The organism is Arthrobacter sp. C152 (assembly GCF_054890965.1).
On sequence record NZ_JBTZSU010000037.1, the window covers coordinates 1 to 43581 of the forward strand.

Below are 43581 nucleotides of genomic sequence, written 5' to 3' on the forward strand. Positions count from 1 at the left end.
TCGCCCGCTGCCCCTACTGCCAGCACGCGCCACCAACCTAACAAAGTACTACTAGGCGAAACGCCGGGCGAAGCCCCTCAGGCGACGTCCCGTGCGGCGCTTGGCACGGCCTCCCGCCGGGGCTCCAGCCGCGCCGCCACATGGAACGGCAGGACCAGCGGCCGGCCGGGAGCAGCCTGGAGGTAGGGAACCATCAGCTGGAAGTCGACGGCAACGGCATGGCTGCCACTTCGAAGCCCGCGCCGGCACCGCAGCACCAGCCGGTCCTGGATGAACCACCAGCCCGGTTCCTGCGCGAGCGCGTCCGCAGCAACGCTCCGCCTGCCGAGCGCGACCGAAAGCTCCCCCGGCGGAATGGGTCCGCCGTCAACCTCCGCCGCCAGCCCCCCGATGCAGGAGAGCGGCATGGACCGGATCCACGGCAGGCCCACGCGGAGTTCGAACCCATCCGGGGTGAGAGTCAGCGCATCCTCGCGCAAGGCAGTTTCCATCATCGCCTCCATCCTTTATCCTAAAACTGACATAAGTTTGTCACTTAAACACATAAAAGGGAAGGCGATACATGGCCCCCGAAATTCCTTCCGGCTGGACGCTGTGCGCCAGCTCGTTCAACTGGGCGCCCGAGATCATTGCCGCCCGCCGGCCTGCCACCGAGATCGTCACGGGCATTGCGGCGACCGCCGCGACCGTGGAACTCGAGCCGGGCCTGGTATGGCGTTCCTTCCCTGACCCCGCGGACACCGAAGTGGACGCGCTGCGGGAAGCCATGGCGGCGCAGGGCGGGCGCATCAGCATCGTCGGTGCCAGCCTCGACGATTTCACGACGCCGACCCACCGGCGCTCCCTGCGGGAACGGCTGGACTTCCTGGTCCCGCAGTTCAGGGCAGCACGCCGGGCGGGGGCAGAGGGAGTCCGGCTTCCCCTCGGCCAGGCCGGTCCCGGGCTCCTCCGCCTGGTGCAGCCGTTGCTTCACGAGCTCGACCTGGTGCTGTACGAAGAGATCCAGGGCCAGCAGGCCCCGGAGTGCGCGGCAGTGGCCCCGGCTTTGGAGGCGATAAGCGCCCTCGGGGACGAGCGGATCCGCGTCCTGGTGGATATCAGCATGCTCATGCCGGCCCTCCCCCTGACCTACCTGGAGGAGCTCAGGAAGGGCGGCATCTCGCCGGACCTGCTGAAGCGACTGGAGGAAGACTGGCGCGATCCCGCCACCGCGGATGCCGTAGTTGCCCTGCTGCGCGCGGGGAAAGTGCCGCCGCATCTCCACACCTTGTTCATGGACCTGCTGATCCGCTTTGGCCGCAGCCAGGCCTCGGATCTGGCCGGAATCTTTCCGCTGGTGGGGGCATTCCACCTGAAGTTCTGGGATTTGGACGACGACGGCGCCCGGGTTTCACAGCCTCTTCGCGACCTCGGCAGCCTCCTGGCTACGAAGGATTTCACGGGCACGCTGACCAGCGAGTGGGGCGGCCACGAGTGGCTGCGGGACGATCCGACGGACATGACGCTGCGGCACCTGGCACTGGCGGAGAAGGCCTTGGCCCAGGCGGCTTGAGGACGGAAACGCAACGGTGGTTGAACTTGTCGAAACCCCGGTTTCGACAAGTTCAACCACCGGATTTCGGTAGGAGTTGCCGCTTTACTTCGTGCTGAAGGCAGCGTCAAAGGCCGCCGCGGAGGGTTCGTAGCCGGAGAGCCGGCGGACAAACTCCAGCGCCTCGGGGGCACCGGCCAGCCGGTCCATGCCGGCATCCTCCCATTCCACGGACAGCGGGCCGCGGTAGTTGATGGAGGTGAGCATCCGGAAGGCGTCCTCCCACGGCACGTCGCCATGCCCGGTGGAGATGAAGTCCCAGCCGCGGCGCGGGTCCGCCCACGCCAGGTGCGAGGACAGCCGGCCGTTGCGCCCGTTGGTGAGCCGCTTCTTCGTGTCCTTGCAGTGCACGTGGTAGATCCGGTCCTGGAAATCCCACAGGAACCCCACGGGGTCGATGTCCTGCCACACCATGTGGCTGGGGTCCCAGTTCAGCCCGAAAGCCTCGCGGTGCCCGATCGCCTCCAGCGCGCGCTGCGTGGTCCAGTAGTCGTAGGCGATCTCAGACGGATGGACCTCGTGGGCGAACCGGACCCCCACCTCGTCGAAGACGTCCAGGATGGGGTTCCAGCGGTCGGCGAAGTCCTGGTACCCGGCGTCGACCATTTTCTCCGTGGCCGGCGGGAACATCGGCACGTACTTCCAGATGGAGGACCCGGTGAAGCCGGTGACGGTCTTGACGCCGAGCTTCGCGGCGAGCCGGGCCGTGTCCTTCATTTCCTCGGCCGCGCGCCGGCGCACCCCCTCGGGGTCGCCGTCGCCCCACACGGAGTCCGGCAGGATGCCGCGGTGCCGTTCATCGATGGGGTCGTCGCACACGGCCTGGCCCTTGAGGTGGTTGGAGATGGTCCACGCCTTCAGGCCGTTGCGTTCCAGGACCGCCAACTTGCCCTGCACATAGGCGTCGTCGTTCCAGCGCGAGGGGTCCAGGTGGTCGCCCCAGCAGGCGATCTCCAGGCCGTCGTAGCCCCACTCGCCGGCGAGCCGGGCCACCTCCTCGAAGGGCAGGTCGGCCCACTGGCCGGTGAACAATGTGATCGGTCGTGCCATGTGCATCTTCTCCTATGCAGCCCGTGCAGGGACGCCGGCGGCGACCCGCACCCAGGCGGATTCGTTGTCGGAACTGTGCTCCACGGCCTCCAGCACCCGCTGCACCTGCAGCCCGTCGGCGAACGTCGCGTGCGGGTCGGTCCCCGCGGCGATCGCCTCGACGAGGTCCTTCACCTGGTGCGAAAAGCCGTGCTCGTAGCCGAGCATGTGGCCGGCGGGCCACCATCCCGCAACATAGGGGTGGCCGGGCTCGGTGACCAGGATCTTCCGGAATCCCTGCAGCTCAGCCGGGGCGGTGCGGTCGTAGAACTGGACGCTGTTGAGGTCTTCGAGGTCGAAGGCGAGGGCGCCCTTGTCCCCGGACACCTCGATCTGCAGCGCGTTCTTCCGGCCGGTGGCAAACCGGGACGCCTCGAAGGAAGCCAGGGCACCGGATTCGAACCGCCCCGTGAAGATGGCGATGTCGTCCACCGTCACCCGGCCACGGCCGGAAGCGGCAGTGCCGGACAGGCCGCTGCCCGAGCTTTGCAGGGGGCGTTCCTTCACAATGGTGTCGATGACGCCGGAGACCTTTTCCAGTTTCAGCCCGGTGACGAACTGGGCCAGGTCGATGGCGTGGGCGCCAACGTCACCGAGCGCGCCGGAACCGGCATGTTCCTTCTGCAGGCGCCAGGCCAGGGGCATGCCAGGGTCCACGAGCCAGTCCTGGCGGTAGGAGGCGCGGACCTGGTTGACCGTGCCCACGGCTCCTTCGGCGATGAGGTTGCGCAGGAACGTGACGGCGGGAACGCGGCGGTAGGTGAAGCCCACCATCGCCCCGATCCCGCGGGCCGCCGCACGTTCGGCAGCCTCCGCCATCGCTTCGGCCTCCGCCACGGTGTTGGCCAGCGGCTTTTCGCAGAGGACGTGCTTTCCGGCCTCCAGCGCGGCGATGGCAATCTCGGCGTGGGAGTCGCCGGGGGTGACGATGTCGACGACGTCGATGTCTTCCCGCGCGATCACGTCCCGCCAGTCGGTGGCGGACTCGGCCCATCCCCACTGTCGGGCGGTGGCAGCGACGGCGTCGGCGTTCCTGCCCACCACTACCGCCATCTCCGGCTCCGCGGGCAGGTCGAAGACCCGGGGTGCGGTGCGCCAGCCCTGGGAATGCGCTGCGCCCATGAAGCCGTATCCGATCATGGCCACGCGCAGGCGTGTCATGCGAGCACGACCTTGCGGTCCACAGCCACCCGGTTCCCCACGTAGCGCATGGGGGCGATCTGCATGTAGAGCAGGCGCAGGGTCAGGATGACCTCGACGTCGATTTCCTCGCCGGCCTCGGGCACGCGGTCCAGCGGGATGATGATGTCCGGCTTGTCGGCGACGAACCAGAGGGTCTCCCACTGCTCCGGGAGCTCCGCAATGGAGTAGGACGTGCCTTGCAGTTCGAACCGGAGGGCCTCCTTGGGGATCTCCTTGCCGTTGACGGTGGCAGCGACGTCGTCAACGGCGGACAGCCAGAGGCTGCGGTACCAGGGCAGCTGCACGGAGACGGCGATGCCCTCGGGGTGCCTGCGGACGTCGGCGTCCTGGAACAGGGAGTTGTGAGTTGCCATGATGGTCCTTACTCAAAAGTTTCGACGAAGGTGGGGTGGGGAACCGGCGGCTGCGGTTCGAGGGTTTGCCGCGACGTGGGGCTGTACGGGTGGTACTCCCGGGGCACCGGTTCGTCCGCCGGGGGCATGAAGACCGGTTTGCCGTCGTCGCCGAAGTACATGAGGTCAAGGGCGAAGGCGTGCTGGTTCTTCTCCGCGAAGCTGATCCAGTTTTCCTCGAACGGCGCGCGCAGGAGTTCGTAGCAGCGGAACTTCCAGATCTTCCATTCGCCGTCCTGGCGCAGGAAGTCCACAGCATATTTGCACCAGACCCAGTGGGCCCAGACCTTCTTGCCCTGGACCTCGCCGGGCGAATACATGTAGTCCGGGCTTTCCTTGGCGACCTCGGGGTCGGTCAGGCCGGACTCGTTGCCGGTCATGATCCACACGCCCTTGGCGGTCTTGCCGTCGGCGGCCACCTCGATGACGGGCGTGGTGGTGTAGTGCAGGATCAGTTTGCCCTCGGGCCGGGGGCGGCCCTGGTGGTAGCGGATCACACTCGCGTAGTCCGTGTACCGCCCGGCGTTGGTGTAGCGGGCCCGGACTCCGGGGGTGCCCGGCTTCACCCACAACGGGATGATCTGCTCATCCTCGAACGCGTTGTGGAGGTACATGTAGCGGTTGAACAGGTTCTCGATGTCGCCGCGGTCGTTGGCCCGGCGCGCCAGTGCCAGGGCTTCGGCGAGTTCGCCGCGGAGGCGTTCCACCTCTGCGGCGAGCCCGGTGGCGGAAGGGTCGACGGCGGTCGTTTCGGCAGGTGCCACGGGTCCCCCTTAGGCCGGTACTGCCACGGCGTCTTCGATGGCCTGGCGCATCAGCGCGTGCTGCTTCTTGACCAGGTCGACCGGGTCGGATTCGCCGAGGTCGGCGAACGCGTGGCCTTCCCATTCGCTGGAGAGGAAGCCCTGGTAGCCGCCCTTGACGAACTGGCGCACAATCCGCGGGATGTCCATGGCCGGTTCGTTGCCGTCGGCGTCGATGTCGTAGAACTTGGCGTGCACGTGGAACATCTGCGGCATGATGTCCAGCCATTCCTCCGGCGCCACCAGGCCGTGCATGTTGAAGGCCAGCCGGGTGAAGGGGCCCAGCCGCGCGGGGTCGAAGTTGTTCTCCCGCAGGTAGTCCTCGAATTCCTGGTTGCGTTCCTGCATGGGCAGGGGTTTGCGCCAGATGTCCTGCATGACGGCGAAGTGTTCCTCAGGAAGGCCCATCTGGGTGAGCGTGCGGAACAGCGTCGGGGACAGGCTGTGCATCGTGGAGCTGAAGTCCGCGGTGAAGCCCAGGCGGTCACTGCCGAGTTCCTCGTACATCTCGCGGATCTGGAGGATCTTGGGATCGTTGGGCCCCTGCGGCGCGTGGATCTCGTAACCAAGCTTCTGGTCGTACTTTTCAGCGAGCGGAAGGAGCCGGCGGAGGAGTTCCTTGCCGGCGGACCGGATGACGATCTTGTGGAAGCCCAGCGTGTTCGCGGTCTTCAGCTGTCGCGCGAAGAAGTCGTATTCCTCGTCCGGCGTCATGTCCCGGTCCTTGCGGCGGCCCATGTCCAGGTTGGTGCCCACGGCGCTGGGGGTGAGGCCGTAGCGGTCCATGCTGTCGCGCCACAGCTTCACAAAGTCGTTGTCCACGTCTGGGTAGGTGCGCAGCATCTGGGCGATGTTGAACTCAACGCCGGGGCCCAGGCCTTCGTCGGCCACCGCCTTGATCAGCGTTTCCGGCGTGTACAGGCCAGCGGCGAATTCAGAGGTGAGTGAGTAGAGGGTGATACCCAGCTCGATGCCCGAGCCGGCGATTCCTTGTGTCATTTCGTCTTCCGTTTCTGTCAGCCGCGGACGGGCTGGGCGAGGTGGCTGTTGAGGATGCGGCGGGCTTCGGCGGGATCGATGATCATGGCGGAGCCGGCGTCGGCCGCGGCGGAACGCTGCACTGCCTGCTCGCCGCGGATGATGTCGAACGGGTCCTGCCAGTTGTTCCAGTGCCAGCCTTCGTATTCGCTGGAGATGGCGCCGGAGTAGCCGTTTTCCACGAGTTGACGGACCAGGCCGCGGACCGGCACGGAAGGCTCTTCGCCGTTCTCGTCGATGCCGAAGAACTTGCCGTGGACGTGGCGGACCCACGGCATGATTTCCAGCCAGGTGTCCAGGGGTGCCGGGCCGAAGAGGCCGGTGCCGTTGATGGCGAAGTCGATGCCGAGGTCGGGCCGGCCGTTGCGGGCCGCCAGGCCGATGAAAGCACCGAAGCGTTCGCCGTGGACCTTCTGGGTATTCGGCGGCCCTTCGGCGTAGAAAACGTTCCACAGGTCCACTACCTGCCGGAGCAGTTCCTCCGAGGCTCCGCGGCGCCGGTAGGCCTCCACCAGGGAGGGGGCGAAGCCGGTGACGGTGGCGCCCCAGTCGGCGGTGAAGCCCAGCAGCGGTGAGTTGAGTTTTTCGTACCGGTCGCGCAGGGCCAGGATGCGTTCGTGGGCGCCGTGCTGGTCCGCGTGGACTTCCAGGGCGAGGGTGACGCCGTACTGTTCTGCCACCGGCAGCAGGCTTTCCATGGCATCGGGAGTCAGGGAGATCTGGACGCGGGCGATGGGGAAGCCAAGACGGGCGGCTACCTCGATCTGCTTGCGCATGTATTCGACCAGTTCGTCATGGTTCATGAGCCGGTCACGGCCCAGGCCCGTATCAACGTTGACTGCCAGCGACGTGGGTACCAGGTCCACTTCGGCCACGAGGTCGCGGAAGTGGCCGACAAAGGCGTCGTCGATCCGGTCCGGGAAGCCGCGCAGGCTGGAGAAGCCGATCACTTCAAGTCCAGGGCCGAACCCTTCGGCGGCGACCTTGCGGATGAGGCCGTCCAGGTCGTACTGCCGGCCGTGGAAGGCCCGGGTGAAACTGTAGAGGGTGACGCCCTGGATGGGCGTGCCGGGGCTGGTCATCGCTGTGCCACCTTCATGGTCTTGGTGTCGTGCTCTTCGATGTGCAGGACGCCGTGGTCGGTGATGATGTACGGAATGTAGAGCTTGAGGTCCACCCGCACCTCGTGGTCGGCCTGCGGATCGCCGAGGGGCAGGTCGCCGGAGAGGACGGCGGAGTCCAGCGGGAACCACCACTCGCCGGTCTGGTCCACCAGTTCGGCAAAAGTAAAGGTGCGGTTGTTCATGGTCCAGCGCAGGGACTCCTCGGGAGCGGCAACGCCGTCCACGGTCAGGGCAGCCCCGGCGATGCACGAGCCCGGAAGGGCGCGGTACCACGGGATCCGGACTTCGACGGCGGCCCGGCCGTCCTGGCTGGTGAGCGTTCCCTGCTCGATGATGCGGTCGGCGATCATGGGGACTTCCTTGTCTGCGGCATGCTTTGCCTGCCTTGGAGCGGCGGCATCAGCCACTTATTCATTGTTTAGTCATTCTATTGTCTGAATCAGACATAAGTAAAGCACTTGCCAGTTCTGTTGCATCCGTCAGTTCTGCGCCCGCCAGCTCGGCGGCGATCCGGCCCGCGCCACGCACGGCGAGCGCCACCGAAGTCACGGTGGGGTTGCAGGCGGTGGCGGTGGGAATCACGCCATTGCCGGCCACGAAGAGGCCGGGGACGGCCCATACCTCGCTGTCGGGCGAGCAGACGCTCTCGCCGTCGTCGTACTCCCCCATGCGCGTGGTGCCCTGATAGTGCAGCGACGCGCCCGGGGGCAGGACAAACGGCCGCTCATCAAGCGGCTCGCCCACGGCCTTGCCGAGCCGCACGATCTCCTGCCTGGCCCGCTCCAAAACCTGCCGGTCCTTGTCCGTCAGACGGTAGTGGATGCGCAGGGCGGGCATTCCATAGCTGTCCAGGGCGCCGTCGTCGAACTCCACCCTGTCCTCCCACTGGAGGTCCTTGGCGCAGAACAAGCCCAGCCCCACGATGGACCCCGGAACCACGGGATCGTCCTCGGCCAGCGGGATGGGTGAGGCGTCCAGCTGCATGATCTGGCCGTGGAACGGCATGTCGTCCGTGTAGGGCACCCAGGTCACGCCGCTTTGCTCGCTCAATGCCCCGTCCGCCCGGGCCGCGCCCTCAGCCGGCGTGACATCGCGCAGCCTGCTGGCGAACACCACTTGCGCCTGGTCGTTCAGGTAACGGCCCAGGGCAGCGGGGCGGATGCCGGAGGCCCACAGCAGCTGGGGCGTGCGCAGGGCGTCGGCGCCCACCACGACGTAGCGGGCGGACACACGGTGCAGGGTGCCGGTGCGGCGGTCCTCCACTTCGACACCGGCAGCACGGCCGCCGTCCACCAGGACGCGCTTGACGAGGGACTCGTCGAAGAGGTCAAACCCGGGGTTGTCCCGGGTGGCGTCGCCCATGACGACGTCGGACCCGGACCAGACCAGCCTGCCGTCGGGGCGGCGGTGGACAGCCAGGGGCATGGGCTGGACCCGGAAGGCCGGTTCCCGGCCGTCATCAACGGCGGCGGCGAGCCGGCTGTGGACCAGGCCCGAGAAGGGCGCGCCCTCAAAGGCGGAGGTGGTGACGCCGAGCAGGCGGTCTGCTTCCCCGAGCAGCTGGTCGAGGTCCGGCAGGAAGCCGATGCGTTCCTTGCCGCCCGGGCGGGGGCACGCTGCGGTCCAGTGGGCGGCCATCCCGCCCACGTTGCTGGACATCGCCGCAACGGGCATGCCGTCTTCGCCCGGGAAGGCATAGCCGTCCGGCAGCAGGTAGGTTCCGGGCCGGGCACGGCGTTCGCCGCTCTTGACGGCGCCGGGGGAATTGACGGTTTCAGCGCCTGCACCCGGCCCTTCGGAGGCACGCTGGGCGAGGGTCCGGTGCTCCGGATCCTCGATGTTCTTGACGTGGGCGCCGGGCGGATTGCTGACCGTGGGGCCCACCTCGAACATGGCGACGGTGGCCCCCGGGGCCCGTTCGCTCAGGATGCGGGCATAGGCGGACGCGGTGGGGCCGCTGCCGACGATGGCCACATCGACCGCGGCGGGGTACCGGTTGCTGCTCACCGTCCTGCCACCAGTTCCTGGATGCGCCGCACGGACTTGGCCGACTCGATCGTGGGGTAGTACTCAAGCCCGATGGGTCCGGTGTAGCCGCTGTTCTGCAGGTCCGTGAGCTTCGCGGCCCAGTCGATGGAGCCTGAGCCGGGTTCGCCGCGGCCCGGGGCATCGGCAATCTGGACGTACTTGACGAGACCGCCGGCGTTGGCGAGCTCGGCGGCAACATCCTCTCCCTCCACGGTGGAGTGGTAGAGGTCGTAGAGGACGCCGAAGTTGGGCGAGTTGACGCCCTTGGCCACGTAGACGGCTTCCGAGGTCCGGTCCAGGAGGGCCCCGGGGTGGTCCACCCGGATGTTGACCGGTTCCAGGACCAGGGTGATGCCCGAGCCCTCGATGTGCGCGATGCCCTGGGTGAAGATCTCGATGAGTTCGTCCAGCTGGTCCTGGCGCTTCCGGCCGCCGAAGCCGGTGCCGCTGCCCACCACAATCCGGGGGCAGCCCAGCTGCCGTGCCACCTCGACGCCGGCGTCCAGTCCCGTGTAGAAGGGTGCGTGGTCCTTGGGCGGGATCATGAACTGCATGCGGGGCTCGGCCAGCTGGGCCGTGAGCTGGACGCCGGTTTCCTCCAGGGCAGCCTTGAGGGCGGGGATGTCCTTGCCGGTGGGGCCCCACATCTCCACGGCATCAAAGCCGGCCGCCGCGGCTGCGCGGACCCGGTCGGCGGCGCTGGGGCCTGCTTCGGCGAAGAGAAGGTCGATGTTGGGTGCGAGCTGGTACATGGAAGTCTCCTGAACTGGGTCATTGCTAGAACATGGGATGGTCGTGGACCGGACGGTCGGGAACGGGCTGGAGCACGTCCCAGTGCTCCACGATGCGCCCGGCCTCGAATCGGTAGATGTCTGCGACGGCGGCGTCCGGGCGCCCCGGGCCTGAGGCGCGGACATGCACCATGGCCAGGTCGCCGTCGACGAGGATCCGCTGGACCTCGAACCGGGAGTCCGGCGAACCGTCAAACTTGGGGGTGAGGGCCTCGATGGCCGCGTCGGGACCGTCCGGGATGGTGGGATTGTGCTGGCGGTAGGTGTCAGCAACCAGGTACTCGAACGCTTCCCGCACCCGTTTTTGGGTGTAGAAGATTTCCACGAAGCGTTCGAACGCTTCGCGGTTGCCTGCCATGGGGGTCAGCCTTTGAGGCCGCCGGAGAAGCCCTGGATGAAGCGCTTCTGGGCGAAGAGGAACAGGGCCAGGATGGGGATCATCGAGACGATGACGATGGCGAAGATCGAGTTCCACTGGGAGACCAGCGAGCCGATGTAGTAGTACATGGCCACCGGCAGTGTCTGGTTGGCGGAGCCGCCCAGGAAGATCAGGGACGTGAAGAAGTCGTTCCAGACGATGAGGCCGGCGAAGATGGTGACCGTTCCGGTGGCGGGGGCCATCATGGGGAACACCACCTTGGAGAAGATCTGGGACCTGCTGGCGCCGTCGATCGTTGCCGCTTCCTCGTAGTCCGTGCCGAGGCCGCGGAAGAAGTTCGAATACAGGAAGATCGAGAGCGGCAGCAGCATGCCGGTGTACAGCACGATCAGGCCCCAGGCCGAACCGGTGAGCCCGAGGGCGCGGGCGCCCATGTACAGGGGCACCGCGCCGAGCTGGCCCGGAAGGATGATGGCGACCAGGAACAGGTAGTAGGCGGCCTTGCTCCAGCGCCTGGTGTTCCGGGAGATGACGTAGCCGGTGACGGACCCGAGGGCCACCAGCCCCAGGATGCTGCCGGCGGTGATGATGACACTGTTGACCAGGCCCATCACCACGTTGGAGTTGCCCTTGGCGGACAGCACTGCCACGAAGTTGCTGAAGTCGGGATGGACCGGCGGGGCCAGCGCAGAGGTGGTGAACAGCTCGTTGGCCGGCTTCAATGCTGTGGTGACCAGGAAGTAGAAGGGTGCGAGGAACAGCAGGGCGAGCGCCCAGAGGCCGATTTCGCGCAGGAGGGTGAGCTTGGTGTAGCGGAACATGGCTTAGTCCTCGGGGTTCGAGCGCGTCAGCCGCTGCTGGATAACGGCAAAGAACAGGATGATGGCGGCCAGCACCAGGGCCAGGGCGGCGCCTCCGCCGAAGTTCCCGAGTGCGAACGCCTGTTTGTAGACCTGGGTGGCCAGCGTTTCCGTGGCCCCGGCGGGTCCACCGCCGGTGAGCGCCATGATGGGGTCGAAGACGCGGAGCCCCTGGACGATTCCGAGCGTGGTGGCGATGGCGACGGCGGGGCGGATCGCGGGGAGTGTGACGTTGCGGAACCGCTGCCACAGGTTGGCGCCGTCAATGGCCGCCGCTTCCTCCACTTCCACGGGTACCCCGGCCAGCCCGGCCATGAAGATCACCATGGCGAAGCCGGTGGAGGACCAGACGAGCACTACCAGGACGGTCCAGATGGCCCACTGCGGGTCCGCCAGCCAGGGCCTGGCCAGGTCGCCTGCTCCGATGGCTGTGAGGAAGGCATTGAGTGGGCCGTCGAAGTCGAAGATGTACTTCCAGATGTAGGCCGTGGCCAGCGGACTCAGCACCACCGGCATGAAGAAGAGCGTGCGCAGGATGTAGCGCGTCCTGATCACGCGGTTCAGGCCCAGTGCGATGACCAGCCCGGCGATGTTGCCCAGCAGCACAGAGCCGAAGGCCAGGAAGACGGTGTTGGAGAGGGCCCCGAGCTTGGTGGGGTCCTTGAAGATCGCTTCGAAATTGGCCCAGCCCGTGACCTTGAACGCGCCGATGCCCGTCCAGTTGGTGAAGGCGAAGAAACCGCCAATGCCGGTGGCCACGTAATGGATGGCAAACACCAGGGCGATCCCGGGCAGGGCCCACCACCAGTGTCCGAACTCCATGCGGGAGCCCCGGGGGCGGGCGGTCTGGCCCGCCCCCGGAGTGCGCCTGCCTCGCCGGGGTGCTTCAGCTGCTTCGCTTTGGGGTTGCATCGTCGCAGTCATGGTAATCCTTGCTGGTCCCTTTGAGTCGTTGGAACGGTGGTGGTGAAGAGGGCTTACTGTCCCCAGGCGGCGTCCATGGCCTGCAGGACCTGGTCGGGGGTCTTCTGCCCGGTGATGATGCCCTGCACGCCGGTGGCCAGCGCGTCGTAGACGGCGGAGTTGGGCCACTGGATATTCGGCAGCGGGCTGTAGTCCCCGTTCTTGATCAGCTCGCCGACGTTCTTGTAGGCGCCACCTTCGAAGTCGTACTTGTCCAGCCCGCTGACGGGGAGGGCGCCGTCGATTTCGGCGAATGCCTTGGTCTGCTCCGGCTCGGCAGCCCAGTCAAGGAATGCTTTGGCAGCGTCCTTGTTCTTGGAAGCGGCGTTGATGGAAAAGGCGTAGTTCGCGCTGGCGTACACGTAGTCCTTGCCCTCCTTTTCGGCCGGGAGTGCGCGCACGGCAAAGTCCGTTCCGGCGGCGGCTGATGCCAACTGCTTCCAGCTGGGGGCCGGGATGAAGCCCGCTACCGACGTGCCGCCGGCAAGGCCCTTGGTGATGGCGTCGAAGCCTGCTCCCGCAGCGCCCTTCTGGAAGCAGCCGGCGTCCTTGAGGGTGTTGACCGCTCCCAGGGCGGACTTCCAGCCGTCGGAACCTGCGAAGGTCACTTCCTTTGCGGCGCGCTTTTCGTTCCACTTGGGGTCTTCCGCGTAGACGCGGGTGGCCGCCAGGGACATGGCCATCAGGCCCGTGTTCGGCGGGGCCGCGCCGGCGATGGCGAAGAGGGACTTGCCCGACGCTTCGAGCGTCCTGCACTGCTCCACCAGGGCTCCGAAGTCTGCAGGGAAGTCGCCGGCGGCCGTGACTGCGGTCTGGTTCGTGACCAGGGCGGCCACCGTGATCTCGGTTGCCTGGCCGTAGACCTTGCCGTCCTTGCCGAACGTGCTGTCACTTCCGGCCGGGAGGAGATTTTTGGCTGCGTCGTCGAGCGGCTCAAGGAAGCCGGCGTCCGCCAGCGGCAGGATGCTGCGCCCCTGGCCTGAGCCGGGCGTCGTCACCACCACGTCGGAGGCGTTGCCGGCCTGCAGCTGGGTGCGCAGCGTCTGGTCGTAGGAGTCGTTGGGCTGCGGGTTGAACGTGATCTTCACGTCCGGGTGCGCCTTCATGTAGTCCTCGCCCAACTTCTGGAACGGGCTTTCGATGGTGTTGGAGGTGGCGAAGGAAAGGGAAAATTCCTTCGAACCGCCCGACGACGAATCGCTGCCCGCGGAGGAGGAGCAGCCGGTGAGGGCCAGGGCGGCCAGGGTGGGCACGGCAAGGGCGCCGGCAACCTTCATGCCCAGGGAACGTCGGTGCTGTGTCATGTTCAGCCTTTCAGACTTCTTTGTCGAAGAACATCGGGAGCGGTGATCCCGGTCACTACCCAGTATGAGGGAGATGTGCAGAAAAAGCACATAAGTATTGCAGATGACAGACATAAGTTTCACGAAGGGTTGCGGAAGGATTTGCATCAAGAAATGTGATGAAGATGGATCGTCGAATCGACGCCGTTGATAAGGTTGGGCAACCTGCCCCACCGCTGAAAGAACGCGCCGTGACGAATCATGCCCCGCTTTCCAGGCTGGACCTCAACCTGCTGATCTCGCTTGACGCCCTGATCACCGAACGGAGCGTGACGCGGGCAGCAGAGCGCCTGCACCTTAGCCAGCCGGCGCTCAGTGCATCGCTGGCCCGCCTCCGCTCACACTTCGGGGACCCGATCCTGGCCCGGCGCGGAAACGCCTATGAGCTCACGCCGTTCGCGCTGCGCCTGGCCGAGCACACCACCACAGCCCTGGAAGCAGCCCGCCGGGTCTTTGAAAGCCAGGCCACCTGGGAGCCCGGCGAATCCGAGCGCGAGTTCTCCATCTACGGCTCGGATTACGGGTTCACCACCATTGGCCGCGTCGCCTCCGAGCTTGCGGCGCAGCGGGCACCGGGAGTCCGGTTCCGGTTCATGCTGCACAATCCCATGGTGGTGGAGGATGCCGCCAACCGGTTGCGTTCGGTGGACGGCATGGTCATTCCGCACGGCTTTCTGTCCGGGCTGCCCTACCTGGACCTTTGGCGCGACGGCTGGGTCGCCGTCGTCTCCTCCTCGAATGACGAGGTGGGGGAACGAATCACCATGGAGAACATCGCCGGGCTGCCGTGGGTGATGACCTACCAGACGCGTTCAGCCTCGACGTCGGCCGAACGCCAGATCATGCAGCTTGGCATCGAGCCGCGGGTGGAAGTGGTGGTGGAGAGCTTCCAGTCCCTGCCTCACTTCGTTGTGGGGACCAACAGGATCGCCCTGATCCAGGCCGCACTGGCGCCCTTCGCGCTGCGGGTGGGCGGCATCCGGGTCCTGCCGCTGCCGTTTGATGCCACTCCCCTGGTCAATGCCCTGTGGTGGCATCCAGTGCATAACCGGGACTCCGAGCATGAGTGGATGCGGGGCCTGTTCAGGGAGGCAGCCGGCATCGTGGCGGCCGCCGCAGCCGCGGACACTCCTTAAGCCGGCATAGCCCCGGCGGTTCCGCCGGGGCTAGCCTCTTGTGTCCGGACCCGTCAGGCCGACGCCGGCACGGACCGCATGCTCTTGCGGATCAGGTCATGCTGCTTCCGGACCAGCAGGAGCGGGTCCACCTCGCCCAGTTCGGCGAAGGCGTGGCCCTCCCATTCGCTGGACCAGTAGCCGCGGTAGCCGCCCTCGACGAACACGCGCACCAGTTCCGGGTAGTCGATCGCCGGCTCGTTGCCTTCCTCGTCGATGTCGTAGAACTTGGCGTGGACGTGCAGGATCTGCGGCATGATGTCCGCCCATTCCTGCGGGCTGACGTGCCCGTGCATGTTGAAGGCGAGGTGGGCGAATGAGCCAAGCCGGGCGGGATCAAATCCGCGGGCTTTGAGGTAGCCGATGAACTCCTCCTGCCGGGCCCGCATGGGGGCGTCGGTAGCCCAGATGGCCTGCAGCTTCCGGATGGCACCGTCGTCAAGGCCTGCGCGGCGGACCGCCCGCAGGAGCGTGGGCGACATGCTGTGCATGGTTGAGGAGAAATCGGCCACGAACCCCAGCAATGGCGAATCAAGCTCCGCGTAGACCTCGCGGACCTTCATGATTTCCGGGGAGTTGGGGCCCAGGGGCGCGTGGATCTCGTACGCCAGCTTGAGCTCCAGTTCCTCGGCCAGGGGCAGCAGCCGGCGCAGCAGGGCCGGCTTTGCGCTCTGGATCCGGACCAGCGGGAATCCAAGCTTTTTGGCCCCGCGGAACAGCGTTGCGCTGAACTCGTATTCCTCGTCCGGGGTCATGTCCCGGTCACGGCGCCGGCCCATGTCCAGGTTGGCGCCAAACGAGCTGGCGGTGAAGCCGTGCTTGTCGAAGGCAGCCTGCCACGAGCGCACGAAACCGTCCGTCACGTTCGGATAGCCGGGCAGGACCTGGGAGGCCACGATTTCGATGCCCGGGCCGATGCCCAAATCAGCGACGCGGTTCAGAAGCCCGTCGAAGTCATACCAGCCCGCCCGGAACTCGGCGCTTGCCGAATACAGGGTAAGGCCCAGCGAGAACGGATCCTCCTCAGCCTTGGGCGGAGGAGGCGTGGTGGCAGGGGTCAGCGCCGGAGCGGCCGCGGGCTGGTCCGTGACCACCAGCTCCATCGTCTGGTTGACGAAGTTGGGAACGTACATGCCCGGGCCGCCGTCCTGGCCGGGCGCGATCTGCATGTAGGGCAGGCGCAGTTCGCCGATGAGATGGACAGTGTGGGCCTCGCCGAGGGCCGCCGGGCGGCTGAGGCGGACAATGAGCAGCGGGTGCTCCTGCAGGTACCACAGGGTTTCGCTCTGCGCGGGGAGGTCTTCCAGCGCGTACCGGGCACCGGCGAGTTCGAAGGAAAGGTCCGCGGCCGGGATCTCCTGGCCGTCGAGGGTGAGCTGCAGGCTCGAGACCGACGAGAGCCACAGGCTCCGGTACCAGGGCAGGGTCAGGGCGACGGCGAGGCCATCCGGGTGGGCGCGGAGGCTGGATTCGTCAATAAGTCCGTTGGGCATGGTGGTTCTCTTTACGGGGAGCAGGGATGGGTCAGGCGAGGTCGGCCGAGATGCGCCGGATCAGGGCGTGCTGGCGCCGCACCTGTTCGATGGCCCGCCAGGGAGTACGTTCGCCTTCGTACTCGCTGGAAAGGTAGCCCGTGTAGCCGGAGTCCTTGAGGGCCTGCAGGACGGGGCGCCACGGAATCTGCTGGTCTTCCAGCCGCTCGTTGATGTCGTGGAACTTGGCCTGGATGAACACCACATACTGGGCGATGTCCTTGAAATCTGCGGGGTCGACGCCGATGCCGTCGAGGAATGCAGGGCGAGTCTCGCGGGTTTCGCCTTCCCGCAGCGGGATGGGGCGGTCCTGGAAGATCCCGGTGTCGATGAGCAGGCCGAAGTTCTTGGTGCCGGTCCGCTCGATCAATCCGATGTAATCGTCCACCACGGGGTGTTTGATGGGCGTCGGTGAGTGGATCTCGGGGCAGATGATGACGCCCAGCTCGTGGGCAAGGTCGAGGGAGCGTTCCACGGATTCGGTCCAGATGGGATCCGGGACCAGGTCGCTGGACACCACGCCGATCTTGGGCCGGACGAAACTGAAGCCCAGCCGGCTGGCGAGCCACAGGTCCCGCTGCAGGGCTTCCGCCCCTTCCGAGACGGTCATGGACCGGCCGGGGTGCAGCCGCGTGTCGATCCAGGAACCGTAGTTCGTGGGCTCCAGCGAATACTTCTCCAGCAGGTTGAACCAGGTGTCGATCCAGGCAGGGGACGGCTCGGGGTAGCCGGGCACATGCCCCTCGCCCAGGATCTCGACGCCGGTGGCACCGACGTCCGCCACGTGGGCCAGTGCGGTTTCCAGGTCCAGGACCGTGCCGTAGTCACCCATATAGCTGTAGAGGGAGACTCCGTAGCGGAAGGTATCCGCACCGCCTTCGGGTGCCAGGGTGACCTTGCGGCTCACCCGGTGGATGGTGGGCTGGTGCTCCAGCGGGATGTAGGACATCCGCAGGCGGAGCTCGATGCTGAGCTCATGGACTCCCTGCGGAAGGCCGCCGTCGAATGGAACCGTGACCAGGGCCGCCTCCTCAAGGGGCCAACGGACGCCGTCACTCTCCCAGAGCTGCTGCAGCGTGTAGGTGCGCCCGCCGAGGGTCCAGAGCGGGACGTCGGGTCCGACGTCGACCAGCCCGTCCACGCGGACGGTTACGCCGTCAATCAGCGAAGCAGCCATGCCACGGTAGGAGGGCATCCGCACCCGGAACTGGAAGCCGGTAACCCTGCCGCCCTCCGTGACATTGCGGAAGCCGGCGGACTGGATGAGGTCTCTTTCGAGAAGCATCGTTGCTTCCTCTCTATAGGGGCAAACCGATCGTAACACCATTATGTCTATTTCAAACTAAAGTATGTAGACTTCTATCCAAACTTCCGATGACGAAGAGAAACGCGGCACTCATGACCGACAAATTGAAGGCCCTCATCCTGTCCGGGCACATGACCCGGGAGCACGACAACGAATTCCGCAGCTTCCGTGCGCACAACCAGTGGCTCACCACCGTGCTTGAGGACACCGGCCGGTTCCAGGTCCGGGTTGTGGAAGATCCGCGGGGGCTGGGCTCCAGCGTCATTGACAAGTACGACGTGGTCCTGGTGGTGTTCGAGGGCCGCGATGGCTACCACGAGAAGGCGCAGGGGTTCGGCGCGGAGACCGACGCCGCCCTGCTGAAGTTCGTCCATGAGGACGGGAAGGGCATCGTGTGGTTCCACGGCTCGGCCGTCCAGGAGGACGACTGGGGTTACCCCGAGGAGTACAACACCATGCGCGGCGCGAAACTCAGCGTTCCCACAGGGCTGCGTCCCCGTCCCTGGGGTGAGGCCCGGCTGGAGACCGCGGAGCCCCGGCACCCCATTACCGAGGGCATCAGTGGGAGCTGGACTGTAACGGGCGACGACATCCTGACCGGCGTGCAGCTGCACGATGGCGCGGAAGTGTTGCTTTCAGTCTTTGATGACCTGGAGTCCTACGAGAATGCGCCAGCCTGGCCCATGCCGCACTACCCGGTGGACATCCCGGATGGGGACCTGGGCAAGCTTCCCGGCATCAACACGCACCAGCCGCTGGCCTGGATCAACAACTACGGCAGTGGCCGCAGCTTCACCATCACCATCGGCCACGACATCGATACGTTCCGGCGCATCGAGTTCATCCGGATGTTCCCCCGTGGCGTTGAATGGGCCGCGACAGGAAAAGTGACGCTGGAGGGGCCGGACCGCCGCGGCGAGCGCCGTTTCCTGCCGTGGCCGTACTACAACCACGAGGGGTAACGGAGGTCAGTCCTCCGCCGCCACCCCGTGCAGTTCGGCCCGGGTGGGCGGGTTGGCGCCGGGCCGGGACACGGTAACGGCGGCCGCCCGGGCCGCATGCTCCAGCAGCTCGCCGAGTCCCTCGGCTGGGAGGTCCCGCAGGTCCTGCCGGTTCTGGGCACCGTCCAGTTCCCGGTCCACCAGGCCGGACAGGAGCGCCGCCATGAAGGAGTCGCCCGCGCCGACGGTGTCCGCCACCTCCACCCTGGGTGCCGGTACCGAGGCTTCACCGGCCCGGCAGACGCCCCATGGGCCGTCCGCGCCGCGGGTGACAACCACGAGTGCCGGGCCTTCCTCCCCGCCGAGCGCCAGCCACTTCCGCGCCGAGTCCAGCACGTCCTGCCCCGGGTACAGCCAGGCCAGGTCCTCGTCGGATGCTTTGACGACGTCGGACAGCGCCACGAACTTCTCCGCCTGCCGCCGCGCGAAGTCCACATCGGTGATGATGCTCGGCCGGCAGTTGGGATCGAAGCTGATGGTGGCGGAGGGGTGGGCGTATTCGACGGCGGCGAGCACCTCCGTGGCGCCCGGCGCCAGCATCGTGGCGATGGAGCCGGTGTGCAGCAAGGTGGTGCCCTGCAGCATGAAGCCGAGCCGGTCGGCGATGCCGGGCAGTTCCCAGGCGAGGTCGAACGTGTAGGTGGCGGCGCCGTCGTCGTCAATCAATGCCGTGGCCACGCTGGTGGGCAGCCCATCCGGTGGCAGCGGCAGCATCACGGAGCTGGACCGCAGGTGCGCGGCCACTGAGTCGCCGTAGGCGTCCCGGCCGTAGCGGCCGATGAACTGCACGGGGTGGTCCAGGCGCGCCAGGCCCACCGCGACGTTGAGCGGACTGCCGCCCACGTGGGCCTCAATTCCCGAGGCGCGCTGGACAACGTCGACAAGGCCTTCGCCAATTACTGTGAGCATGCTCATACTCTGCCAGAAACGGCGGCCCGGCAGCAGTTCGTGTCAGCGGAGCAGCCCGCGGGCCAGTTCCCGGCACGTCGCATACGCCGCGGCGTGCGTATCGATGAGTGCGAAGTGGTCGCCGGGCACCATGACCAGCCGGGCCGGCGCCGGGCCATCCTGGCTGGCGTCAACATACGCCGCGGACATAGCCAGCGGAACGTCCTCGTCTTCCGTCGCGTGGACCGCGTAAACCGGGATGTCCAGCGGCAGCGCGGCCATGGGATCGGCGCACCGGTACCGGCCGGGGAATTCCGACGACGGGCCGCTCAGCAGGTTGGCCACGGCACCGTTGCTGAGGCCCAGCCTTTCGGCTTCGGCAAGGTTCAGCACGCCTGACTGGCTCACGACGCCGGTGAGGCGGACGCCGCCGGCGTCCGGAAGCCCGCCGCCCGGCCCATCCAGCCGGTGCCGCCCCGCCGCCCAGACAGCCAGGTGGCCGCCGGCGGAGTGGCCGAGCGCCACCACTTTGCCGAGGTCCAGTGCATGCGGTCCCGCGAGCGCGGCCAGCTTGTCGATGCCCGCGAGGATGTCCTGGAAGGTCCCGGGCCAGCCCCCGCCGTTCCCGGCGCGGCGGTACTCCAGGTTCCAGGCGGCCATCCCGTGCTCCGCCAGGTCCAGGGCAAGCGGCTCCCCCAGTTCGGCTCCGTACTGGGAGCGCCAGTAGCCGCCGTGGATCACCACCACCACGCCCCGGTGCTTCAGGCCGGGGGGCAGTACGGGCAGGAACAGCTCACCCCACTGGCTGGGGTCTCCGCCGTACCGGTACCTGTGCCGCTGGACCCGGCCGTTCACCAGCCGACGCCGGGCTCGTAGGACCCGAAGCTCCACTCCCTCCCGCCAGGGTCCAGCACGCGGGCGCGCCGGCTGCCCCATTCCGTATCTTCCGGTGGGATGACCGAGGTTCCACCCAGCTCCACGGCCCTGCCATGGAGCGCGTCGACATCGTCGACGAGAAGGTAGAGGCCCTGCCCGGTGGAGCGACCGGCCAGGCCGGGCGTCCCGTAGGGGGCGTCATTGCTGGCCACCATGAGCACCGCCTCGCCCATCCGCATCTCGGCATGGATCACGGTCCCGTCCGCCCCGTCCATCCTCCGGACGACATCGAAGCCGATGCCTGCCAGCCAGGCGAGGGCTCCGGGGGCATCCGCATAACTCAAGTACGCAAAGAGCTTGGCCACGCGGCTCAGGTTACCCGCCGCGCATCTGCTTGTCAGCACGGCAAAAGTGCGCCCGCCAGCCACATCGGGCGGGCGCCTTGTTTAGCCCACGGCGTTTCTGGGCACGGTTCCCGGCATGGACGAGCCTGACGCAACCACCCAGGGATCGACGGTGGAGGAGTGGACGCGCGCGCTGGCCGGGGCCACCGGGTCGCCGGGCGGCGGGGCGGGGACTGGGCTGATGCTTGCCGTCGCCGCGTCGCTGACGTCGATGGTGGCCGGCTACAGCAGGGACGACGGCGGCGAGCCGGCCCGGATCGGGGACCGTGCCCGGGAACTGCGACGCGAAGCGCTCCGCCTGGCCGACGACGACGCCTCCGCGTCCAAGGCCTTCGGTGCCGCGTTCCGCCTGGAGCCCGGTGCCGAGCGGGACGAGGCGATCCGGCGCGCGTCGCTGGAGGCCGCGGCCTCCTCCGCGGTCCTGGGTGAGCGGGCCATCGCAGCCATCGACGACCTCGCCTGGCTGGCAACCAACGGTAACAAGGCACTCGTGGCGGACGTCGTCGTCGCCTTCGGTGCCCTCCGCGCCGCGGTGGCGGGCGCGCGGACCAATGTCAGCTTTGATCTCGGGTCGCTGCGCTCGGCCGGAACCGGCCTGGAGCAGGTCCGGGAGCAGCAGCCGGACCTGTGGGCGGCCGTCGAAAGACTCAACGCTGCGATGGACCGGATTGATGCGCTGGCCGCCGCCATCGACCACCGCGCCGCCCCTACGGACGCCGCGTAGGGGTCCGCCCCCCGGCAGCATGATTTACTTCAAGGGCGCCAACGCCGGCGTGGAACCGTCGGCGGCGCACCGCCGTTCGGGCGGAGTGGATGGGGTGCGAAGGTGGACGGAGTCTTAAAGGGCTTCTTTGTGGTGGGCGTGGTCATGCTGGCCGGCTACATCCTGGGCAGGACGAAGGCGCTGGGCCCGCACGGCACCAAGGTCCTCTCCACCCTGACCTTCCTCGTGGGCCTGCCCAGCCTGATGTTCTCCATGATCGCCACCCGGCACATCGGCGACGTCCTCAGCCAGACGGGGCTGATCTCCGTGGTCACGGCGCTGGCCGTCATGGCGCTGTTCGCGGCCACCGGGGCGGTCGCCGGCTGGGGAGTCCGGCGCAGCACCATCGGCGCCCTTTCCACGGGCATCGTGAATTCCACCAACCTCGGGGTGCCGTTGTCGCTGTATGTGCTCGGAAGCGCCACCTACGTCACGCCCATCATGCTGTTCCAGCTCTCCGTCATCACGCCCATCGCCCTGACCATCCTGGACCTGACCAACCCGGACGGGGAAAAGCCCTCGGCCCGGCGCATCCTGTCCACCCCGTTCCGGAACCCGGTCACCGTTGCGGCCATCCTGGGGATCGCCGTGAGCGCGGCCGGCGTCCAGGTCCCGGAACTGGTGCTGGACCCGCTCAAGCTCATCGCCCAGGTGACGGTGCCGCTCATGCTCATCATCTTCGGCATGTCCCTGCACGGGCTGTCGCCCCGGGGCGGCAGCGCCGATGCCGCGCCGACCCTCGTGGCGGTGGTCCTTAAATCGGCCATCCAGCCGGTCCTTGCGTGGCTGCTCGCCGCGTTCGTGTTCCGGCTGGACGCCTTCAGCACCTTCGTGGTCACCGCCTGCGCCATCCTTCCCACCGGCCAGAACGTCGTCCTTTACGCGGTCCGGTACAAGGTGGGCGAAGGCCTGGCGCAGACGACGGCGGTGATCACCTCGGCCCTGGCCGTCCCCCTGCTGCTGGGGGCGGCGTGGGTGATGAACTGAGGCGGCAGGCGCTGGTGGCCGTGATGGAATGTTCGCATGGTGTTTGACGCATTGGAGCGGCAGATCGTTGCCGCCCTCCAGCTGGATCCCCGGTGTCCATGGCGCAAGATGGCTGCGGTGCTGGGGGAAGCGGAACGGACCGTGGCACGCCGCGGCTCGCAGTTGCTTGAGTCCGGCGCCGTTGCCGTGGTGGGTGTCAGGCCGCAGCCGGCCGCCGTGCTGATCGAAATGCGGTGCACCCCAGGGACCGTGCGCGCGGCTGCCCAGGCACTGGCCCAGCGCAGCGACACCACCTTTGTCTACACCACCACCGGCACCGGCGACTGCGTGGCCGAGATCCTCACCGAGCCGCGGCGCCTCGGGGATGTCCTGTCGGACGAGCTCCCGTCCACGATCGGCCTGGGGGATTCCACCAGCTATCCCGTCCTCCGTTATTTCCGGACCATCCGTGGCTGGCGCCCCGAAGTGCTCAGCCCGGACCGCGTGGATGCTTTGCGCTCCACCCTGGCCACGGATGCGGGAACCCTTGAGGCGCGGCTCGAGCTGAACCGCCAGGACCGCGAACTGGTCGAGGCGCTGTGCGCCGATGGCCGGATGAGCTATGAAGCACTGGGGCGCAGGGTCGGGGTGTCGGAAGCCACCGCCCGGCGCCGCAGCGAGTGGCTCCTGGCCAACAACCAGGTCCAGCTGCGGGCCGTCGTCGAGCCCGCTGCCTTCGGGCTGGACGTCGAAGCGCTGCTCTGGATCCGGGCCGCCCCGCAGCACGTGGAGCGGCTCGGCCAGAGCCTGGCCGAGCTTCCGATGATCCGCTACGCGGCGGCCATCGCGGGCGACTACCAGATCGTCGCCGACGTCACGGTGAGCGATATGCCCGCCCTCTACCGCTTCATCACCGGCTCCGACTGGGCCCAGTACGCCGGGAGCGTGGACGTCTCATTGCTGCTGGACGCACGCAAGCGCGGCGGCCGTTTCACGCGGGCATCGCCGTAAGGCCCGTTCCGGCGAGTGCGGGCGCGACGGCGGCGTACCCCGTCTGCTGCTCGAAGGCCCGGCCCCAGCGGAGCAGCTGCATGTCGGTGTAGTGGTTGCCCGCCAGCTGCAGCCCGATGGGCAGCCCGGCCGGACTGAACCCTGCGGGGACGCTGAGCACCGGCAATCCCGTAGCGGACAGCAGGCAGGCCGAACGCATCCAGTCCAGGTAGGTCTCGGAGGGCACGCCTGCCACCTCCGCCGGATACCGCAGCGAGGCGTCAAACGGCAGGACCTGGGCGCAGGGGCTGGCGAAGAGGTCGTACCGATTGAAGAAGCCCTGGACGCCGAGCTCCAAACGCGTCCGGGCCGCGGTGGTTTCGACAATGTCCTGCGCCGTGAGCGCCTGCCCCTTCGCCACGTTCCAGCGCACCTCGGGTTTGATGAGGTCGCCGCACCGCTCGATGATGGGTCCGAGCCCGGCAGCGAAGTCCAGCGCACGGGTGTTGCCGAAAACCAGGTCGGCTTCGCTGAAATCCGGGCTGGCTTCCTCGACGATCGCACCAAGGTCCTCGAAGACGGCAAGCTGGCGTTCCAGGTGCCCGGCGATCTCCGGTTCCACCGGTACGCCGATACCAAAATCACGGGACCAGCCGATCCGCACGCCGCGCATGTCGGTCTCCAGGCCGGCCCGGAACTCGTCCGGGGCCAGCACTTGCGGGTGCGGCACCCGCGGATCCTTTCCGGCCGTGACGGACATGAACAGGGCGATGTCCTCAATGCTGCGGGCCATGGGGCCTGTCCTGCCCAGCCATGCGTAGGCGTTGTGGTCGGACGGCATGGGGATGACGGCCGTCGAAGGCCGGAAGCCCACCACGTTGCAGAAAGACGCCGGGATCCGCAGGGAGCCACCCATGTCGCTGCCGTCGCCGATGCTTTGGATGTGGGACGCGACGGCGGCGGCCACTCCCCCGCTGCTGCCGCCCGCGCTCAGGCTGGGTGCGTAGGGGTTGGTGGTGGTGCCGAAGAGCTCGTTAAAGGTGTGGGAGCCGGCACCGAATTCGGGAACGTTGGACTTTCCCGTACTGACCACCCCGGCCGCTTTCAGCCGGGCCACAATCAGGTCGTCGGCGTCCGGCACGAAGTCCTGCAGGGCCAGCGACCCTTGCGTGGTCCGCATCCCCGCGGTGTTGTTGGTGTCTTTGTGCGTCATCGGCAGCCCGTGCAGCGGGGGCAGGTCCGCGCCTGAGGCCGTGAGCCGGTCGGCCGCCGCGGCGAGCGCCTGGGCGCGGTCGGCGTCGAGGGTGACCACCGCGTTGATGACCGGATTTGCCGCAGCAATGCGGTCCAGGTGGTCCGCCAGCGCTTCGCGCGCCGAGATGGTCCTGTTACGGATGGCGGCGGTGAGTTCGACGGCGGACAGGTCGCCAATGGTGCCGGGCATGGTGCTCCTTCGCTGGTTGTCTTCCTGCCGGAAAGTGTGCCCGGTCACAGGGAGCATGCGGAAGCCCGCCGGCCCCGACCGCTGCACTTTGACGGATTCGGCCCAGTCCGTGGCCGATTCCGTCAGCCATTGCCTGTGATCCGTCTCATAGTGGAGCCTGTTGCTTACCCGCTGACCGATGTGGTCCGCGAGGCACTCATTCCGCCCCGCCGCAGCCCAGACCGGACAAGGACGTCGGACCGCGCTCCGCGGGGCCTTCAACCGGAGGTTTCCATGCACCAGCCCCTGGCTCTCCAAGCAATGGCACTTCAACCATCCGCCGGCACCGGCCCCACCGACATCCTCAGCATCGCCAACAATCCCGTCCTCTGGATCTGCGTCGCCGGCGTATTCGGCGTCATCATCATCCAGTCCGTGATCTTCATGGGGGCTGCGCGCCGGGCGGCACCTGCCGTCGACATGAGCCCGACGGACATCCGGACATCGTTCCGCTCCGGTGCGGTGTCGGCGATCGGCCCGTCCCTGGCCGTGTCGCTGGTGGCCATCGCACTCCTGGGCCTGTTCGGTGCACCGGCGGTGCTGTCCAGAATCGGGCTGATCGGCTCGGCCGCCTATGACGTGTCCGCCGCAGGCATTGCCGCCGGTTCCATGGGAGCCAAACTCGGCGACGCGAGCTACACCCAAAGCGTGTTCGCCGTGGCCTTCTTTGCGATGAGCATCGGCGGGGCCATGTGGATGCTGGCCACGCTCATCCTGACTCCCCTGCTCCGCAAAGGGGATGCCAAAATCCGCGCCGTGAACCCCGTGGCCATGGCCGTCGTTCCGGCCGCGGCCCTGATCGGGGCGTTCGCGTGCCTGGGGCTCACGGAACTGCCGAAGTCGGGCATCCACGTCCTCTCCTTCTTCGTCTCCGCGGCGGTCATGGGGCTGCGCCTGCTGCTGGCCCGCAAGCTCGGGAAGAGCTGGCTGCGCGAGTGGGGGCTGGGCTTTTCCATCGTGGTGGGACTCACCGCCGCCTACCTTGCCGCGGCCCCCGCCGTCGGCGCCTGACCCGCCCCTCACCGGAAAGGAACACCCATGACCTCCACCACCACCGCACCTGCCGCCGGAAGCACCGCCATGGCCGAGTTCGGCCGCACCACATCCCGATGGGGCCAGGCGACCATGATCGCCGGCCTCCTGATCTCCGTGGCCGGCCCCTTGTACCTCGTCTTCGCCGGCGGCCTGGAGATCGCCCCGGCCCAGCTCTGGATCGCGTTCGCGGCTGTCGCAGCCACCTTCGGCATCATCTGGATCGTCGAGCCGCTCACCTACTACCCCGTCCTCGGCCCCGCCGCGATGTACCAGGCCTTCATGATCGGCAACATCTCCAACAAGCTGCTGCCGGCGGCGCTCATCGCGCAGACCAATATCGGCGCCAAGCCCGGCACCAAGCGCGCGGAACTCGCGGCCGTCGTCGCCATCTGCGGAGCCGCCGCGGTGCACCTGGTCTCCCTGGCGGTCTTCGTGGGCCTGCTGGGAAGCTGGCTGATCAGCGTCATCCCGCCGTCGGTCCTGCTGGTCACCCGGATGTATGTCCTGCCCGCGGTCCTCGGCGCGGTGCTGGTGCAGGCGATCGTGTCCATGAAGCAACCCCGCACCACGGTGATTGCCCTGGTGGTCTCGGCCGTCGTCGTCTTCGGCCTGGTTCCGCTTGCGCCTTCCCTGGCCATGGTGTCCACCGCCATCTCCGTTCTGGGTACCATCCTCCTGGCCTGGTTCCTGCGCGGAAAGTCCGCAGACACAGCGGTGCCTGCACCCGTGCACATCGAGTAGGGATACTGGTACAACATCCGAACCAGGGAGGGCCCCGCATGGCACGCGTCTTCATCACCGGTTCCACGGACGGGCTGGGCCGCGCCGCTGCGGCGTCGCTCCTCCGGGACGGGCACGAGGTCATCGTCCACGCGCGGTCCTCCCGGCGGCTCCATGCGGTGCAGCACCTGCTGGACGAGGGGGCGCAGTGCGTCATCGGCGACCTCGGCATCGACAAAGACGTCCGGCGGATCGCAGACGAGGCCGTGGGGATCGGCGGCATCGACGCCGTCATCCACAATGCCGGCATCCTCAGCGGCCCTGCCCTGCTGCCGGTCAACGTGGTGGCCCCTTACCTGCTGACCGCCCTCATCCCCGGACCGCGCCGGCTCATCTACCTGAGCAGCGGCATGCACCGGGGAGGCGACACCGGCCTGGACGGCCTGGACTGGACAGGACGGACGACGACGGCCTCGTACTCCACCACGAAGCTGCAGGTCACTGCGTTGTCGGGAGCGGTGGCCCGGCTGGTGCCGCACGTCGCCAGCAACGCCGTCGACCCCGGCTGGGTGCCCACCCGGATGGGCGGCCGGTCGGCACCCGACAGCCTGGAACTGGGCCACCGCACCCAGGAGTGGCTGGCCACCAGTGACGATCCGGCAGCCCTGTCCAGCGGCGGCTACTGGTACCACCAGCACCGGCAGAAGCCGCACCCGGCGGCCGCCGACCCCGCGTTCCAGGATGCCCTCCTGGCCCGGCTCGCGGAGCACACAGGCGTCACGCTGGACGCGCTGCGTTAGCTGACCCGGTCAACGCTGCGCTGGCCCGCTCAGTTCGGGACCGCGGCCAGCTCCCGGATGGTGATGCCGGAAAACGTGGCCGGGCCGCCGTCGGTGTAGAAGGAAATCCCGGTGTCGCCATCAGCGAAGTGCACCTGCTGGGAGAGCACCGTGTGCCCGGCATTGACGAACACTTCGACGCTCTGGGTGTCCACGAAGATCCGCAGGTGCACCGACCGTGCAGCAGCGTCGATCGGCGCCGCGGCCCGCGTGTACGGCACCAGCGAATACCCGGCCAGGTCGGACGGGGCCCGGTCGACGTACAGCTGAGCACCGTATTTTCCGATGTTCGTATGCCGGCTGCCGTCGGCCGAGCGGCCTACGGAGACCCCGACGTTGGCGGCCGCATCCCAGGAGATATCCAGCTCCAGCTCGTAGGCGCGGCCCCGCCAGGGCAGGACGTAGCTGCCGTCCACGTTCCGGCCGGGGAGCACCGTAGTGGAGCTGGCGTAGTTGGCGAGCGCAGCCACCGGACTGCTCAGGAGGCTGTACCAGCCGCCCGGCTGGCGGGCCAGGCGCAGTTCCCGCACGACCGAGTTCTGGCCGTTGTACCCGTCGGTGGCATCCGTGGGAACATCGCGGGCGGCGTACTTCCAGTTGTTCATCCAGGCCACCGCATAGCGCCGCGCGTCCGGCGCGTCCAGGGAAGGCCACGTCACCGCCGCGTACCAGTCCCAGCCCCAGTCCAGCCACTGCGGGTTGTCCACGTCGTCGGCGAGGAACTGGGTTCCGTCCCACGTTCCGGTCCAGTAGGCGTAGGTCATGGGCAGGCCGATGCTGTAGGCGTCCATGCTGGCGCCAAGCACCCAGTGCCGCGTGCCGTCGTCGGCCGTCATCTCAAACAGGTCGGGGCACTCGATGCCGCCGAGCGCATGGTTTGGGTAGTCGAAGTTGCGCTGCAGCTGCCAGTTCCGCAGGTCGGCCGAGGTGTAGAAGGCGGCGTACCGGGCGCGGCCGATCACGCAGACCCATTCGCCGCGGGCCGCGTCCCAGTGGATCTTGGGGTCGCGGAACCACTCGGCGTTCTCGATCTCCGCCTGCGTGGTGGCGGTCCGGCCGTCGGGGTTGGCGATCACCGGATCCGGCAGGGCCGTGAAGGTGTAGCCACCGTCGGTTGACCAGTACAGGTACTGCTCCTGGTACTTGCGGATTCCGTCCGTGGGCTGCGTGGCGAGCACGACCAGCGCCCCTGCCCCGAAGCCGGCGGTGTTGGCCGAGTCCACCACCGCGGAGCCGGACCAGACGGGAAAGTCGGGCTGCAGTGGCAACGCCACGCCGTGGTGGCTGAAGGCCACACCGTCGGCCGTGGTGGCGTGGTCCCACCCGCCCTGCCCGTTGTTCGTGGTGGAGTGCAGGTAGTAAAGGTGGTGCGCGCCGTCGAGGTACACCGGACGCTGCGGGTCGCAGAGCCAACCCGACGGCGGGGTCAGGTGGTAGACGGCGCGGAGCGAATCCTGGCCGTGGGCGGGCGTGGGCGGCCTGGTGCCGCCGGCGAGCAGGGCCAGCGCTCCTGCTCCGGTGCCCTGCAGGACATGGCGGCGGGACATGGCATGGGTCATCGTTGACTTCCTCTCAGGGGGACGGCGTCATCGCCGGGCGCTCGGGAGCGGCGGGGCCTTCATTGGCTCCGCGTCGGGACTCCATGATGATTAAGCGCTTAAGCAGGAGAAGATACCCAGCCGCGAGGTGCGGGTCAAGCGTTTCAGCAAAATTCGATGCCCGCCGGAGCCAATCCAGCCAGCGGCAAAAGTTTCTGTGCTAAAACGCTTGAACAACAGTGTGATCCACGCTACGTTCATGGTGATCAAACGCTTTAGCAGAATGGACATCACCGCCGATGAGCTACCCCGTCTTCTTCCAGCCCGCCGATGCTTGGGTGGGCGACCTGATCCCCTTCCAGAAGGACGGGGAGTTCTGGCTCTTCTACCTTCACGAAGTCCGCAGCAACCCGAAGCCCGGGACCGCCTGGAACCTCGTCACCACCAAGGACCTGGTCCAGTTCCAGGACCACGGCGTCGCCCTCCCCCACGGCACCACGGAAGACCTGGACTTCAACTGCTACACCGGCAGCATCGTGGCCGACGAGTCGGGGATCCACCACCTGTTCTACACCGGGCAAAACCCGGCCAACCTGGGCTCTGACGGCCTGCCGCTGCAGCTGGTCATGCATGCCACCAGCGCCGACGGGATGCAGACCTGGACCAAGCACCCGGAGCTGACCTTCGGCGCCCCCGAGGCCTATGAGTCAGCCGACTGGCGGGATCCCTTCGTCTTCCGCGACGAGGACGCCGGCCTGTGGCGGATGCTCCTGGCGGCCCGGCATTCCGCAGGACCCGAACGGCGCCGCGGCGTCATCGCCCAGTGCGTCTCCACCGACCTGATGGCCTGGACACCCGCGGACCCCTTCTGGGACCCCCGTCGCTACATCACCCACGAGTGCCCGGACGTCTTCGAATGGGGCGGCTGGTGGTACATGGTCTACTCGGAATTCTCCGAATCGTTCAGCACGCGCTACCGCATGGCCGCCAGCCCGGACGGCCCATGGACCGTCCCGGCCCGCGACAGCATCGACGGCCGCGCCTTCTACGCCTCCAAGACGGCGGAGCGGGACGGACGCCGGTTCTTCTTCGGCTGGATCGCCAGCAAGGAAGGAAACTCCGACGACGGCGCCTGGCAGTGGGCGGGCACCATGGCGGTTTTGGAGGCGCGGCAGAACACCGACGGGACGCTGGCCTTCGGGTTCGCCGATGAGCTGGTGGACAGCTTCTGGGACGACGTCCCGCTGGAGTTGGAGGGCCAACCGCTGCACCAGAGCCTGCCCCTCCGGCTGGCGGCCCCGGACGGCTACGCCGCCGCCGTCACCTCCACCCCGGCGCCCACGCAGTTCTACGCCCGGGCAGAGCTGGACATCCAGCCCGGCACCACCGAATGCGGGCTGCTGCTGCGCGCGACCCCGGACGGCGACCACTCCTACATCGTCAGGCTCGAACCCAAACGTGGCCGGATGGTCTTCGACCGCTGGCCCCGCACCGTCACCGGGGAGGCCCAGTGGCACGTCTCCGGCGACGTGCCGTTCGCCATCGAACTCGAGCGTCCCTGCGACCTCGCACCGGGACGCCACACCCTGGAAGTCGTGGTCGACGGCGACCTGTGCGTCGCCGTCGTGGACCGCCAGGTGGCCCTCAGCACCCGGATCTACGGCCTTCCCGCCGGCGCCATAGGCGTGTTCGCCGGCGAAGGCTCAGTCACTGTCACCGAATTCGACGTACGCAAGCGCACCGACAACTGAATAACCCCCTCCGTTCCCATCGGCCCGCCCCAGGCGGTCCACACCAATCAAGGGAGATTGCCCCCATGAAGAACGTTTTCCGCGCTGCCGCCCTCGCAGCCGTCACCGCCCTGGCGCTGACTGCCTGCGGCGGAGGAAGCTCCAGCAGCCCCGCCAACGTCAGCCCCACCGGCGAGATCAAGCCCCGCGAAATCTCGTGGCTGCTGTCCCGTCCGGCTGACGGCGCCGTCATCAACATCATGAAGAAGCTGGCCGACGACTACGGGAAGGACCACCCGGGCTTCTCGCTGAACCTGATCACCACCCCGGACCGGCCCTCCTACATCCAGAAGCTCGAGACGCTGGCGGCGGCCAACAAGCTCCCCGAGCTCTTTGACACCGACGCCACGCCGTTCGCACAGCAGCTGGCCAAGCAAGGCAAGATGCTCGACGCCGACAAGCTGCTGAAGTCCCTGGGCATCTACGACAAGTACCGCCCCGGGGCCCTGGACTACCAGCGCTTCGACGACGGTTCCCTGTACATGGTCCCGTTCCAGTACGAGCTCGAGTACATCTGGTACAACAAGGCCCTGTTCACCAAGGCCGGAGTGTCCGTGCCTAAGTCGCTCGATGACATTCCCGCGATGTGCACCGCCCTCCGCAGCGCCGGCATCACCCCCATCGCCATCGACGGCCAGGACCAGTGGCCGCTGGAGAGGTACGTCGCCTACCAGCCGTTCCGCGCGGCCGGCCCGGAGTTTGTGCAGAAACTGAAGAAGGGCGAAGCCAAGTTCGCGGACGCCGCCGGCCAGAAGACCGTCAACTGGATGGCCGAACTGGGCAAGGCCAAGTGCTTCCAGGACGGCTTCTCCGCCCAGGGCTACTCCGACGCGCAGAACCAGTTCACGTCCGGACAGGCGGCCATGTACAACATCGGCACCTGGGAGCTGCCCAGCCTGGCCACCGACAAGCTGAACCCCGCCGTCCGCAACGACGTCGACTTCTTCACTCTGCCCACCACCGCAGGTTCGGTGACGGCGGCCAACGAGTTCGTGTCCCCCTCGGGCATCGGCATGGCTGTGAACGCCAAGACCTATGATCCGCTGGTGAGCGACTTCCTGAAGTTCGCCCTGGAAAAGTACCCGGCGGAGTACGCCGCCACCGGGGCGCTCTCCCCCACCACCGACGTGGAAACCACCATCCCTGCCAACGCCACCCCGCTGTACCGGAAGGCCCTTGACCAGGCCAAGGACCTGGGTTCGAAGCAGGCCATGCCGTGGGACACCCAGCTGGACCCGACCACCAACACCCGCCTGCAACAGGAACTCGTCCTGCTGGTCCAGGGTGAGATCACGCCCCAGCAGTTCACGGAGACGATGGACAGCACCATCGCCCAGAACGCCCCGAAGTTCTTCAAGTAAAGGTCCGCCATGCTTCCCAACAGGTCGAGGACCTCGGTCCTGGTCTTCCTGCTCCCGCCGCTGCTGCTCTACGGCGCAGCGGTCCTCTTTCCCATCCTCCAGTCCCTGTTCCTGAGCTTCTTCTCCTGGAACGGCATCACCGACATGGAATTCGTCGGGCTGGAGAACTACGCCCGGATGTTCACCGGGGACGACATCTTCTGGCGCGCCTTCGTGAACGCCCTGGTCTACCTGGCCATCTGCCTTGTCCTGCAGCTCGGCGGCGCCCTGGTGGTGGCCAGCCTCCTCACCTCGCTCCGGCGCGGCCGGGAACTCATCAAGACCCTCTACCTGCTGCCGGCCGTGATCTCCACGGTGGCCATCGCGTTCCTCTTCGTGCGGATCTACTCCCTCGAGCCCGTGGGCCTGCTCAACCAGCTGCTGCAGTGGATTGGCCTCGGCAGCCTGGAACGGCCCTGGCTCTCGGACATCAACTCCGTCCTGGCCGCGGTCTCCGCACCCGAAGGCTGGCGCTTCACCGGGCTCTACATGCTCATCATCTATGCCGCGCTGCTGGCGGTGCCCAAGGAACTGGAGGAAGCCGCCGTCCTGGACGGCGCCTCGCGGTGGACCCTGTTCACCAAAATCCGGTTCCCCTACATCCGGCCCGTGTGGATCACCACCACCATCATGGCCACCACCTACGGCCTGCGCGGCTTCGACATCCCCTACCTGATGACCAACGGCGGCCCGGGCCAGTCCTCGGAACTGCTCACCACCTACATGTACAAGACGGCCTTCACCAGCACGGACTTCGGCTACGCCAGCACCATCTCGGTGTTTATCGTGATCGAGTGCCTCGTCGCCGTCGGCCTCATCCTGTTCCTGCTCAAGCGGAAGGCAGACGCATGATCACCCAGGCAGCCCCGCCGGCCAGGCCACCCGCCGTCGTCCCTCCCACGCCCGCAGGCAGGCGCCGCAAGCGCCGGCCGGACCTGTTCCGCACGCTCTCCCGCGTGCTGGTCATGCTGATCGTGATCGTGCAGGTGTACCCGCTGGCGTGGCTGTTCCTGACCAGCCTGCGCACCGAACACGACTTCGCCACCGGGGACCCGTTCGCGCTGCCCGGTTCCCTGACCTGGGACAACTACGCCAGGGCGTTCGAGACCGGCGACCTCGGCCGGAACATCCTGAACAGCTTCGTGGTGACCATGGGCGCGAACGTGCTGATTGTCCTGCTGGGCATGATGGCCGCCTACGCCATCCAGGTGCTCGGTTTCCGGCTCAGCAGGCTGGTGCGCGGGCTGTTCCTGATCGGCATCATCGTCCCGGTCCAGATCGCCCTGGTCCCGCTGTTCATCGACTACTCCGCGGTGAACCTGCTGGACACCTACCAGTCGATGATCATCCCGCTGGCCGGCTTCTCGCTGCCCATGTCCGTGTACTTGTTCTCCTCCTTCTACGAGTACATCCCGAAGGAAACGTATGAGGCTGCCTCGCTGGACGGTGCCGGCCCGTACCGGATCTTCGGGCTGATCACCCTGCCGCTGTCCCTGAACACCGTGGTCACCGTGGTGCTGGTCAACAGCATCTTCATCTGGAACGACTTCATCTTCGCCAACACGTTCGTCCTGTCCGAGGAGCTCAAGACCATCCCGCTGGGGCTGCAGAACTACATCGGCGCCATGGGCAAGGTGGACTGGACGGCCACCTTCGCCGCCGTGTGCGTCACCATCACGCCGCTGCTGCTGGTGTTCCTGGTGCTCAACAAGGCCATGATCCAGGGCCTCGAGAGCGGGGCGACCAAGGGATGACGGCCACGGCGGATGGTTATACTCCTGAGGGAGGCCAGAAGATGTCAACGGAGAACAAGCCAGGAGAGCCCGCGCCCGCGGCCGGCTCCCCCCGGACGCCCGGGCGGCCCCATCCGGTGACCCTCCGCGAAGTGGCCGAGGCGGCCGGGGTTTCCACGGCCACCGTCTCGTTGGTGGTCAACAAGAAAAAGAGCGCACGGATCGCCGAAGAAACCCGGCAGCGCGTCAAGGACGCCATCCGCGCCCTGGGCTACCGCCCCAACGCCATGGCCCAGACGCTGGTCAGCGGCACGTCGAAGTTCATCGGGCTGGTGGCGGACGGGGTCGCCACCACCCCCTTCGCCGGCCAGATCATCCACGGCGCGCAGGACGAGGCGTGGAAGCACGGGTACGCCCTCCTCATCGCCAACACCGAGGGCAACCGGGAGCTGGAGCAGGATGCCATCGGCATGATGCTGGAGTACAAGGTGCGCGGCATCCTCTACTCCACCTGGTTCCACCGGCCCACCGACGTCCCGGCGTCCCTGCGCGAGGCGGACTTCGTGCTGGTCAACTGCTTCTCCACCGAGCCGGGGGCCCGTGCCGTCGTCCCGGACGAGGTCCAGGGCGGCCGGTCCGCCACCGAGATCCTGCTCCGGCACGGCCACCGCCGCATCGCCTTCATCAATGCCACCATCCCGGCCCCGGCCAAAGACGGACGTTTGCAGGGGTACCGGGAAGCGCTCGAGGACGGGGGCGTGGCGTTCGATCCCGGGCTGGTGCTGGAGGCTTATCCGGACCAGGAAGGCGGCTACGGGGCCACCGAAGAACTGCTCAAGCGCGACGTGACGGCGGTGTACTGCTACAACGACCGGATGGCGATGGGCCTGTACGACGGCCTGCGGGAACGCGGCCTGTCCATCCCGGACGACATCGCGGTGGTGGGGTTCGACAACCAGGAGGTCATCGCAGCCCATCTGCGCCCGCCCCTGTCCACCGTGTCCCTGCCGCACTACGAACTGGGCGCGGCAGGGGTGCGCACGCTGCTGGGCCTTGACCCGGCACCGGAGGCTCCCCAGGGTGCGGCCAAAATCCACTGCCCGCCGGTGGAACGGGACTCCGTCCGGGCCGCGGCCCGCGCCTAGCCCATCCATTGCTCCGTAAACGCCGTTTTGGCGTCGCATAAGGGCGTTGGGCCCACGCCGGCAGGGTTCCCTGGCCGAGCTTGCGAGGCTAGGGTGCCGGTGGGGAGCAATGGAGTCTAGGAGGCGTTGAGGCGGCGCTCGACGGCGGCCGCTTCCGGGTACGCCGCCTGCGTCCCTTTGCGGGTGGTCGCCATCGCCGCGGCAACGGAGGCGAATGCTGCGGCGTCGGCGAGCGCGTCCCCCGCCGCCAGCCGGACGGCCACCGCCCCGGTGAACGCGTCCCCGGCGCCGGTGGTGTCCACGGCGTTCACCTCGGTGGGCTGCACGAACGTGACGCGGGCTTCTGCCAGCGAGTCCAGAACCACGGACCCGCGTGAACCCAGTGTCACCAGGACCTGCCGGATCCCGCGCGCGGCGAACCGCTCCCGCACGGCGTCCCACTCATCGGCGGGCGCGCCGGCCCCCGGGACCCCGCCGCCCAGGAACAGTGCGGCCTCATGGGCGTTGACCAGCAGGATGTCCGCCAGCGCGGCCAGGTCTTCGGGGATTTCCGCATACGGTGAGAGGTTCAGCAGGACCTGCGCTCCGGCGTCGTGCCCTGCCTGCGCTGCCGCCAGCACCGTATCCATGCCGACTTCCAGGCAGAGGCTGACGACGGCCGCGCCCTCCAGGACGTCCGAGGCTCCCGCCACGTCCTTGGGGGACAGCGATCCGTTGGCGCCGGCGGAGATGATGATGTTGTTCTCGCCCTGCGCATCGACGGCGATCACGGCCACGCCTGTGGGCTCGCTGGAAGTGCGGACACGGCCCACGTCCACACCGGCGCCGGCCACCGACGCCAGGAGCATGTCGCCGTTGGCGTCCTCGCCCACGGCGCCCACCAGGCTGACGTGCCCGCCCAGCCGGCCCGCAGCGACGGCCTGGTTGGCGCTCTTGCCGCCGGGATTCACGGCGAACCCGTTGCCCTGGACCGTCTCGCCCGGCTGCGGGAGGCGGTCGCAGTAGATGGTGAGGTCCGCGTTGAGGGATCCCACGACGACGATCCGGCCGGCCGCGTCGCTCACGCCGCCACCTCCGCCTCAACCGGCTTGGGAATCAGCAGCGACGCGGCGAACGCGGCGACGGTTAGGGCCAGGCCGACGAGCACGACGGTCAGGTAGGAGGCCTGCGCATCGCCGAGCGTCGCCGTCGCCACGAGCACGGCGGGCAGGATGAGGAAGCTCAGGCCCGCGCCCAGGTTGAACGCGCCGGCGTTCATGCCGGGCAGGAAGCCGGGGTTGCCGGCGGGTGAGAGGACAACACCGAGTCCGTTGAGCATGATGTTGACCGTACCGGCGTACATGATGCCCAGCAAGACCGTGCCGGCGATCATCATCGGCAGGCTGGACAGGCCCAGGAACGCGATCACGGCGAGCGCGGCGATGCTGCCCAGCAGGCCGATGCGCAGCACCTTGGTGTAGCCGAGGACCGGGGCGAGCCTGCCGCTGAGCGGGCCCACCACCCAGCCGAGCAGGGCGTACGGGGTGAGGATGATCAGCGACATCTCGGTGGGTCCGATGCTGAACCCGGGAGCGGCGGCCTGGACATAGGCCGGGACGATGCCGTTGATGACGGCGAAGATGCCGGTCATGGTCAGCGTGGTGGTGAGCAGCGGCGCCCAGGTGGCGCGCTGGCGCAGGTGGACGGTTTCCACCATGGGCTGGGCGGCGCGCTGCTCGGTGCGCCAGAAGGCGAAGAACGCGACGGCGGATACGAGGATCAGCGGCACGCTCAGTACCAGCACGCCTGGGTTAAATCCGGCAACCAGTTTCGAGGCCTCGTTCAGCGCGGTCAGCAGGGCTCCCACCGCCACCACGATGAAGAACACGCCCAGCCAGTCCATCCGGGTGCCGGCCGCGGGCCTGCTTTCGTTCGCCAGGAACAGGACGAGGGCAGTGGCGGCGACGGCGAGGACCACCATGAGCCAGAAGATGCTGCGGAACCCGTAGTGCTCGGCGAAATAGCCGCCCACGAAGGAATCCACGCCGGCCACGCCGCCGTTGACGGCAGTAATAAGGCCCATCAGCGTGCCGTACTTGCGCGGGTTGCTGACGGCCGAGCGCAGCATGATCAGGCAGAGCGGGACGGTGGGTCCGCTGACGCCCTGGATGATGCGGCCCACGAAGAGCCAGGTGATGTCCGGGGCCAGGGCGGCGATGACGGAACCGGCGGCCATGAGCAGCATCATGCCCACCAGGACCTTCTTGCGGCCCACGATGTCGCTCAGGCGTGGCAGGAACAGGGAGAACAGCGCGGCGGCGGTGAAGAACCAGGTCTGGGAGAGGCCGATGAGGGCCTGGTCCGCCTTCAGTTCCTGGCCCATGGTCACCAGGGCGGGGCTGAGCATGGAGGCGTTGAGCTGGAACGCCACGCAGGCGGCCAGCAGGGCGGTCATGAGGGCGGCGGTGTTGCCGCGGCCGGTCTTCGCTTCGGTGAGGGTGGCGGTCATTTACTTGACCCCTCCGGCGGTGAGGCGGGCAGCGTGGTTAAGTTCGACGTCGGACGCGTTGCCTTGGGTGGGGTCCGCACCTTCGCCGGTCCCGGCATCGTCCGCTGAGGTGTTGGCGCCCGGCTCGCCGATGCGTTTGAGCGCGTCGGTGACCAGGTCCCAGAACCGTGCGTGGTCCAGGTCCACGGCCACGCTGGTGTGGCAGTCGGCCGGGGCCGGGGCGCGGAAATCTGCCACGGTCATGCCCAGGGTGAGCGCGCCCGTCAGTTCGATGTTGACGGGGACCTTGCGGGTGCTGACGATGCTGGGGTCGATGACGTAGGCCACCGCGCAGGGGTCGTGGACGGGCGGGAAATCGAAGCCCTGGGCGTCCTTGTAGGTGTGGGCGAAGAAGTCCATCAGCTCGGTGACGAACTTGGCCGGAGTGGTGCCGATGGCGGCGATCCTCTCCACGACGTCCGGGGTGGCCAGGGCCTGGTGGGTGAGGTCCAGGCCCACCATGACCACGGGCCACTTCTCATTGAAGACGATGTGCGCGGCCTCGGGGTCGATGATGATGTTGAACTCGGCCACGGCGCTCCAGTTGCCCACGTGGTAGCCGCCGCCCATGAGGACCACTTCCTTGACGCGTTCCACGATGCGGGGTTCCTTGCGGGCGGCCATGGCGATATTGGTCAGGCCGGCGGTGGGGACTAGGGTGACGGTGCCGGGTTCGTGGGCCATGACAGTGTCGATGATGAGGTCGACGGCGTGGCGGGGGTCCAGCGTGATTTTCGACGGCGGCAGTTCCGGGCCGTCCATGCCGCTGTCGCCGTGGATGTCCGGCGCGGTTTCGATGCTGCGGACCAGCGGGCGGGGGCAGCCAGCGGCGAAGGGGACGCCGGTGATGCCGGCGATGGTGCCGACGGCCAAAGCGTTACGGGTGACCTTTTCGAGGGTCTGGTTGCCCACCACGGTGGTGACAGCCAGCAGTTCGATGTTCGGGTTGCCGTGCGCGAGCAGGAGGGCCACGGCGTCGTCGTGGCCGGGGTCGCAGTCCAGGATGATTTTCCGGGGCTGTTCGCTTTCTGGGGGCTGGTGGCTTAAGTCCACGATTATTCTCCACGTCATTGGGGTCTGCCGAGGCGGCAGGGGGTTCAGTATTCCGGGAGTGATCATGACACCGTTTGTTGGGCCACGTCAAACGCTTAACGCGCGCCGCGCATCCGCCCACGTCAAACGCTTGATGCCTTGCTGTTCTTGGAGCGCCCCGCGGCGGCTAGGATCGAAGTATGGATTCCGGGGAACAGGTGCAGCAGCGGGCCCGGCCCCGCCGGATCACGGCGGCCATGGTGGCCGCGCGGGCCGGGGTTTCGGTGGCCACGGTGTCGCTGGTGGCCAACGGCAAGACGGCGGGACGGGTGTCCGAGGACAACATTTCGCGGGTCCGCGAGGCCATCGCCGAACTCGGTTATGTGGTGGACGGCATCGGCAGCTCCCTGGCACGCGGGGTGAGCTCCATCGTGATCCTCGTGGCGCCGGACATCTCCAACCCGTTCTTCGCGAAGGTCATCGGCGGCGTGCGCGAATCGCTGGGACCGGATTACCAGCTGCTGTTGTCCGTCACCGATTCGGGCGAGTTCCCCAAAGCCGACGACGTCCGGAAGCTGATGTCGCTGCGGCCTGCGGGGCTGCTGGTGGATGCGCCCAACGCCGGGTTCCTGGCGGATTTGTCGGTGGCGGGCCCGCTGGTGCTGCTGGATGCGCCGGGCCTGGAGTCGTACGCGCCGGCGGTGAACCTGGATGTGGCGCACGGCGCCCGCGAGCTGGCGGCCCACCTGGCCGCGGCCGGGCACCGGCGCGTGGCGTATCTGGACAGCATCACGGGAACGGAGACCTTCACCATCCGCCGGGAGGCCTTCCTGGCGGAGGCCGCGGAGCGCGGCATGGCGGTGGACCCCGGACACGTCCCTGCCACCACCATCGACGTCGGTGCTGCCGCGGCTGCCTTCGCCGACGCCTGGCCGGACTGGCAGCGCGCGGGGGTGACCGCCGTCGTCTGCGCCACCGACACCCACGCCTACGGTGTGCTGCAGGAAGCGCGCGTGGAGGGGCTCCGCATTCCGGAGGAGCTTGCCGTGGCGGGCTTTGATGACCTGCCCTACTCGGCCACCAGCAGCCCGGGCCTGACCAGCGTGCACCTGCCCGCAGAGCTGCTGGGGCTGAAGGCCGGGGAGCAGCTGCGCCGGCTGATGGAGGGGCAGTCTCTGGCTCAGGAAGAATTGACCTTGGAGAGCTCGCTGGTGGTGCGCGGATCCACGGCGGCGGCCGAAACGTAAGGCCTCCGTGTCGGACCTCCGCCGTAAGCTGGGAGCATGCCGAGTAACTGGGAAAGCCTTGACGCAACGCTGCGCGAGTCGGTGCAGCACAACGTGGAGATCTACGAGCGCGTCCGGCCTGCCCTGAAGCTGGTCACCCGGGACGTCCTGCTGGTGCTGCGGGACATGCTCAAGGACACGGAGGTCACTCCGCTGTTCGTCACCGGGCGCACCAAGACGGTGGAGTCGTTCAAGGAGAAGATTTCCCGCACGGAGGAGCCGCTGGAGCCGGGCGGCCCGCGGCTGCTGAAGTTCCCGGATCCCTTCCGGACCCTCAATGACATGGTCGGGATCCGCGTGATCACCAGGCTGCCGGCGGAGAATGCCGCCGTGGCCAACATCATCAAGCGCCAGCGGCAGCTGTTCGACTGCCGCGGCGACCGCGAGAAGGACATCGGGTCCATCGAGTCGGGCACCTACGGGTACTCCAGCCGGCACCTGATCCTGCGCACCATCCAGAACGAGGCGGTGAAGGAGTACCAGCAGGTCTTCAACCCTGACCTGCAACCGAACGGCAGCTACTTTTTCGAGTGCCAGATACGCACCATCTTTGCCCATGCGTGGAGCGAGATTGAGCACGACATCCGGTTCAAGGCCGAGGATCCGCGGGCCTGGACGCCGCATTTCGATCGGCAGTTCACGGCCACGGCGGCGATGCTGGAGACGGTGGAAACGGCCTTCGCGGACCTGCACGAGCGGTACGAGGAAGTGCGCAGCTTCTGGGACACGGACGGCGAGGGCGCTATGCCGCTGACGCCGAACCGCATCCGGGATGTCTGGCGCACGCTGCTCCCGCACGTGGACCGCAAGGTGGACGACGATTGGGGCTGGGCCGCCGAACTCCTCGCCGCGCATGGGCTCAACCAGACGGTGCAGCTGGCCGGGCTCCTCAGCGCCAACCGCATCACGGAGGTCCGCAGGGCTCTGGACCACCGCTACTCCCCCGGCCCGGACCGGCTGATGGACGATCTGCTGCTGTGGCAGTACGGCACCAAGCACATCGACCTCACCGCCGAACCGGCCGACGCCGTCCCGCACCCGCGGCGCGACAGCCTCCTGCGGCGGCTGCGGCAGATCGAGCGGTACCGGCTGACGAAGAAGTAGGCTACCCCGCTTCGTGGCCGCGGCGGAAAGCGGTGATGACGGCGGCGAGGTCCTCTCCCCCATGCCCGGCCGCGAGCGCATCGGCATACAGCCCCGAGACTGCCTGCATGAGGTCCGGGCGGGCTCCGGACTGCTCCATGGCCTCGACGATGAGCTGCGTGTCCTTCGCGGCGCCTTCGAGCGGGAAGCTGGCGGCGAGGTTTCCGCCGATCATGGCCCGGCCTTTCGTCTGGGCGTACGGGCTGTCCGAGGCGCCGCCGGCGATGGTGTCCAGGAAGAGCTGGGGGTCCAGGCCGAGGCGGGCGGCGAGGTCGATGGACTGCGCTGCGGCCGCGACGAGGGAGACTACCCAGGCGTTCGCCACCAGTTTGAGCCGGTGCCCGTCGCCGGGACGCTCGCCCACCCAGACGGTGCGCGCCGCGATGGCATCGACGACCGGTTTCAGGGCGGGACGTACCCGGTCCGGCCCGGCCGCCAGGATGGTGAGTTTCCCTTCCTCCGCGGGCTGCTTGGTCCCCATAACGGGGGCGTCGACGAACTCAATGCCGGCAGCGGCTGCCTGTGCGGCCAGCCGCTCCGTTGCCTCCAGTCCGAGCGTCCCGCTTTGCACCCATACCGATCCTTTCGGCATCGCGGGCAGGGCTTCGGCCATGACCTCGGTGACCGCGGCCTCGTCGAAAAGCATAGTCAGGACAACATCCGCCCCTTGGACGGCCTGGGCGGGAGAGTCTGCGATGGCGGCTCCTGCCTCTGCCAGCGGCTCGGCCCGATCCGCGTTGCGGTTCCAGACCCGGACATCGAGGCCCGCCTTGGCGAGGTTGCGCGCCATGCCGGCGCCCATGATTCCGGTTCCGAGGACGGCCACAGTGGTTGTCATGAACTTCTCCCTCTAGATGTCAGACCTTTCTTCTGACTCTACCGGGGGTATCCAACAAACTCGCGGCCGGCCGAGTCCACCCATGCGGGCCGGGAGTAACGCTGCAGTAACGCCTCCACGGTTAGGTTCGGGGCTGAATCAGTGGCAGGACGTTGGAGAATGTCGAGCCGGACTGTCTGGGGGCGCGAGCAGCGTGGCGGACAGGAGTGCCCGGCGTCTCACCTGACGTCGGGCCCGTTCGTTCGTCTTGGAGGATGGTCATGAACTACGGCACTCTGCTTGGTCACGTAGCGCGCATTCACCCGGCAATATGGGACGCCATTTACCCGCATGGCCCCTTGATTCGGCAAAGGTTCGATACTGTCGCCCTGAACCCTCAGCCGCTGCCTCCGAAGGAGATGGGGGAGAGGTTGCAGTTGGAAGCCGGATTGATGGCACGGGAATTGGTGCGGCTCGCGGTCGAGGCAGACATCCGCAACGATGATCCCGTACGCATGGTGCGTGAACTGATAGATGACTGGTGCGGCACGCCGTGGCCCCACAAGTGGCCCTTCCCGTGGCCGGGGCCGGGACCTACCGATGGTCCGCACCTCGACCCCTTGCACGTGAACAGCGCCCGGGTAGTCGGCGCAACCGTGTTCGCATCTTATGCCTCCCGCCTCGGGGAAGGACCGCTCCGGGAGGCCTTAGCTGATGGGGCCGAGCGGCTGGCTCAAACCGCGGTTGGGGAGTGAGGTCCCGATGTTGGTTGCCTGCATGACGGAAGTTGATCATCGAACAGGAGGACGTTCCAATGAACAGCTTGGAATCATTTAGCGGAATCGGCGTCTACGAGATGCAAAGCGCCGCGGCTAGGGAAATTAAACGAATCATGGCCGAGGCCGGTGGCGACCGCCTCAAGGCCGACAAAATTGTGCTGGCCAAGCTTCATGAGCTCAATTTCATCACCGAAAAGGAGTTGCCTGTCCTGAGCCATATTTGCGAGCTGGGGCACGCCGCGACTGGCGGGAAGCACGATGCAGCAAAGGCATACCAGGAAGTCAAGAAGGCGTATGAGGAGCTCCTGGTCAAAGGCAACGCGAGTCCGGTTGCTCTCGCCTACGCTTCCGGCGCCGTCGGGTCCTACGTGTCCGGCGATGGCGGCGAACCGGGCGGGTCAACGGTGGTCTACAAAAAGTCGGGCGGCAACTGGCAGGGCACCCTTGCCGGCGCGGGTGCAGTGATCGGTGGCTACTTTGGAGGTGCGGGCGGAGCCGCTGTGGGCGCCGCAATCGGAGGCGTGGTCGGCAAGATCGTCGACGACTGCTGAGTCATGGACGGTGACAACAGGGGCCGCAGGAGCGAGGCGGCACCCTTTGATTGCCCGCGCGCCGGACGCCGATCCGGTGAGTGCAGGCGCTTGTCGACTATTTGGAAGGCATGCCATCCGAGGAGCCCCTTCTCCCGCCCAGGCTGACAGAATCTCCATTATCGGCTTTCCCTTACATGTGGTCACACCGAGTGTAGGCCTAATGTCCGTTGTCAGTTGAGTTGGCAGTTTTGTCAGTAGACACGGCAGCCTACGGGT

At 67.5% G+C, this 43581-nt stretch carries 42 protein-coding genes; 17 read left to right on the forward strand and 25 right to left on the reverse strand.

Annotated features, from left to right (window positions below):
- Positions 1–77 precede the first annotated feature (77 nt).
- Complete coding sequence (locus ACYSM9_RS18500) at positions 78–494, reverse strand: C-glycoside deglycosidase beta subunit domain-containing protein (protein WP_461858419.1); 417 nt, start codon at positions 492–494, stop codon at positions 78–80.
- A 68-nt stretch (positions 495–562) separates the two neighbouring features.
- On the opposite strand from ACYSM9_RS18500, the gene ACYSM9_RS18505 reads away from it, so the two are divergent.
- Complete coding sequence (locus ACYSM9_RS18505) at positions 563–1552, forward strand: restriction endonuclease subunit R (RefSeq protein ID WP_461858420.1); 990 nt, start codon at positions 563–565, stop codon at positions 1550–1552.
- Positions 1553–1636: 84 nt separating this feature from the next.
- On the opposite strand, the gene ACYSM9_RS18510 is transcribed toward ACYSM9_RS18505, so the two are convergent.
- The 13 genes from ACYSM9_RS18510 to ACYSM9_RS18570 form a co-directional block, all read right to left on the reverse strand.
- Positions 1637–2641, reverse strand: a complete 1005-nt coding sequence (locus ACYSM9_RS18510; RefSeq protein ID WP_461858421.1) for a sugar phosphate isomerase/epimerase family protein — start codon at positions 2639–2641, stop codon at positions 1637–1639.
- A gap of 12 nt (positions 2642–2653) precedes the next feature.
- A complete protein-coding gene (locus ACYSM9_RS18515; protein ID WP_461858422.1) occupies positions 2654–3841 on the reverse strand; it encodes a Gfo/Idh/MocA family protein in 1188 nt (395 codons plus the stop codon).
- The gene (locus ACYSM9_RS18520; RefSeq protein ID WP_461858423.1) at positions 3838–4236 is read right to left on the reverse strand and encodes a C-glycoside deglycosidase beta subunit domain-containing protein; all 399 of its coding nucleotides are present in this window, start codon (positions 4234–4236) and stop codon (positions 3838–3840) included. The genes ACYSM9_RS18515 and ACYSM9_RS18520 overlap by 4 nt, the downstream gene beginning before the upstream one ends.
- A gap of 8 nt (positions 4237–4244) precedes the next feature.
- Positions 4245–5039 carry a nuclear transport factor 2 family protein gene (locus ACYSM9_RS18525; protein WP_461858424.1) on the reverse strand — a complete coding sequence of 265 codons (795 nt, stop codon included), beginning with the start codon at positions 5037–5039 and terminating at the stop codon, positions 4245–4247.
- Between the two features lie 9 nt (positions 5040–5048).
- A complete protein-coding gene (locus ACYSM9_RS18530; RefSeq protein WP_461858425.1) occupies positions 5049–6077 on the reverse strand; it encodes a sugar phosphate isomerase/epimerase family protein in 1029 nt (342 codons plus the stop codon).
- A 17-nt stretch (positions 6078–6094) separates the two neighbouring features.
- Positions 6095–7198, reverse strand: a complete 1104-nt coding sequence (locus ACYSM9_RS18535) for a sugar phosphate isomerase/epimerase family protein (protein ID WP_461858426.1) — start codon at positions 7196–7198, stop codon at positions 6095–6097.
- The gene (locus ACYSM9_RS18540) at positions 7195–7590 is read right to left on the reverse strand and encodes a C-glycoside deglycosidase beta subunit domain-containing protein (protein WP_461858427.1); all 396 of its coding nucleotides are present in this window, start codon (positions 7588–7590) and stop codon (positions 7195–7197) included. Before ACYSM9_RS18540 ends, ACYSM9_RS18535 begins: the two co-directional genes overlap by 4 nt.
- A 61-nt stretch (positions 7591–7651) precedes the next feature.
- Positions 7652–9247, reverse strand: coding sequence for a GMC oxidoreductase (locus ACYSM9_RS18545; RefSeq protein WP_461858428.1), 1596 nt, complete (start codon positions 9245–9247; stop codon positions 7652–7654).
- The gene (locus tag ACYSM9_RS18550; protein ID WP_461858429.1) at positions 9244–10020 is read right to left on the reverse strand and encodes a TIM barrel protein; all 777 of its coding nucleotides are present in this window, start codon (positions 10018–10020) and stop codon (positions 9244–9246) included. Before ACYSM9_RS18550 ends, ACYSM9_RS18545 begins: the two co-directional genes overlap by 4 nt.
- Before the next feature lie 25 nt (positions 10021–10045).
- Positions 10046–10417 (reverse strand): nuclear transport factor 2 family protein, encoded by a 372-nt coding sequence (locus tag ACYSM9_RS18555; protein WP_461858430.1) that lies wholly within the window; start codon positions 10415–10417, stop codon positions 10046–10048.
- A 5-nt stretch (positions 10418–10422) separates the two neighbouring features.
- The gene (locus ACYSM9_RS18560; protein ID WP_461858431.1) at positions 10423–11259 is read right to left on the reverse strand and encodes a carbohydrate ABC transporter permease; all 837 of its coding nucleotides are present in this window, start codon (positions 11257–11259) and stop codon (positions 10423–10425) included.
- A gap of 3 nt (positions 11260–11262) precedes the next feature.
- Complete coding sequence (locus tag ACYSM9_RS18565) at positions 11263–12222, reverse strand: carbohydrate ABC transporter permease (protein ID WP_461858432.1); 960 nt, start codon at positions 12220–12222, stop codon at positions 11263–11265.
- 53 nt (positions 12223–12275) lie between these two features.
- Positions 12276–13565, reverse strand: a complete 1290-nt coding sequence (locus ACYSM9_RS18570; protein WP_461858433.1) for an ABC transporter substrate-binding protein — start codon at positions 13563–13565, stop codon at positions 12276–12278.
- A gap of 230 nt (positions 13566–13795) precedes the next feature.
- On the opposite strand from ACYSM9_RS18570, the gene ACYSM9_RS18575 reads away from it, so the two are divergent.
- Complete coding sequence (locus tag ACYSM9_RS18575; protein WP_461858434.1) at positions 13796–14740, forward strand: LysR family transcriptional regulator; 945 nt, start codon at positions 13796–13798, stop codon at positions 14738–14740.
- Between the two features lie 53 nt (positions 14741–14793).
- Here the strand turns inward: ACYSM9_RS18575 and ACYSM9_RS18580 are convergent, their stop codons facing one another.
- On the reverse strand, positions 14794–16272 hold the full coding sequence (locus tag ACYSM9_RS18580; RefSeq protein ID WP_461858435.1) for a C-glycoside deglycosidase beta subunit domain-containing protein: 1479 nt from the start codon (positions 16270–16272) through the stop codon (positions 14794–14796).
- 31 nt (positions 16273–16303) lie between these two features.
- The gene (locus ACYSM9_RS18585; RefSeq protein WP_461858436.1) at positions 16304–17596 is read right to left on the reverse strand and encodes a C-glycoside deglycosidase beta subunit domain-containing protein; all 1293 of its coding nucleotides are present in this window, start codon (positions 17594–17596) and stop codon (positions 16304–16306) included.
- Positions 17597–17709: 113 nt separating this feature from the next.
- Between ACYSM9_RS18585 and ACYSM9_RS18590 the strand changes: the two genes are divergently transcribed.
- Positions 17710–18579: a ThuA domain-containing protein gene (locus ACYSM9_RS18590; protein ID WP_461858437.1), complete on the forward strand. Its 870-nt coding sequence runs from the start codon at positions 17710–17712 to the stop codon at positions 18577–18579.
- A gap of 6 nt (positions 18580–18585) precedes the next feature.
- Here the strand turns inward: ACYSM9_RS18590 and ACYSM9_RS18595 are convergent, their stop codons facing one another.
- The 3 genes from ACYSM9_RS18595 to ACYSM9_RS18605 are packed head-to-tail and all read right to left on the reverse strand — an operon-like array spanning position 18586 to position 20747.
- The gene (locus ACYSM9_RS18595; protein ID WP_461858438.1) at positions 18586–19527 is read right to left on the reverse strand and encodes a carbohydrate kinase family protein; all 942 of its coding nucleotides are present in this window, start codon (positions 19525–19527) and stop codon (positions 18586–18588) included.
- 42 nt (positions 19528–19569) lie between these two features.
- Positions 19570–20361, reverse strand: coding sequence for an alpha/beta hydrolase family protein (locus ACYSM9_RS18600; protein WP_461858439.1), 792 nt, complete (start codon positions 20359–20361; stop codon positions 19570–19572).
- Positions 20358–20747: a VOC family protein gene (locus ACYSM9_RS18605; RefSeq protein ID WP_461858440.1), complete on the reverse strand. Its 390-nt coding sequence runs from the start codon at positions 20745–20747 to the stop codon at positions 20358–20360. The genes ACYSM9_RS18600 and ACYSM9_RS18605 overlap by 4 nt, the downstream gene beginning before the upstream one ends.
- 115 nt (positions 20748–20862) lie before the next feature.
- Here ACYSM9_RS18605 and ACYSM9_RS18610 point away from each other — a divergent pair, with 115 nt between their 5' ends.
- The 3 genes from ACYSM9_RS18610 to ACYSM9_RS18620 all read left to right on the forward strand — a co-directional run bounded on the left by ACYSM9_RS18610 (position 20863) and on the right by ACYSM9_RS18620 (position 23526).
- The gene (locus ACYSM9_RS18610; RefSeq protein ID WP_461858441.1) at positions 20863–21510 is read left to right on the forward strand and encodes a cyclodeaminase/cyclohydrolase family protein; all 648 of its coding nucleotides are present in this window, start codon (positions 20863–20865) and stop codon (positions 21508–21510) included.
- A gap of 102 nt (positions 21511–21612) precedes the next feature.
- Positions 21613–22536 (forward strand): AEC family transporter, encoded by a 924-nt coding sequence (locus ACYSM9_RS18615; RefSeq protein WP_461858442.1) that lies wholly within the window; start codon positions 21613–21615, stop codon positions 22534–22536.
- Positions 22537–22572: 36 nt separating this feature from the next.
- Positions 22573–23526: an AsnC family transcriptional regulator gene (locus tag ACYSM9_RS18620; protein ID WP_461858443.1), complete on the forward strand. Its 954-nt coding sequence runs from the start codon at positions 22573–22575 to the stop codon at positions 23524–23526.
- On the opposite strand, the gene ACYSM9_RS18625 is transcribed toward ACYSM9_RS18620, so the two are convergent.
- A complete protein-coding gene (locus ACYSM9_RS18625; RefSeq protein ID WP_461858444.1) occupies positions 23507–24949 on the reverse strand; it encodes an amidase family protein in 1443 nt (480 codons plus the stop codon). The genes ACYSM9_RS18620 and ACYSM9_RS18625 overlap by 20 nt on opposite strands.
- Positions 24950–25222: 273 nt before the next feature.
- On the opposite strand from ACYSM9_RS18625, the gene ACYSM9_RS18630 reads away from it, so the two are divergent.
- Genes ACYSM9_RS18630 through ACYSM9_RS18640 form a run of 3 tightly spaced genes read left to right on the forward strand, consistent with a single transcriptional unit; the run spans position 25223 to position 27543 of the window.
- Positions 25223–25999 carry a DUF5058 family protein gene (locus ACYSM9_RS18630; RefSeq protein ID WP_461858445.1) on the forward strand — a complete coding sequence of 259 codons (777 nt, stop codon included), beginning with the start codon at positions 25223–25225 and terminating at the stop codon, positions 25997–25999.
- Between the two features lie 27 nt (positions 26000–26026).
- Positions 26027–26764 (forward strand): hypothetical protein, encoded by a 738-nt coding sequence (locus tag ACYSM9_RS18635; protein ID WP_461858446.1) that lies wholly within the window; start codon positions 26027–26029, stop codon positions 26762–26764.
- A gap of 38 nt (positions 26765–26802) precedes the next feature.
- Positions 26803–27543 (forward strand): SDR family NAD(P)-dependent oxidoreductase, encoded by a 741-nt coding sequence (locus ACYSM9_RS18640; RefSeq protein ID WP_461858447.1) that lies wholly within the window; start codon positions 26803–26805, stop codon positions 27541–27543.
- Between the two features lie 29 nt (positions 27544–27572).
- On the opposite strand, the gene ACYSM9_RS18645 is transcribed toward ACYSM9_RS18640, so the two are convergent.
- Positions 27573–29141 (reverse strand): glycoside hydrolase family 32 protein, encoded by a 1569-nt coding sequence (locus ACYSM9_RS18645; RefSeq protein WP_461858448.1) that lies wholly within the window; start codon positions 29139–29141, stop codon positions 27573–27575.
- A 278-nt stretch (positions 29142–29419) separates the two neighbouring features.
- On the opposite strand from ACYSM9_RS18645, the gene ACYSM9_RS18650 reads away from it, so the two are divergent.
- From ACYSM9_RS18650 to ACYSM9_RS18670, 5 genes are all read left to right on the forward strand, one after another.
- Positions 29420–30871: a family 43 glycosylhydrolase gene (locus tag ACYSM9_RS18650; protein ID WP_461858449.1), complete on the forward strand. Its 1452-nt coding sequence runs from the start codon at positions 29420–29422 to the stop codon at positions 30869–30871.
- A 65-nt stretch (positions 30872–30936) separates the two neighbouring features.
- Positions 30937–32271, forward strand: coding sequence for an ABC transporter substrate-binding protein (locus ACYSM9_RS18655; RefSeq protein ID WP_461858450.1), 1335 nt, complete (start codon positions 30937–30939; stop codon positions 32269–32271).
- Positions 32272–32280: 9 nt separating this feature from the next.
- A complete protein-coding gene (locus tag ACYSM9_RS18660) occupies positions 32281–33162 on the forward strand; it encodes a carbohydrate ABC transporter permease (RefSeq protein WP_461858451.1) in 882 nt (293 codons plus the stop codon).
- Positions 33159–34064 (forward strand): carbohydrate ABC transporter permease, encoded by a 906-nt coding sequence (locus ACYSM9_RS18665; RefSeq protein WP_461858452.1) that lies wholly within the window; start codon positions 33159–33161, stop codon positions 34062–34064. The genes ACYSM9_RS18660 and ACYSM9_RS18665 overlap by 4 nt, the downstream gene beginning before the upstream one ends.
- Before the next feature lie 41 nt (positions 34065–34105).
- The gene (locus ACYSM9_RS18670) at positions 34106–35188 is read left to right on the forward strand and encodes a LacI family DNA-binding transcriptional regulator (RefSeq protein ID WP_461858453.1); all 1083 of its coding nucleotides are present in this window, start codon (positions 34106–34108) and stop codon (positions 35186–35188) included.
- 116 nt (positions 35189–35304) lie between these two features.
- Here ACYSM9_RS18670 and ACYSM9_RS18675 read toward each other — a convergent pair whose 3' ends face one another.
- From ACYSM9_RS18675 to uriH, 3 genes are read right to left on the reverse strand one after another with little or no spacing between them, the layout of a single operon-like run.
- Entirely contained in the window at positions 35305–36252 is a 948-nt protein-coding gene (locus ACYSM9_RS18675; RefSeq protein ID WP_461858454.1) for a ribokinase, read from the reverse strand.
- Positions 36249–37676: a uridine transporter UriT gene (uriT, locus tag ACYSM9_RS18680; RefSeq protein WP_461858455.1), complete on the reverse strand. Its 1428-nt coding sequence runs from the start codon at positions 37674–37676 to the stop codon at positions 36249–36251. The genes ACYSM9_RS18675 and uriT overlap by 4 nt, the downstream gene beginning before the upstream one ends.
- Positions 37677–38786, reverse strand: coding sequence for a uridine-preferring nucleoside hydrolase UriH (gene uriH / locus ACYSM9_RS18685; RefSeq protein ID WP_461858456.1), 1110 nt, complete (start codon positions 38784–38786; stop codon positions 37677–37679).
- Between the two features lie 218 nt (positions 38787–39004).
- Here uriH and ACYSM9_RS18690 point away from each other — a divergent pair, with 218 nt between their 5' ends.
- Both ACYSM9_RS18690 and ACYSM9_RS18695 read left to right on the forward strand, forming a co-directional pair.
- Complete coding sequence (locus tag ACYSM9_RS18690; RefSeq protein ID WP_461858461.1) at positions 39005–39994, forward strand: LacI family DNA-binding transcriptional regulator; 990 nt, start codon at positions 39005–39007, stop codon at positions 39992–39994.
- 36 nt (positions 39995–40030) lie between these two features.
- Positions 40031–41137 carry a GTP pyrophosphokinase gene (locus ACYSM9_RS18695; RefSeq protein ID WP_461858457.1) on the forward strand — a complete coding sequence of 369 codons (1107 nt, stop codon included), beginning with the start codon at positions 40031–40033 and terminating at the stop codon, positions 41135–41137.
- Between the two features lies 1 nt (position 41138).
- Here ACYSM9_RS18695 and ACYSM9_RS18700 read toward each other — a convergent pair whose 3' ends face one another.
- Positions 41139–42014: an NAD(P)-dependent oxidoreductase gene (locus ACYSM9_RS18700; protein ID WP_461858458.1), complete on the reverse strand. Its 876-nt coding sequence runs from the start codon at positions 42012–42014 to the stop codon at positions 41139–41141.
- Between the two features lie 766 nt (positions 42015–42780).
- On the opposite strand from ACYSM9_RS18700, the gene ACYSM9_RS18705 reads away from it, so the two are divergent.
- Positions 42781–43323 (forward strand): hypothetical protein, encoded by a 543-nt coding sequence (locus ACYSM9_RS18705; RefSeq protein ID WP_461858459.1) that lies wholly within the window; start codon positions 42781–42783, stop codon positions 43321–43323.
- Positions 43324–43581: the final 258 nt, after the last annotated feature.

Bases quoted from the DNA above. Each gene is read 5' to 3' on its own strand.
- ACYSM9_RS18500 (WP_461858419.1), bottom strand. From the start codon at position 494: ATGATGGAAACTGCCTTGCGCGAGGATGCGCTGACTCTCACCCCGGAT.
- ACYSM9_RS18505 (WP_461858420.1), top strand. From the start codon at position 563: ATGGCCCCCGAAATTCCTTCCGGCTGGACGCTGTGCGCCAGCTCGTTC.
- ACYSM9_RS18510 (WP_461858421.1), bottom strand. From the start codon at position 2,641: ATGGCACGACCGATCACATTGTTCACCGGCCAGTGGGCCGACCTGCCC.
- ACYSM9_RS18515 (WP_461858422.1), bottom strand. From the start codon at position 3,841: ATGACACGCCTGCGCGTGGCCATGATCGGATACGGCTTCATGGGCGCA.
- ACYSM9_RS18520 (WP_461858423.1), bottom strand. From the start codon at position 4,236: ATGGCAACTCACAACTCCCTGTTCCAGGACGCCGACGTCCGCAGGCAC.
- ACYSM9_RS18530 (WP_461858425.1), bottom strand. From the start codon at position 6,077: ATGACACAAGGAATCGCCGGCTCGGGCATCGAGCTGGGTATCACCCTC.
- ACYSM9_RS18535 (WP_461858426.1), bottom strand. From the start codon at position 7,198: ATGACCAGCCCCGGCACGCCCATCCAGGGCGTCACCCTCTACAGTTTC.
- ACYSM9_RS18540 (WP_461858427.1), bottom strand. From the start codon at position 7,590: ATGATCGCCGACCGCATCATCGAGCAGGGAACGCTCACCAGCCAGGAC.
- ACYSM9_RS18550 (WP_461858429.1), bottom strand. From the start codon at position 10,020: ATGTACCAGCTCGCACCCAACATCGACCTTCTCTTCGCCGAAGCAGGC.
- ACYSM9_RS18555 (WP_461858430.1), bottom strand. From the start codon at position 10,417: ATGGCAGGCAACCGCGAAGCGTTCGAACGCTTCGTGGAAATCTTCTAC.
- ACYSM9_RS18560 (WP_461858431.1), bottom strand. From the start codon at position 11,259: ATGTTCCGCTACACCAAGCTCACCCTCCTGCGCGAAATCGGCCTCTGG.
- ACYSM9_RS18565 (WP_461858432.1), bottom strand. From the start codon at position 12,222: ATGACTGCGACGATGCAACCCCAAAGCGAAGCAGCTGAAGCACCCCGG.
- ACYSM9_RS18570 (WP_461858433.1), bottom strand. From the start codon at position 13,565: ATGACACAGCACCGACGTTCCCTGGGCATGAAGGTTGCCGGCGCCCTT.
- ACYSM9_RS18580 (WP_461858435.1), bottom strand. From the start codon at position 16,272: ATGCCCAACGGACTTATTGACGAATCCAGCCTCCGCGCCCACCCGGAT.
- ACYSM9_RS18585 (WP_461858436.1), bottom strand. From the start codon at position 17,596: ATGCTTCTCGAAAGAGACCTCATCCAGTCCGCCGGCTTCCGCAATGTC.
- ACYSM9_RS18590 (WP_461858437.1), top strand. From the start codon at position 17,710: ATGACCGACAAATTGAAGGCCCTCATCCTGTCCGGGCACATGACCCGG.
- ACYSM9_RS18595 (WP_461858438.1), bottom strand. From the start codon at position 19,527: ATGCTCACAGTAATTGGCGAAGGCCTTGTCGACGTTGTCCAGCGCGCC.
- ACYSM9_RS18610 (WP_461858441.1), top strand. From the start codon at position 20,863: ATGGACGAGCCTGACGCAACCACCCAGGGATCGACGGTGGAGGAGTGG.
- ACYSM9_RS18620 (WP_461858443.1), top strand. From the start codon at position 22,573: ATGGTGTTTGACGCATTGGAGCGGCAGATCGTTGCCGCCCTCCAGCTG.
- ACYSM9_RS18625 (WP_461858444.1), bottom strand. From the start codon at position 24,949: ATGCCCGGCACCATTGGCGACCTGTCCGCCGTCGAACTCACCGCCGCC.
- ACYSM9_RS18630 (WP_461858445.1), top strand. From the start codon at position 25,223: ATGCACCAGCCCCTGGCTCTCCAAGCAATGGCACTTCAACCATCCGCC.
- ACYSM9_RS18635 (WP_461858446.1), top strand. From the start codon at position 26,027: ATGACCTCCACCACCACCGCACCTGCCGCCGGAAGCACCGCCATGGCC.
- ACYSM9_RS18640 (WP_461858447.1), top strand. From the start codon at position 26,803: ATGGCACGCGTCTTCATCACCGGTTCCACGGACGGGCTGGGCCGCGCC.
- ACYSM9_RS18645 (WP_461858448.1), bottom strand. From the start codon at position 29,141: ATGACCCATGCCATGTCCCGCCGCCATGTCCTGCAGGGCACCGGAGCA.
- ACYSM9_RS18650 (WP_461858449.1), top strand. From the start codon at position 29,420: ATGAGCTACCCCGTCTTCTTCCAGCCCGCCGATGCTTGGGTGGGCGAC.
- ACYSM9_RS18655 (WP_461858450.1), top strand. From the start codon at position 30,937: ATGAAGAACGTTTTCCGCGCTGCCGCCCTCGCAGCCGTCACCGCCCTG.
- ACYSM9_RS18660 (WP_461858451.1), top strand. From the start codon at position 32,281: ATGCTTCCCAACAGGTCGAGGACCTCGGTCCTGGTCTTCCTGCTCCCG.
- ACYSM9_RS18665 (WP_461858452.1), top strand. From the start codon at position 33,159: ATGATCACCCAGGCAGCCCCGCCGGCCAGGCCACCCGCCGTCGTCCCT.
- ACYSM9_RS18670 (WP_461858453.1), top strand. From the start codon at position 34,106: ATGTCAACGGAGAACAAGCCAGGAGAGCCCGCGCCCGCGGCCGGCTCC.
- uriT (WP_461858455.1), bottom strand. From the start codon at position 37,676: ATGACCGCCACCCTCACCGAAGCGAAGACCGGCCGCGGCAACACCGCC.
- uriH (WP_461858456.1), bottom strand. From the start codon at position 38,786: ATGACGTGGAGAATAATCGTGGACTTAAGCCACCAGCCCCCAGAAAGC.
- ACYSM9_RS18690 (WP_461858461.1), top strand. From the start codon at position 39,005: ATGGTGGCCGCGCGGGCCGGGGTTTCGGTGGCCACGGTGTCGCTGGTG.
- ACYSM9_RS18695 (WP_461858457.1), top strand. From the start codon at position 40,031: ATGCCGAGTAACTGGGAAAGCCTTGACGCAACGCTGCGCGAGTCGGTG.
- ACYSM9_RS18700 (WP_461858458.1), bottom strand. From the start codon at position 42,014: ATGACAACCACTGTGGCCGTCCTCGGAACCGGAATCATGGGCGCCGGC.